Source organism: Limnohabitans sp. (assembly GCF_046052825.1).
In the GTDB taxonomy this organism is placed as follows: Bacteria; Pseudomonadota; Gammaproteobacteria; order Burkholderiales; family Burkholderiaceae_C; genus Limnohabitans.
In genome coordinates this window covers 1-54741 of sequence record NZ_JAVLFP010000045.1, presented here as the reverse complement: position 1 = coordinate 54741, position 54741 = coordinate 1, and the positions used below count along the sequence as shown (strand labels likewise).

At 57.9% G+C, this 54741-nt stretch carries 58 protein-coding genes, 2 tRNA genes and 1 pseudogene (1 of these 61 only partly in view); 37 read left to right on the top strand and 24 right to left on the bottom strand.

Annotation, left to right across the window (positions count from 1 at the left end; all coding sequences use genetic code 11):
• Positions 1–681 carry the 5' portion of a pseudouridine synthase gene (locus tag ACKWJN_RS07415; RefSeq protein WP_408595709.1) on the bottom strand. Its footprint begins 240 nt before the window's first position, so the window shows 681 of its 921 coding nt (coding positions 1–681); the start codon lies at positions 679–681; the stop codon falls past the left edge of the window.
• Between the two features lie 19 nt (positions 682–700).
• Positions 701–1411: a tRNA (guanosine(46)-N7)-methyltransferase TrmB gene (trmB, locus tag ACKWJN_RS07410; protein WP_408595708.1), complete on the bottom strand. Its 711-nt coding sequence runs from the start codon at positions 1409–1411 to the stop codon at positions 701–703.
• Between the two features lie 48 nt (positions 1412–1459).
• On the opposite strand from trmB, the gene ACKWJN_RS07405 reads away from it, so the two are divergent.
• Positions 1460–1882: a nuclear transport factor 2 family protein gene (locus ACKWJN_RS07405; RefSeq protein WP_408595707.1), complete on the top strand. Its 423-nt coding sequence runs from the start codon at positions 1460–1462 to the stop codon at positions 1880–1882.
• 3 nt (positions 1883–1885) lie between these two features.
• Positions 1886–2530 carry a Fic/DOC family protein gene (locus ACKWJN_RS07400; protein ID WP_408595706.1) on the top strand — a complete coding sequence of 215 codons (645 nt, stop codon included), beginning with the start codon at positions 1886–1888 and terminating at the stop codon, positions 2528–2530.
• 210 nt (positions 2531–2740) lie between these two features.
• Here the strand turns inward: ACKWJN_RS07400 and gluQRS are convergent, their stop codons facing one another.
• From gluQRS to ACKWJN_RS07385, 3 genes are read right to left on the bottom strand one after another with little or no spacing between them, the layout of a single operon-like run.
• Positions 2741–3643 carry a tRNA glutamyl-Q(34) synthetase GluQRS gene (gluQRS, locus tag ACKWJN_RS07395; RefSeq protein WP_408595705.1) on the bottom strand — a complete coding sequence of 301 codons (903 nt, stop codon included), beginning with the start codon at positions 3641–3643 and terminating at the stop codon, positions 2741–2743.
• Positions 3644–4714, bottom strand: a complete 1071-nt coding sequence (locus tag ACKWJN_RS07390; RefSeq protein ID WP_408595704.1) for an NAD(P)/FAD-dependent oxidoreductase — start codon at positions 4712–4714, stop codon at positions 3644–3646.
• A gap of 9 nt (positions 4715–4723) precedes the next feature.
• The gene (locus tag ACKWJN_RS07385) at positions 4724–5701 is read right to left on the bottom strand and encodes a LysR family transcriptional regulator (protein WP_408595703.1); all 978 of its coding nucleotides are present in this window, start codon (positions 5699–5701) and stop codon (positions 4724–4726) included.
• A 102-nt stretch (positions 5702–5803) separates the two neighbouring features.
• Here ACKWJN_RS07385 and ACKWJN_RS07380 point away from each other — a divergent pair, with 102 nt between their 5' ends.
• The 3 genes from ACKWJN_RS07380 to ACKWJN_RS07370 all read left to right on the top strand — a co-directional run bounded on the left by ACKWJN_RS07380 (position 5804) and on the right by ACKWJN_RS07370 (position 7856).
• Positions 5804–6499, top strand: coding sequence for a pirin family protein (locus ACKWJN_RS07380; RefSeq protein WP_408595702.1), 696 nt, complete (start codon positions 5804–5806; stop codon positions 6497–6499).
• Positions 6500–6538: 39 nt separating this feature from the next.
• Positions 6539–7072 carry a flavodoxin family protein gene (locus ACKWJN_RS07375; RefSeq protein ID WP_408595701.1) on the top strand — a complete coding sequence of 178 codons (534 nt, stop codon included), beginning with the start codon at positions 6539–6541 and terminating at the stop codon, positions 7070–7072.
• Between the two features lie 88 nt (positions 7073–7160).
• Positions 7161–7856: a DUF599 domain-containing protein gene (locus ACKWJN_RS07370; protein WP_408595700.1), complete on the top strand. Its 696-nt coding sequence runs from the start codon at positions 7161–7163 to the stop codon at positions 7854–7856.
• A 13-nt stretch (positions 7857–7869) separates the two neighbouring features.
• On the opposite strand, the gene ACKWJN_RS07365 is transcribed toward ACKWJN_RS07370, so the two are convergent.
• The gene (locus ACKWJN_RS07365; protein ID WP_408595699.1) at positions 7870–8607 is read right to left on the bottom strand and encodes a sulfurtransferase; all 738 of its coding nucleotides are present in this window, start codon (positions 8605–8607) and stop codon (positions 7870–7872) included.
• Between the two features lie 63 nt (positions 8608–8670).
• Between ACKWJN_RS07365 and dnaE the strand changes: the two genes are divergently transcribed.
• The 8 genes from dnaE to ACKWJN_RS07325 all read left to right on the top strand — a co-directional run bounded on the left by dnaE (position 8671) and on the right by ACKWJN_RS07325 (position 17347).
• Positions 8671–12132 carry a DNA polymerase III subunit alpha gene (gene dnaE / locus ACKWJN_RS07360; RefSeq protein WP_408595698.1) on the top strand — a complete coding sequence of 1154 codons (3462 nt, stop codon included), beginning with the start codon at positions 8671–8673 and terminating at the stop codon, positions 12130–12132.
• Between the two features lie 5 nt (positions 12133–12137).
• A complete protein-coding gene (gene pgsA, locus ACKWJN_RS07355) occupies positions 12138–12701 on the top strand; it encodes a CDP-diacylglycerol--glycerol-3-phosphate 3-phosphatidyltransferase (RefSeq protein ID WP_408595697.1) in 564 nt (187 codons plus the stop codon).
• Positions 12702–12704: 3 nt separating this feature from the next.
• Complete coding sequence (locus ACKWJN_RS07350) at positions 12705–13592, top strand: DMT family transporter (RefSeq protein WP_408595696.1); 888 nt, start codon at positions 12705–12707, stop codon at positions 13590–13592.
• A 16-nt stretch (positions 13593–13608) separates the two neighbouring features.
• On the top strand, positions 13609–14694 hold the full coding sequence (locus ACKWJN_RS07345) for a tartrate dehydrogenase (RefSeq protein WP_408595695.1): 1086 nt from the start codon (positions 13609–13611) through the stop codon (positions 14692–14694).
• Positions 14695–14926: 232 nt separating this feature from the next.
• A complete protein-coding gene (locus ACKWJN_RS07340) occupies positions 14927–15199 on the top strand; it encodes an HU family DNA-binding protein (RefSeq protein ID WP_100146174.1) in 273 nt (90 codons plus the stop codon).
• A gap of 16 nt (positions 15200–15215) precedes the next feature.
• Positions 15216–15291, top strand: a tRNA-Val gene (locus tag ACKWJN_RS07335).
• Positions 15292–15359: 68 nt separating this feature from the next.
• Complete coding sequence (locus tag ACKWJN_RS07330; protein WP_408595694.1) at positions 15360–17258, top strand: SurA N-terminal domain-containing protein; 1899 nt, start codon at positions 15360–15362, stop codon at positions 17256–17258.
• 13 nt (positions 17259–17271) lie between these two features.
• A tRNA-His gene (locus ACKWJN_RS07325) sits at positions 17272–17347 on the top strand.
• Positions 17348–17458: 111 nt separating this feature from the next.
• Here ACKWJN_RS07325 and ACKWJN_RS07320 read toward each other — a convergent pair.
• The gene (locus ACKWJN_RS07320) at positions 17459–18379 is read right to left on the bottom strand and encodes a LysR family transcriptional regulator (protein ID WP_408595693.1); all 921 of its coding nucleotides are present in this window, start codon (positions 18377–18379) and stop codon (positions 17459–17461) included.
• 111 nt (positions 18380–18490) lie between these two features.
• On the opposite strand from ACKWJN_RS07320, the gene ACKWJN_RS07315 reads away from it, so the two are divergent.
• Genes ACKWJN_RS07315 through ACKWJN_RS07295 form a run of 5 tightly spaced genes read left to right on the top strand, consistent with a single transcriptional unit; the run spans position 18491 to position 21396 of the window.
• The gene (locus ACKWJN_RS07315; RefSeq protein ID WP_408595692.1) at positions 18491–19282 is read left to right on the top strand and encodes a DODA-type extradiol aromatic ring-opening family dioxygenase; all 792 of its coding nucleotides are present in this window, start codon (positions 18491–18493) and stop codon (positions 19280–19282) included.
• Positions 19283–19290: 8 nt separating this feature from the next.
• On the top strand, positions 19291–19842 hold the full coding sequence (locus tag ACKWJN_RS07310; RefSeq protein ID WP_408595691.1) for a cytochrome b: 552 nt from the start codon (positions 19291–19293) through the stop codon (positions 19840–19842).
• Positions 19839–20408: a YceI family protein gene (locus ACKWJN_RS07305; RefSeq protein WP_408595690.1), complete on the top strand. Its 570-nt coding sequence runs from the start codon at positions 19839–19841 to the stop codon at positions 20406–20408. The genes ACKWJN_RS07310 and ACKWJN_RS07305 overlap by 4 nt, the downstream gene beginning before the upstream one ends.
• 21 nt (positions 20409–20429) lie before the next feature.
• Positions 20430–21005 (top strand): YceI family protein, encoded by a 576-nt coding sequence (locus tag ACKWJN_RS07300; RefSeq protein WP_408595689.1) that lies wholly within the window; start codon positions 20430–20432, stop codon positions 21003–21005.
• 46 nt (positions 21006–21051) lie between these two features.
• Complete coding sequence (locus ACKWJN_RS07295) at positions 21052–21396, top strand: TIGR03643 family protein (RefSeq protein WP_408595688.1); 345 nt, start codon at positions 21052–21054, stop codon at positions 21394–21396.
• A 35-nt stretch (positions 21397–21431) separates the two neighbouring features.
• On the opposite strand, the gene hemC is transcribed toward ACKWJN_RS07295, so the two are convergent.
• The 5 genes from hemC to ACKWJN_RS07270 form a co-directional block, all read right to left on the bottom strand.
• Positions 21432–22361, bottom strand: coding sequence for a hydroxymethylbilane synthase (gene hemC, locus ACKWJN_RS07290; RefSeq protein ID WP_408595687.1), 930 nt, complete (start codon positions 22359–22361; stop codon positions 21432–21434).
• 15 nt (positions 22362–22376) lie between these two features.
• Positions 22377–23378, bottom strand: coding sequence for a porphobilinogen synthase (gene hemB, locus ACKWJN_RS07285; protein ID WP_408595686.1), 1002 nt, complete (start codon positions 23376–23378; stop codon positions 22377–22379).
• 42 nt (positions 23379–23420) lie between these two features.
• Positions 23421–24329: an oxygen-dependent coproporphyrinogen oxidase gene (gene hemF, locus ACKWJN_RS07280; RefSeq protein WP_408595685.1), complete on the bottom strand. Its 909-nt coding sequence runs from the start codon at positions 24327–24329 to the stop codon at positions 23421–23423.
• Between the two features lie 38 nt (positions 24330–24367).
• Complete coding sequence (locus ACKWJN_RS07275) at positions 24368–25696, bottom strand: DUF3422 family protein (protein WP_408595684.1); 1329 nt, start codon at positions 25694–25696, stop codon at positions 24368–24370.
• A 167-nt stretch (positions 25697–25863) separates the two neighbouring features.
• Positions 25864–26379 carry a hypothetical protein gene (locus ACKWJN_RS07270; RefSeq protein ID WP_408595683.1) on the bottom strand — a complete coding sequence of 172 codons (516 nt, stop codon included), beginning with the start codon at positions 26377–26379 and terminating at the stop codon, positions 25864–25866.
• Positions 26380–26613: 234 nt separating this feature from the next.
• Between ACKWJN_RS07270 and ACKWJN_RS07265 the strand changes: the two genes are divergently transcribed.
• Positions 26614–28368 (top strand): ABC transporter transmembrane domain-containing protein, encoded by a 1755-nt coding sequence (locus ACKWJN_RS07265; RefSeq protein ID WP_408595682.1) that lies wholly within the window; start codon positions 26614–26616, stop codon positions 28366–28368.
• Here the strand turns inward: ACKWJN_RS07265 and ACKWJN_RS07260 are convergent.
• Positions 28361–28531 carry a hypothetical protein gene (locus ACKWJN_RS07260; protein WP_408595681.1) on the bottom strand — a complete coding sequence of 57 codons (171 nt, stop codon included), beginning with the start codon at positions 28529–28531 and terminating at the stop codon, positions 28361–28363. The two genes, ACKWJN_RS07265 and ACKWJN_RS07260, sit on opposite strands and share 8 nt — an antisense overlap.
• Before the next feature lie 154 nt (positions 28532–28685).
• Between ACKWJN_RS07260 and ACKWJN_RS07255 the strand changes: the two genes are divergently transcribed.
• The 18 genes from ACKWJN_RS07255 (at position 28686) to ACKWJN_RS07170 (ending at position 44874) form a co-directional block, all read left to right on the top strand.
• A complete protein-coding gene (locus ACKWJN_RS07255; RefSeq protein ID WP_408595680.1) occupies positions 28686–29600 on the top strand; it encodes a polyprenyl synthetase family protein in 915 nt (304 codons plus the stop codon).
• 17 nt (positions 29601–29617) lie between these two features.
• Positions 29618–30832 (top strand): methyltransferase, encoded by a 1215-nt coding sequence (locus ACKWJN_RS07250; RefSeq protein WP_408595679.1) that lies wholly within the window; start codon positions 29618–29620, stop codon positions 30830–30832.
• A 37-nt stretch (positions 30833–30869) separates the two neighbouring features.
• Positions 30870–31823 (top strand): chlorophyll synthesis pathway protein BchC, encoded by a 954-nt coding sequence (gene bchC / locus ACKWJN_RS07245; RefSeq protein WP_408595678.1) that lies wholly within the window; start codon positions 30870–30872, stop codon positions 31821–31823.
• Complete coding sequence (locus tag ACKWJN_RS07240) at positions 31820–32824, top strand: chlorophyllide a reductase iron protein subunit X (RefSeq protein ID WP_408595677.1); 1005 nt, start codon at positions 31820–31822, stop codon at positions 32822–32824. The genes bchC and ACKWJN_RS07240 overlap by 4 nt, the downstream gene beginning before the upstream one ends.
• A 33-nt stretch (positions 32825–32857) precedes the next feature.
• Complete coding sequence (gene bchY, locus ACKWJN_RS07235; protein ID WP_408595676.1) at positions 32858–34411, top strand: chlorophyllide a reductase subunit Y; 1554 nt, start codon at positions 32858–32860, stop codon at positions 34409–34411.
• A complete protein-coding gene (gene bchZ / locus ACKWJN_RS07230) occupies positions 34408–35913 on the top strand; it encodes a chlorophyllide a reductase subunit Z (RefSeq protein WP_408595675.1) in 1506 nt (501 codons plus the stop codon). The genes bchY and bchZ overlap by 4 nt, the downstream gene beginning before the upstream one ends.
• A 143-nt stretch (positions 35914–36056) precedes the next feature.
• A complete protein-coding gene (pufB, locus tag ACKWJN_RS07225; protein WP_408595674.1) occupies positions 36057–36200 on the top strand; it encodes a light-harvesting antenna LH1, beta subunit in 144 nt (47 codons plus the stop codon).
• A gap of 44 nt (positions 36201–36244) precedes the next feature.
• The gene (locus ACKWJN_RS07220; RefSeq protein ID WP_408595673.1) at positions 36245–36469 is read left to right on the top strand and encodes a hypothetical protein; all 225 of its coding nucleotides are present in this window, start codon (positions 36245–36247) and stop codon (positions 36467–36469) included.
• Positions 36470–36479: 10 nt separating this feature from the next.
• The gene (gene pufA, locus ACKWJN_RS07215) at positions 36480–36689 is read left to right on the top strand and encodes a light-harvesting antenna LH1, alpha subunit (protein ID WP_408595672.1); all 210 of its coding nucleotides are present in this window, start codon (positions 36480–36482) and stop codon (positions 36687–36689) included.
• A gap of 83 nt (positions 36690–36772) precedes the next feature.
• Entirely contained in the window at positions 36773–37609 is an 837-nt protein-coding gene (gene pufL / locus ACKWJN_RS07210; protein WP_408595671.1) for a photosynthetic reaction center subunit L, read from the top strand.
• A gap of 49 nt (positions 37610–37658) precedes the next feature.
• Positions 37659–38636, top strand: coding sequence for a photosynthetic reaction center subunit M (pufM, locus tag ACKWJN_RS07205; protein ID WP_408595670.1), 978 nt, complete (start codon positions 37659–37661; stop codon positions 38634–38636).
• Positions 38633–39712 carry a photosynthetic reaction center cytochrome PufC gene (gene pufC, locus ACKWJN_RS07200; protein WP_408595669.1) on the top strand — a complete coding sequence of 360 codons (1080 nt, stop codon included), beginning with the start codon at positions 38633–38635 and terminating at the stop codon, positions 39710–39712. Before pufM ends, pufC begins: the two co-directional genes overlap by 4 nt.
• A 33-nt stretch (positions 39713–39745) precedes the next feature.
• The gene (locus ACKWJN_RS07195) at positions 39746–40561 is read left to right on the top strand and encodes a hypothetical protein (protein ID WP_408595668.1); all 816 of its coding nucleotides are present in this window, start codon (positions 39746–39748) and stop codon (positions 40559–40561) included.
• Positions 40554–42086 (top strand): 1-hydroxycarotenoid 3,4-desaturase CrtD, encoded by a 1533-nt coding sequence (gene crtD / locus ACKWJN_RS07190; protein ID WP_408595667.1) that lies wholly within the window; start codon positions 40554–40556, stop codon positions 42084–42086. Before ACKWJN_RS07195 ends, crtD begins: the two co-directional genes overlap by 8 nt.
• Complete coding sequence (locus tag ACKWJN_RS07185; protein ID WP_408595666.1) at positions 42083–42946, top strand: carotenoid 1,2-hydratase; 864 nt, start codon at positions 42083–42085, stop codon at positions 42944–42946. Before crtD ends, ACKWJN_RS07185 begins: the two co-directional genes overlap by 4 nt.
• Before the next feature lie 137 nt (positions 42947–43083).
• Complete coding sequence (gene pufB / locus ACKWJN_RS07180; protein ID WP_019429105.1) at positions 43084–43236, top strand: light-harvesting antenna LH1, beta subunit; 153 nt, start codon at positions 43084–43086, stop codon at positions 43234–43236.
• Between the two features lie 12 nt (positions 43237–43248).
• Positions 43249–43443, top strand: a complete 195-nt coding sequence (locus ACKWJN_RS07175) for a light-harvesting protein (protein WP_408595665.1) — start codon at positions 43249–43251, stop codon at positions 43441–43443.
• Positions 43444–43494: 51 nt separating this feature from the next.
• Positions 43495–44874, top strand: a complete 1380-nt coding sequence (locus ACKWJN_RS07170; RefSeq protein WP_408595664.1) for a PucC family protein — start codon at positions 43495–43497, stop codon at positions 44872–44874.
• A gap of 256 nt (positions 44875–45130) precedes the next feature.
• On the opposite strand, the gene ACKWJN_RS07165 is transcribed toward ACKWJN_RS07170, so the two are convergent.
• The 11 genes and pseudogenes from ACKWJN_RS07165 to chlL form a co-directional block, all read right to left on the bottom strand.
• Entirely contained in the window at positions 45131–45574 is a 444-nt protein-coding gene (locus ACKWJN_RS07165; RefSeq protein WP_408595663.1) for a BLUF domain-containing protein, read from the bottom strand.
• A gap of 5 nt (positions 45575–45579) precedes the next feature.
• Entirely contained in the window at positions 45580–46686 is a 1107-nt protein-coding gene (locus tag ACKWJN_RS07160; protein ID WP_408595662.1) for a phytoene/squalene synthase family protein, read from the bottom strand.
• Positions 46673–48232 (bottom strand): phytoene desaturase, encoded by a 1560-nt coding sequence (locus ACKWJN_RS07155; RefSeq protein WP_408595661.1) that lies wholly within the window; start codon positions 48230–48232, stop codon positions 46673–46675. Before ACKWJN_RS07155 ends, ACKWJN_RS07160 begins: the two co-directional genes overlap by 14 nt.
• Before the next feature lie 9 nt (positions 48233–48241).
• Entirely contained in the window at positions 48242–49024 is a 783-nt protein-coding gene (gene puhE, locus ACKWJN_RS07150) for a putative photosynthetic complex assembly protein PuhE (protein ID WP_408595660.1), read from the bottom strand.
• Entirely contained in the window at positions 49018–50100 is a 1083-nt protein-coding gene (gene acsF, locus ACKWJN_RS07145; RefSeq protein WP_408595659.1) for a magnesium-protoporphyrin IX monomethyl ester (oxidative) cyclase, read from the bottom strand. Before acsF ends, puhE begins: the two co-directional genes overlap by 7 nt.
• Before the next feature lie 35 nt (positions 50101–50135).
• Positions 50136–50609, bottom strand: a complete 474-nt coding sequence (gene puhC / locus ACKWJN_RS07140) for a photosynthetic complex assembly protein PuhC (protein WP_408595658.1) — start codon at positions 50607–50609, stop codon at positions 50136–50138.
• Complete coding sequence (gene puhB / locus ACKWJN_RS07135; RefSeq protein WP_408595657.1) at positions 50606–51289, bottom strand: photosynthetic complex putative assembly protein PuhB; 684 nt, start codon at positions 51287–51289, stop codon at positions 50606–50608. The genes puhC and puhB overlap by 4 nt, the downstream gene beginning before the upstream one ends.
• Positions 51286–52050 (bottom strand): photosynthetic reaction center subunit H, encoded by a 765-nt coding sequence (gene puhA / locus ACKWJN_RS07130; RefSeq protein WP_408595656.1) that lies wholly within the window; start codon positions 52048–52050, stop codon positions 51286–51288. The genes puhB and puhA overlap by 4 nt, the downstream gene beginning before the upstream one ends.
• A 31-nt stretch (positions 52051–52081) precedes the next feature.
• Positions 52082–53530: a BCD family MFS transporter gene (locus ACKWJN_RS07125; protein WP_408595655.1), complete on the bottom strand. Its 1449-nt coding sequence runs from the start codon at positions 53528–53530 to the stop codon at positions 52082–52084.
• Positions 53527–54234, bottom strand: coding sequence for a magnesium protoporphyrin IX methyltransferase (bchM, locus tag ACKWJN_RS07120; RefSeq protein WP_408595654.1), 708 nt, complete (start codon positions 54232–54234; stop codon positions 53527–53529). Before bchM ends, ACKWJN_RS07125 begins: the two co-directional genes overlap by 4 nt.
• A gap of 21 nt (positions 54235–54255) precedes the next feature.
• Positions 54256–54741: pseudogene (gene chlL / locus ACKWJN_RS07115) on the bottom strand (ferredoxin:protochlorophyllide reductase (ATP-dependent) iron-sulfur ATP-binding protein); the annotation flags it as partial.

Here is a 54741-nt window from a genome sequence, read left to right as displayed (position 1 = left end):
GCTGTCACCTTGCACCTGGAGCAGCGAGACGGTGGTCTCGCTGTTGGGGGGGGCCGCCACCTCCTGCGAGCGAAAAAACTGTGTGGCACAGGCTTCGATGCGGCTGCGACGTGTCAGTGGCAGCGTCAGATCGGCGCGGTAGGGCGCGACGGCTTCGTACACCTTGTGCACCTGGCGCTCCCGAAACAATGCTTGGTAGGCATTGCGGTCTTGTGGGCGCACGCACAACAGCACCAGGCCAGCGGTTTCGCGGTCAATGCGGTGCACAGGGCTCAGCGTGTCGATGCCCAGCTGGCGCTTCAAGCGCACCAGCAAACTCTGGCGCACATACTGCCCGCCCGGTGTGACGGGCATGAAGTGGGGTTTGTCTGCCACCACCAGATGCTCGTCTTGAAACACGATGCGTTCTTGCACTGGCAAATCTGGCTCGTCGGCAATGTGGCGGTAGTAGAACAAGCGGGTGCCGCTGGCGTAGGGCTGTTCGGCGTGTACTGCGTGCCCTTGTTCGTCGAGCACTTCGCCGCTGTGCAAACGTGCGCCCCAGGCTTGGCGACTGACCGTGGGCAAGCGCTCGGCCAAAAAGTCCAGCACGGTGGTCCAGGGGCCAGGGGGTAAGGCCACGCAACTGGGGCTCACGCCGTCACGCGTGGGGAGGGGGCGCACGCTGGGTGGGCGAGCCATGGCGCATCAACCTGCGCTGTCAGACCTTGGTGAACACCAAGTCCCACACACCGTGGCCGAGTTTGAGGCCTCGGTTTTCAAACTTGGTGAGGGGGCGGTAGCTGGGCTTGGGGGCAAAGCCACTGGCATCGGTGGCCGTGTTGTTCAGCAAAGGTTCTGCGCTGACCACGTGCAGCATTTGTTCGGCATAGGGCTCCCAGTCGGTGGCCAAGTGCAAATAACCACCGGGCTTGATGTGGTGGGCCAGTCGGTTCACAAACGGGCTTTGGATCAAGCGGCGTTTGTGGTGGCGGCTTTTGTGCCAGGGGTCAGGAAAAAAAATGTGCACGCCGTCCAGGCTGTTGTCGCCCAGCATGTGGTCCATCACCTCTATCGCGTCGTGTTGCACGATGCGGATGTTGCCAATGCCTTCTTCGCCGCAGCGCTTGAGCAAGGCGCCCACGCCTGGCGCATGCACTTCACAACACAAAAAATTGTTGTCAGATCGGGTCTGTGCAATTTTGGCAGTGGCGTCGCCCATGCCAAAACCAATCTCCAAAATCAGCGGTGCAGCGCGGCCAAACGTAGCGGCGGCATCGAGACGTTCGGTTTGGTAAGGCACCAAAAATTGTGGACCGAATTGATCGAATGCACGCGTCTGACCAGGCCCCATGCGCCCTGCGCGCAGCACATAGGTTTTGATGACGCGCATGAAGGGGGCGTCGGGCTGTGGGGTATCGGGCGTGGTCATGGCGGAGCGTGTTTGATCGAAACTCAGATTATCGTGGGCACGTGGCTTATGCTCACATCACTCAAGCCTCTAAAACCGTTGGAGCGATGTTTGAAGCAAGAAGTAACTGAATTTTTTCAACGCTACCAGTCTTTGTTTGACCAACAAAACTGGACAGCATTTGCTGCGCTTTTTCATGAGCCTGCGCTCAGCGTTCGTGGGGATGGATCGGTCATGACCATCGCCACGCATGCAGAGGGCGCGCGCTTGTATGCAGCAGTGGCACAAACTTGGCGAAGCGAAGGCTATGCACGGTTTGAGATGCAGGACTTTGACATCTTGCGCATGGGCTGCGATAGCTGCTTGGTGTCGTTTGACTGGCTCATGCTGCGTGAGGACGGATCACTCGTTCGGCGTTGGCGACAGTCGTACCAGCTGATACAGCTTCCCCAAGGCTGGCGGGTGTTGTCATCGACGTTTCACCGAGGATAGCCAATGACCCACCGTTACCAAGTTTTTGGCCCTGAGGGCGAATTTGAACCAGGTTCCAACCAACAGGTGTTGCGAAACTTGCTTGGTATCAAGGTGTCGGTCGATATGGACGAGCTAGAACTTTGGTTGCTGGCTCAACTGTATGAAGAGGTGTTGCTGCATCAGTTACCAGAGCGTGTGCTGAGCGTGGGTGACTTGAAACACTGGCACCGACTTTGGTTGGGCAATGTGTATGCATGGGCGGGGCAAGAACGTTCGGTCAACATGAGCAAAGGCGGTTTTGCCTTTGCAGCGGCTGCGCAAATCCCTCGGTTGCTGGATGAGTTTGAACGCAATTGTTTGGCGCTCCACACACCGTGTAGCCAACTTTCGGAAGACGAGTTGGTGATGTCCATCGCCGTGACGCATGTGGAGTTCATCCTTATTCACCCATTTCGCGAGGGCAACGGCCGTTTGTCGCGCTTGTTGGCTGATGTGATGGCCGTGCAGGCCGACCATGGGCCGCTAGATTACAGCGCTTGGGAGCTTCGAAAGACGGATTACATCAACGCGATTCACGCTGGTTTTTCTGGAAACTACGAGCCGATGTGCGAGTTTGTACGCGCGGCGATGGTTGCTGGTGACAACAACCTCAACGAGCCAGCTTGATGTGCGCAAAACGGTTTTGGGGTTGGCGTAGTTTTTGTTCTAACTGCGCAACGTTTTGGCCTGTTTCCACAGCGGTGGAGCTAGCCACGGCACGCATCACAGCCTTTAGGCTAGGCTGTTTGCGTTGGAGTGCGGTGGTTTTGATCATGTTGCAGCGTTGTATGGTGAACGTTTAAATTTTACCGAAGTTGAATCAAAAATTAAACGCTTTTACCTTTGGGGCATGAAGCTTGGCGAGAGTGAGGCTTGCGTCCACTGGCGTAAAGCGTCTTCTATAGAGCTTGTGCAGGCTGCAAGACCCAGCACTTGTGCTGCTGCATTCAAGGCCGCCAGTGGATCATGCAAGTCCAAAGCCTGCGCCCCGTTTTGTTTGCTCAATTTCTCGCCGTTCTCACCCAGTACCAAGGGGGTGTGCAGGTAGCTGGGCGTGGGCAAGCCCAAGGCCTGTTGCAGCACGATTTGGCGGGCGGTGTTGTCGGCGAGGTCTGCGCCACGCACGATGTGGGTGATGCCTTGCGCGCCATCGTCCACCACCACGGCGAGTTGGTAGGCCCACAGACCGTCGGCACGGCGCAGCACGAAATCGCCCACCTCGTGCGCCACGTCTTGGTGTAGAGGGCCCACTGCACGGTCTTGCCAGGTCAAGGGCACGGTGAGTTTCAAGTCGTCGATCACGCGCTGGACATTCAAGCGCCAAGCGCGTGGGGCTTTGCCGTTCAGGCTATGGCGGCAGGTGCCTGGGTAAACCGCTGCGCTGTGTCGTGCGCGGGTGTGTCCCATTGCCGCTTGCGCCTCTTCAATGTCTTTGCGTGAACAACCACAGAGGTAAGCCCAGCCTTGGGCCATGAGGTGGTTCAGTGCCGTTTGGTAGGCGTCATTGCGCGTGGATTGCCACAACACCGGGCCATCGGGCACCAAGCCGCAACGCGCAAGTTGTTGCAAGAAGAGCTGGTCGGCGCCCGGCAGGCAACGCGGTGTGTCCACGTCTTCGATGCGCACCAACCATTGGCCACCGTGGGCACGCGCATCGAGCCAACTGGCCAGGGCAGCAACGAGCGAGCCCGCATGCAGCGGGCCCGTGGGAGAAGGAGCAAACCGACCGGTGTAGGGCAATTACAAACGGTGCGCCGATTGGCACACGGCCAAAGCCAGTTCCAGACCCGACACAAAAGCGTCTTCAACGCGGTGGCCCAAGTGCCAATCACCGCAGGTGCCCAAGCCCGTGCCTGCATGGTATTGGTACGACACGCCCAAGGGCGTCAAGGTTTGTGCATAGCGCCACAGGTGCACTTCGGCATGGCTGGGTTCTGCGCGAATGCCGGTGAGTTCAGAGAACGCGCGCAACAGTTTGGCTTGCACGCGGGGGGCATCGTCCTCCAAATGTTCTTGCGACCAAGTGGCACTGGCTTGCACGGTCCAGCGTTCGATCTTGCCGCGCTTGGGCTTGGACGACTCGCGCGCCAACCAAGCCACGCGGTGGTGGGTGCTGCGCGCTGCGTTCCATTGAGGCCCGAGGTGGGGCAGGTCGGGTTGGCTGGCATTGGGGAAGGCCAGCATCAAGGTCCAGCAAGGGGCCACTTGAACGTCAGCCATGGCGTCAATGAAGTGGGTTTTGGTGACCGCACTGCCTGAATTGCGCAGCAGCTGTTCGGCCTGTACCGAGGGCATGGCCAGCAGCACGCGGTCGTAGCCGCTGTGTTTCTCCAGCACGTCTTTGCCGCTCTTGGTGTTGAGGCTGTGCACCGTCCACTGACCTTTGGCGTTGCGCTCCAAGCGCTGCACTTGGTTTTGAAAATGCAAGGCTTGGCCCAAGGGTTGGGCCCAGTGGCGAACCAAGGCGTTCATGCCAGGGCTGGCCACAAAGTGGGCTTCTTTGGAGGGACGTGCCGCTTCGAACACGTGGCCGAGTGGGTCGAGCACCCGCACGGCGTTGGCGCTCCAAGGGCGGCAAATGTCGGTGGTGCCCGGCACGGTTTGCAGTGCCAGCGAGAACCGGGCATCACGAACCGTGAAGTACTGCGTGCCGTGGTCAAAGCTGCCAAATGCACTGTCTCGGGTGGACATGCGTCCGCCTGCGGCGTGGCTTTTTTCAAACACATGCACCTGGTGACCCGCTTGGGTCAGGGTGCGTGCGGCGGTGATGCCGGCCATGCCGGCGCCGATGATGGCGATGTGAAGTGTCATGGCTGCACTCTACACGCTGCGCGGGGCTTTGGAACGTCGGGGGTTCACCAACAAGGCCGCACGGGTGGTGGGGCTCTTGAGCTGCGTGAGCCACCACTGCAAGGCGCGCCCGCCGCGTTCGCCTTCGCTGCCGTCTGGAATGCGCCAGGCATAGCTGAGTTGAGCCTCGCGACGCGGGCGTTCGACCTCGCGCACGAGCAAGCGTCCCACCTCGATCAGGGGATGGACCAAAGACTCGGGAACAAAGCCCACGCCCAGGCCGCGCACCTGCGCATCAATTTTGGCGGCCATGCTGGGCACAGTGAACACATCTTGACCCGGCAACAGACCAATGGTCATGCCACTGCCGCGTTGCACCGAGTCGGCCACGGCCACGGCGCGGTGTTGGCGAATCAAACTGTCGCTCAAGGGTTCAGGGGCTTGGGCCAGCGGGTGCTGGGGGCACATGGCAAACACAAAGCGCATCGGCCCCAGCGCATGGCTGTGGATGCCAGCTGCCGTGCCGCTGCCGTCGGGGCTGCCCGGGATGCCCAAGGCCAAATCCGCTTGCCCACTGGTGAGGGCCTCCAGGGTGCCGGTGAGGGTCTCATCGCGCAGTTTGAGTCGGGTGGGCGGCGACAGCGCCAAGAAGGCTTCGCACAGCTCCATCACGGTGACGCGATCGATGATGCTGTCGATGGCAATGGTGAACTGGCTTTCCCAACCTGTGGCCACACGGCGCACGCGGTTGGCGATGGCGTCCATGTCGGCCAGCAGCCGCTCGCCCTCGCGCATGAGCTCGTGGCCGGCGGCGGTCAGCTTGGCATGGCGCGAGCTGCGGTCAAACAAGAGCACATCGAGTGCGTCTTCGATTTGGCGCACACGGTAGGTGAGGGCGCTGGGCACCAGGCCCAGGCCTCGCGCGGCGGCGGCAAAGCTGCCTGCTTTTTCGATCGTGTGCAACATGCTGAGGGAGTCGGGGGTGAGGACGTCACGGGGAGATGGCATGGTCCATTGATCGTTCAAATAATTTGAATGATGCCATCAAAAGCCCAGCACCGCCGCACAGCTGGCTCCCACTACAGTTCATCCCACAGGAGAAACCAAGACATGCTGACCCTTCGCAAATCCCAAGATCGCGGCTACGCCGACCACGGTTGGTTGCGCTCGTTCCACAGTTTTTCATTCGCCAACTACCACGATCCTGAGTTCATGGGTTGGGGCAATTTACGGGTGATCAACGAAGACCGCATTGCCCCGGGTACCGGCTTTGGTACCCATGGGCATCGCGACATGGAGATCATCAGCTACGTGCTCAGCGGTGAGTTGGCGCACAAGGACAACATGGGCAACGTCAAAGGCATTCCACCAGGCGATGTGCAGCGCATGAGCGCAGGCAGTGGCGTGATGCACAGCGAGTTCAACCACGCGCCTGAGCAAACCACCCACTTCTTTCAAATTTGGATCGAGCCCAATGTGCGCGGCATTGCGCCCAGCTATGAACAGCACACCGTGCCGCCTGCCAGCAAACGTGGCGCATTGAGCCGCATTGCGGGTTCGGATGGTGCACTGGTCAAGATCCACGCCGATGCAGCGTTGTACGCCGGCTTGTTGGACGGCGCCGAAAGTGCCACGCTGGCGTTGGCGCCCCATCGCAAAGGCTATGTCCACGTGGTGCGCGGCAGCGTGCACGTGAATGGCGTGGCTTTGAGCGCAGGAGACGCCGCCATGTTGGATGGCGAACCGAGCATCACCCTGAATCAGGCTTCAGATGCCGAGGTGTTGGTGTTTGACTTGGCGCCTTGATTTTTCAATTCGTTTTCTTTTTTCACTAAGGACTTTCTCATGACCAAAACTGTTGTTGTTTTCCATTCCGGCTACGGCCACACCCAACGCGTCGCCCAGTTTGTGGCCGAAGGCGCCAAGGCCGACTTGATCACCATCGACGCCGATGGCAATTTGAGCGATGCCGACTGGGCCGTGGTGGATGCGGCCGATGCCATCATCTTTGGCTCGCCCACTTACATGGGCATGGCTTCTTGGCAATTCAAAAAGTTTGCCGATGCCACCTCCAAGCGTTGGTTCACGGGCGCTTGGAAAGACAAAGTCGCAGGCGGCTTCACCATCTCGGCCAGCCCAAGTGGCGACAAGCTGTCGACCATCCAATACTTCATCACCTTGGCCATGCAAAACGGCATGATCTGGGTGGGCCAACCCGCCATGAACGACGGCACCATCAACCGCATTGGCTCCAACTCGGGTCTGATGGCACAAGTGGGCCCCACCAGCCCTGCTGCAGACATTCCTCAGGGGGACTTGGACACAGCCAAGGCCTATGGCGAGCGCGTGGCCCAAGTGGCGGCCAAGTTGCGCGGTTGAGCATTTTCAAGACAAGCCCCTCACGTTGCTCAGACGTGTGGGGTCTTGGGCTTTGGTTGCACTGACACACAGGCGTTAGCATGAGCCTATGAAGATCATTCAACTCCTGCCTTGGGCCGATTGGTTGGCGCTCGGTTTTTTTGTCGTGGTGTGGTCCATCTACGCCTTGTTTGCCAAGCATTGGAGCAATGGTCAAACGTCGATCTTGGCTTTGACCAACCGCTACCGTCACCAATGGATGCTGCAGGCCACAGGGCGCGACCCGCGCATGCTCGACGGCATCATCACCCAAAGCCTGTCGGCCACGCCTTCGTTTTTTTGCTCCACCACCATATTGGTTTTGGGCGGCTTGTTTGCGTTGCTCGGCACCACCGACAAGGCGGCCGAGTTGGTGCGCGAGATTCCATTTGCTGAACAAACGCCGAGCTTGGTGTTTGAGTTCAAGATCTTGGTGTTGGTGGTGATTTTTGTGTACGCGTTTTTCCGCTTCTCGTGGTCGATGCGTCAGTACACGTTTGTCTCGCTGTTGATTGGCTCCATGCCACCCGCCAAAGATTTTGCGCAAGGGTTAGCCGATCCGGCGGTGTTTGCCAACCGAGCGGCGGCGATGACGGGCTTGGCCGCTGAGACCTTCAATGGCGGTTTGCGCGCCTATTACTTTTCATTCGCTGCCATGGGTTGGCTTTTTTCGCCACTGATTTTTGTGTTTGCCACTGTGTTGGTGGCCGCGGTGTTGTACAACCTTGAGTTCCGTTCCGACGTTGTGCACTTGTTGCAGGAGTAACAGCGCTGGAGTGCTAAGGGTGGGTGGCGCTCAAGTCGGGGGCCAAGGCCTCTCGCTCATCAAACACAAAGCAACCTCCTTGGTAATGGGCATCGCCCACTTCCTCAAAGTATTTGAGGATGCCGCCCTCCAGTTGGTACACATGGGCCAAGCCCGCTTCGCGCATGTAGATGGCGGCTTTCTCGCAGCGTATGCCGCCCGTGCAGAAACTGATCACAGTTTTGTCTTGCAGTGAGGCTTTGTGCGCTTGCACAGCATCTGGGAATTCGGTGAATTTGGACAAACCCCAGTTGAGGGTGTTTTCAAACGTGCCGTGGTCGATTTCAAATTGGTTGCGGGTGTCGAGCGTGACGACTGGGCGTCCTTCGTCGTCGTGGCCCTGGTCGAGCCATCGCTTGGCGGTGGCGGGTGTGACCGCGGGTGCGCGTCCATTCGCGGGTCGAATGCTGGGGTGGTTCATGCGGATGATCTCGCGCTTGACCTTGACCAACATTTTTTTAAACGGCTGTGTCGCTGACCAACTCTCTTTGGGTTGAAGGTCTGTCAGCCGTGGGTCTTGCCTTAGCCACGCCACAAAGCCGCGCACGCTTTCAGCGTTGCCGGCCAAAAAGAAGTTGATGCCTTCTTCAGCAATCAGCACGGTGCCTCTGAGTTGTCGCGCCAGCGCTTGGTCAAGGCAAGGTTGGCGCAAATTGGCCGCATCGGGCAGGGCGACAAACTTGTAGCAAGAAATGTTCAAAATCGTATTCACCCGGTGATTTTAAAGATGCGGCTGAGACGCTTGAATCCAGTTTCAATCCCTACAATCTGGCGCATGTTTGTTCACCTGCGCCTTCACACCGAGTTTTCTGTCGTCGATGGAACCAACCGCATCGACGAGATTGTGAAAGCCGCTGCCGCTGACGAACAGCCCGCGCTGGCCATCACCGACCTCAACAACTTGTACGGTGCCATCAAGTTTTACAAAGAGACGCGTGGCAAAGGCGTCAAGCCTGTGGTGGGCGCAGAAATTTTTCTGGAAAGCTTGACCCAAGACGCGGCACAGACCTCGCGCATGATTTTGCTGGTGCAAAACCACCAGGGTTACCTGAATTTGTGCGAGTTGATCAGCCGTGGATGGACGCAAAACGTCATCAAGGCGGTGGGCGTCATCAAGCTGGAATGGTTGCAAGAACTCTCGCAGGGTTTGATTGCTTTGTCTGGCGCCCAAGCGGGCGCTTTGGGGCAGGCCTTGGTCCAAGGCGACACCACGCGGGCCAGCGAAGTGGCGTTGCAGTTGGCGGGTATTTTTCCGCACCGCTTTTATGTGGAGTTGCAACGCGCGGGGCGACCCGAAGACGAAGCCCATGTGTTGGCCGCGGTGCAGTTGGCTGCCCGCCTGAGCTTGCCGGTGGTGGCCACGCATCCGGTGCAGTTCACTTTGCCTGACGACTACGAGGCCCATGAGGCGCGGGTGTGTATTTCGGAGGGCGAGATTTTGGGCAACCAGCGTCGTGTGCGACGCTTCACCCGGGATCAGTACTTCAAGTCATCGGCCGAAATGCAGGCCTTGTTTGCCGATGTGCCATCGGCCTTGGCCAACACGGTGGAGATTGCACGCCGCTGCAACCTCACACTGTCGCTGGGCAAGCCTCAGCTGCCCAATTACCCCACGCCCAACGGCATGCCGATTGACGAGTATTTCCGGTTTGCCTCGCACGAAGGGCTGGAAGAACGCTTGGCCCATCTGTACCCCGATGTGGCTGTGCGAGACAAAGAGCGCCCACGCTATGTGGAGCGGTTGGAGTTTGAGATCGGCACGATTTTGAAGATGGGCTTTCCGGGCTACTTTTTGATCGTGGGCGACTTCATCAACTGGGCCAAGAAAAACGGCTGTCCCGTAGGGCCGGGCCGTGGTTCGGGCGCCGGGTCGTTGGTGGCCTATGCGCTCAAGATCACCGACTTGGACCCGCTGCAATACAACTTGCTGTTCGAGCGGTTCTTGAACCCCGAGCGGGTGTCGATGCCCGACTTCGACATTGACTTTTGCCAGACCAACCGCGACCGTGTGATCGACTATGTGAAAGACAAGTACGGTCGTGATGCGGTGAGCCAGATTGCCACCTTCGGCACCATGGCGGCGCGTGCCGCCATCCGTGACGTGGGGCGTGTGCTGGACATGAGCTACACCTTTTGCGACGGCATCAGCAAACTCATTCCGAACAAACCAGGGCAGCACATCACGATTGCAGGGGCCATTGAGGCCGAGCCCATCTTGGCCGAGCGGCTGGACAAAGAAGACGAAGTCAAAACCTTGCTGGCGCTGGCGCAAAAGCTCGAAGGCATGACGCGCAACGTGGGCATGCACGCGGGTGGCGTGTTGATTGCGCCGGGTAAGTTGACTGACTTTTGCCCGTTGTACCAACAGCCGGGCAGCGGCTCGGCGGTGAGCCAGTACGACAAAGACGACGTCGAAGCTGCTGGCTTGGTGAAGTTCGACTTTTTGGGCTTGGCCACGCTCACCATTTTGGAGATTGCGCGCGAGTTCATCATCCACCGTCACAAAGGCCAAGAAGACTTCGCGTTTGAAAACATTCCGCTCAACGATGCGGCGACGTACCGCTTGTTCCAAGACGGCAAAACCGAAGCCGTGTTCCAGTTTGAAAGTCGCGGCATGCAAGGCATGTTGCGCGATGCGCGTCCGACCCGCCTGGAAGACCTGATCGCGCTCAACGCCTTGTACCGCCCGGGCCCGATGGACCTGATCCCCAGCTTTGTGGCGCGCAAGCACGGACGCGAAGAAATTGAGTACCCGCACCCCTTGGTGTCAGAGATGTTGTCGGAGACCTACGGCATCATGGTCTACCAAGAGCAGGTGATGCAAACGGCGCAGATTTTGGGCGGTTACTCTCTGGGCGGCGCCGATTTGCTGCGCCGCGCCATGGGCAAGAAGAAGGCCGAAGAGATGGCCGAGCACCGCGAAATCTTCCGTGCCGGTGCGGCCAAGAACAACATACCTCAAGAAAAAGCCGACGAGATTTTTGACTTGATGGAGAAGTTTGCGGGCTACGGCTTCAACAAGTCGCACGCCGCCGCCTACTCTTTGCTGGCCTATCACACGGGTTGGTTGAAGGTCCATTACACGGCCGAGTTTTTCTGCGCCAACATGACGGTGGAGATGGACGACACGGACAAGCTCAAGGTCTTGTTTGAAGATGCGCAGAAGATGGGCTTGTCGTTCGAGTCGCCCGACGTCAACCGCGGTGCCTACCGCTTTGAACCGATTTCAGACAAAGTGATTCGTTATGGCCTGGGCGCCATCAAGGGTTCGGGGCAGCAAGCGATTGAGGCCATCGTCGCCGCACGCGAGGCGGAGGGCCCTTTCACCAGCTTGTTCGATTTTTGCCGCCGCGTGGACCGCAGCCGCTTGAACAAGCGCACGGTGGAGGTACTGATCAAAGCCGGTGCGTTTGACAACTTGCATTTGAACCGTGCAGCTCTGCTGGCCAGCGTGGAACGCGCGTTTGACTTTGCCAGTGCCAGCGAGGCCAATGCCAACCAAGGTGGCTTGTTTGACATGATGGGTGAGGACACCCACGGGTCGAGCACGCAAGAGCCGGATTTGGTGGAGGCCTTGCCTTGGGGTGTCAAAGAACGTTTGACGCACGAGAAAGTGGCTTTGGGTTTTTACATTTCAGGCCACTTGTTTGACGAGGTTGAGCGTGAGGTGCGTCAGTTCGTCAAGCAGCGTGTAGAAAACCTGATGGACTCGCGTGAGCCACAGTTGTTGGCGGGCATTGTGAGTGACATGCGGGTCATCAACGGGCAACGCGGCAAGTTGGCCATCTTCAAGCTCGACGACAAATCGGCCGTGATTGAAGCCACCGCCGACGAGGCCACCATCAACACTTACCGCAACACCTTGAAAGACGATGAGTTGGTGATTGTCATGGGCAAGGCCACACCAGATCGTTTCTCGGGAGGCTTGCGGTTTTCAATCACCCAGGTGTGGGACTTGGGCCAAGCCCGTTGTCGCTTTGGCAAGTACCTGCGTGTGTGGGTCAATGGCTCGGCCCCAGACATCGCACGTTTGTTGCGCGAACACCCCGCCAAGGTCGAGCAGTCGGAACAAGGCGAGTTGGTGCGTGGCATGGGTGTACGCTTGCGCGTGTTGCGTGAGGGCGCCAAGGCTGAAGTTCAGCTGGGCGAGAACGCCAAATTTTTTCCCAGCGATGCGGCCTTGGCCAGCTGGATGGCCCAGGCCCATCAGGGGCAGGCCCAAATCGTTTACGAGTGACGCCTATGTGGACCATTCCAACTCTGATGACCTTGACCCGCATCGTGGCGATACCGCTGATCGTGGGTTTGTTTTATTTGCCAATGGACAAGGCGGATCAGAACCTGTGGGCCACCGTCATGTTTGTGGTGTTTGCTTTGACCGATTGGTTGGACGGCTACCTGGCACGCAAGCTCAACCAAACCTCTGCCTTTGGCGCCTTCTTAGACCCCGTGGCCGATAAATTTTTGGTGTGTGCCAGTTTGTTGGTGCTGGTTCACCTGGGGCGCGCCGATGTGTTGGTGGCCTTGATCATCATCGGTCGTGAGATTGCCATTTCGGCCTTGCGGGAGTGGATGGCGCAAATCGGCGCCTCGCGCAGTGTGGCTGTGCACGTGTTGGGCAAACTCAAGACAACGGTGCAGATGGTGGCGATTCCGTTTTTGCTGTTCGATGGCACGTTATTTGGCGTCATCGACACAGCGCTGTGGGGCTTGGTGTTGATTTGGATTGCGGGGGTGTTGACCGTTTGGTCGATGGTGTATTACCTGCAAAAAGCCTGGCCAGATATCTTGCAGCACGCCAAATAAACCATGACCGACGAACGCAATGCCGCTTGGCTGCGTGCCATGCCTTGGGTGTTTGTGGTCATCTGGAGCACCGGCTTTATCGTGGCTCGCTACGGCATGCCCAATTCGCCGCCGTTTACTTTTTTAGCCTGGCGCTACTTTTTTTCAATCACCTGTTTTTTGGTTTGGATTCGTCTCAGCGGTGTGCAATGGCCGCAAGGCCGGTTGCAATGGCTGCATCTGGCCGTGACGGGTGTGTTCATGCATGCCGGGTATTTGGGGGGCGTGTGGGCTGCGGTCAAGGTCGGCATGGGGTCGGGCCTGTCCGCCTTGATCGTTGGGTTGCAACCGGTGTTGACGGCGGTGTGGTTGTCCTCGCGCGGCGGCCATGTGTCGCGTCGTCAATGGTTGGGCTTGTCACTGGGCTTCATAGGCTTGGCGTTGGTGTTGGCGCGCAAATTCGAGGGTGGGGTAGAAGTGAGCGTTTGGAGCGTGACCATGGCCACCATGGCTTTGCTGTCGATCACCACTGGCACCTTGTACCAAAAACGTTTCGTCACTCCGTGTGATGTGCGCAGTGCCAACACTGTTCAGTTGGTGGCAGCGCTGTGCGTCACGCTGCCCTTGGCTTGGTTAGAGACCGAGACTGCGCAATGGAATGTTGAGATGATGGGTGCGATGGCTTGGTCTGTTGTGGGCTTGACCTTGGGGGGCAGCTCTTTGCTTTACATGTTGATTCAGCGCGGCGCGGCTGCTGCAGTGACAAGCTTGATGTATTTGGTGCCGCCCACCACGGCGGTGATCGCTTGGTTTTTGTTTGACGAAGCGATCACCTTCGTGACAATCGCCGGCATCGCCTTGACCGCGTTGGGTGTGAGTTTGGTGGTGCGTCCACCTAAAATTGTGGCTTGATTTTTAAAGGTTCAAGATGAGTCAAAAACGAATTGCAGTCATTGCGGGCGACGGCATTGGCAAAGAAGTGATGCCCGAAGGTTTGCGCGTGATGGATGCTGCTGCGCGCAAATTTGGTCTCGATTTGAAGTTTGACCATTTCGATTTTTCAAGCTGGGACTATTGCGAAAAGCACGGCCAGATGTTGCCCGACAACTGGAAAGACCAGATCGGCGGCCACGATGCCATTTACTTTGGTGCGGTGGGTTGGCCAGAAAAAATTGCCGACCATGTGTCGCTGTGGGGCTCGTTGTTGCTGTTTCGTCGCGAGTTTGACCAGTACATCAACTTGCGCCCCGCGCGTTTGATGCCCGGCATCATTGCCCCGGTGGTGCGTCGCGATGGCACGCCACGCCAGCCGGGTGAGATTGACATGTACATCGTGCGTGAAAACACCGAAGGCGAGTACTCCAGCATTGGTGGGCGCATGTACCCTGGTACCGAGCGCGAAATCGTGATGCAAGAGACGGTGATGTCGCGCATTGGCGTAGACCGCGTGCTGAAGTTCGCTTTTGAGTTGGCGCAAAGTCGGCCTAAAAAGCATTTGACCAGCGCCACCAAATCCAACGGCATTGCGATCACCATGCCTTACTGGGATGAGCGTGTGGTGGAAATGGCCAAGGGCTATCCCGACATCAACGTGGACAAATTCCACATCGACATCTTGACCGCACACTTTGTGCAGCGCCCTGATTTTTTTGATGTGGTGGTGGCCAGCAATTTGTTTGGCGACATCTTGAGTGACTTGGGGCCTGCTTGTACCGGCACCATTGGCATTGCACCGAGCGCCAACTTGAACCCCGAAGGCAAATTTCCGTCCTTGTTTGAACCAGTGCACGGATCTGCCCCCGACATTGCGGGCAAAGGCTTGGCCAATCCAATTGGTCAAATTTGGTGTGGCGCCATGATGTTGGAGTTTTTAGGTCACAAAGATGCGCACGATGCCGTGCTGGCTGCGATTGAAAAAGTATTAGATCCAAAGAGCGGTGCACCTAAAACGCCTGACATTGGAGGCACTGCATGCACCCGTGATGTGGGTAAAGCCATTGCTGAAGTTTTGTGAGCGGCGTGTCGACTCTGCTTTACCTTTATCAATCAAAAAAGCGACTAGAATCCGCTGCCACGCTGCGTTTGCCGGGTGTTTGTCTGATTGACAGCCGCCCAGGCCATGGCTCTAATGCCAAGACCAGCGTCACTGCTAACGCAGTCAATTTCAAGAAACCATCTGCGTTGTTCTTGGAATGTACGGGCTGCAAATTTTGATCAACATCACATCTCATTGAGAGGGGTTTTTTGTGAATAAGACTGAACTGATTGAGCACATTGCCAAGCATGCCGATATTTCCAAAGCTGCTGCCACGCGCGCCTTGGAATCCACAATTGGTGCTGTGAAAACCACCTTGAAAAAAGGCGGCACAGTGTCTTTGGTGGGCTTCGGTACTTTTGCTGTGGGCAAACGTGCTGCACGCACGGGCCGTAACCCCCGTACTGGCGCTGCGATCAAAATCAAAGCTGCCAAGGTGCCTAAGTTCCGTCCAGGTAAAGGCCTCAAGGATGCGTTGAACTGATCTTCGGATCAAGGATGGGTGCTTAGCTCAGTTGGCAGAGCGGCTGCCTTACACGCAGTAGGTCGGCGGTTCGACCCCGTCAGCACCCACCACTTCCGAACAAGGCGAACACAACAGTTCGCCTTTTTTATTGATACCCCAAGCACGTTGAGTTCACCGCATGTTTGATTTTGTTCGTCGCCACACCCGGATCATGCAGTTTCTGCTGTTCCTGCTGATCTTTCCTTCCTTCGTTTTGTTTGGCATCGATGGCTACAACCGCTTTCGCGAAAAAGGCGAAGCTGTGGCGCATGTCAACGGCCAAGAAATCACCCAGTCGGAGTGGGACAACGCACACCGCGCACAAGTTGAGCGCATGCGTGCCAGCATGCCGGGTGTCGATGTCAAACTGTTCGATACGCCCCAAGCCAAGTTCAGCACCTTAGAGCGTTTGGTCCGCGACCGCTTGTTGCAAGTTGCTGCCCAGGAGTTGCGCTTGGGCTCTAGCGATCAGCGTTTGGCCATCGAGTTGCAGCAAAACCCCACCATTGCCGCTTTGCGTCGCGCCGATGGTTCGCTTGACATGGATCGCTACAAACAACTGCTGGGCAGCCAAGGCATGACCCCAGAGACGTTTGAAAATCAGGTGCGTGCCGACTTGGCCGCACGTCAAGTGATGGCCGGTGTGGGAATGACCAGCTTTGCACCTGCTTCTTTGGCGGATGTGACGGTCAATGCTTTCTATGAACAGCGGCAAGTTCAAGTGGCCCGATTTGCTGCGGCCGACTTTGTGTCCAAAGTCAACCCCAGTGATGAGGAGTTACAGGCCTATTACAAATCGCATGCAGAGCTTTTTCAGTCGCCAGAAAGAGCCGATGTGGAGTATGTGGTGCTCGACTTGGCCTCGGTGCAAAAAGGCATTGTGGTGCCTGAGGCCGAACTTAAAAGCTATTTTGAACAAAACCAAACGCGCTTGGCTGCCTTGGAAGAACGCCGTGTCAGCCACATCTTGTTGGCGGCAGACAAATCTGCACCTGCTGCGGAGCGTGACAAAGTGCGCAACAAAGCGCAAGAATTGTTGGCCGTGATTCAACAGTCGCCAGACAAGTTTGCTGAATTGGCTCGTAAAAACTCTCAAGACCCAGGCTCTGCTGCCAAAGGCGGGGACTTGGATTTCTTTGCACGCGGTGCCATGGTCAAGGCCTTTGAAGATGTGGCCTTTGCCTTGAAGAAAGGCGAAACCAGCGCCGTGGTGGAAACGGAGTTTGGCTTTCACATCATTCGCTTGACCGACATCAAGCAGCCCAAAACCAAGAGTTTTGATGAGCAGCGTGCAGGACTTGAAGTTGAGGTTCGTCGCCAGTTGGCGCAACGCAAGTTTGCCGAAGCTGCTGAGCAGTTCACCAACATGGTGTACGAGCAGTCTGACAGTTTGAAGCCTGCGGCTGACCGCTTGAAGTTGGAGGTGTTGACGGCCAAAGGCTTGGCGCGAGAACCGCTGGCCACCACGACGGCACCGTTGAACAACCCCAAGTTGCTGGCGGCTGTCTTTACCAATGATTCGGTTGAGAAAAAACGCAACACCGAGGCGGTTGAAATTGGCCCCAACCAACTGGCTGCCGCTCGCGTCACACAGTACAGCCCCGTGCGCACCATGCCTTTCGACGATGTCAAAGTGCGGGTGCGCCAACAACTGGTGGCTGAACAATCGGCTCAACGAGCCCGACAAGAAGGTTTAGCGAAACTCGCTGAGTGGAAGGCAAACGCAGAGTCTGCCAAGCTGCCTGCTGCCGTGCTGATTTCTCGTGAACAAACCCAGCAACAGCCCTCGGTCTTGATCGAAGCCGCATTGCGGGCAGACGTTCAAAAACTACCGGCATGGGTGGGCGTTGACTTGGGGACCAGTGGATACGCTGTGGTGAAGGTTGAAAAAATTGTGCCGCGTGACGCGGCTGCAGTTCAAAACCGAGACCGTGAGCGCGCCCAATATGCGCAGTGGTGGGCCTCGGCCGAAGGCTTGGCTTATTACGGCATGCTGAAAGAAAAATTCAAGGTAGAGATCAAAACTCCTCGGTTATAATTTCGCCTCTACGGTGGCTGTAGCTCAGTTGGTAGAGTCCAGGATTGTGATTCCTGTTGTCGTGGGTTCGAGCCCCATCAGCCACCCCAATATGCATGCGCCCTAGCGACCTTTTCGGTTTCTAGGGCGTTTTTGTTTCTGATCCGATGTCAGGGCGGGTGTAAGACAGATTGAACCTGAATCAGCCATGTCAAGCGATTTCAGCTGGTGTTCCAATTTGACTCATGTGCCTTCTTGGCGGCGATTCTTGGGTGTTTGCCTCTTAACGCTGACTCAAGAAAATCAATCAACACGGACACACGGTGTGGGATGTAGCGGTTGCTGGGTAGCACCGCATAAATGCCCAGTGGCAAGGGCTCAAACTTCGACAAGACTGCAACCACATTTCCGTTGTCTAAATAGGGTTGAGCCATGAAGTCTGGGGGACGTGTGATGCCTAGACCTTGTGCCGAGGCTTGCAGCAATGCTTCGCCATTGTTAGCTGCTAAGCGTGGGCGAATGGTCACCTTCATATCGCCGTCTTTTGAGCTGTAGCCCCACGAGGTAGATTGAAAGTCTTGCGAGTACACCAAGCACGCGTGCTGTGCCAAATCGCGTGGGTGCTTGGGGTAGCTGTGCTTTGCCAAGTATTGGGGCGACGCCACCGTGAGCAAACGTGACTCACCCAATTTACGCACGATGTCGCCCGGCTCTAAACGGCTGGTGATGCGAATAGACAAATCAATGCCTTCTTCAATCAGCTTACTGCGCCGGTCAGAGAAATCCATCACCAATTCAATGTGCGAATGCGCTTGTGCAAATTCCAGCAGTGCAGGCATGAGGCGTTGCAGACCAAAACTCAAAGGCAGGCCTAAACGGATGCGACCACGCGGTTCCGTTTTTTCTTCGATCAAGCTTGATTCGGCGGCATCCACCATGTTCAAGATGACGCGGCATTTCTCAAGGTAGGCCGAACCAGCCGTGGTGAGGGTGAGACTGCGCGTGCTGCGCGTCATCAGCTTGATGCCCAATTGTTTTTCAAGCGCCGAGATTTGCCGGGTCACGACCGAGCGCGCCACATCCAGTTGGTCAGCCACGGCCGTGAAGCTACCGGTCTCGGCCACGCGCACGAAAAGTTGCATTGCGTTGAGTTTGTCCATTGTTGCTAATTTTGCAACAAATAATTAAAGATTGGGTGCTTTTTCTATTCGTGAATCATTTCTACATTACGTGCTCCAAACCCAATAAATCGTATGCAGACCTTTTGCAATGTCCTCTTTGTGCCGCATGGCGCTCCCACATTTGCCCTGAACCCAGGTGCTGCGGGGGCAGCCATGTCGGAGTTGGTGCAAAAGCTGCCCACCCCGCGTGCGATCGTTGTGTTGAGTCCGCATTGGGTCACCCGCATCCCCACCGTCAGCGTGGCCACGCAGTTGGAAACCATCCACGACTTTGATGGTTTTCCTGAAGCGTTGTACAAAATTCAATACCCAGCCACGGGCTGCCCAGAAGTGGCCAACGAGGTGGCCACTGCGTTGCGCAACGCAGGCATGGAAGTAGACGACAGTAGCCAACACGGCTTAGACCACGGCGCGTGGCAACCCTTGCGTCAAATGTTCCCCGATGCCGATGCGCCCATCGTTCCCTTGTCCATGCAAACACATGCAGGCCCCGAGCACGCGTTTCGCGTAGGCCAAGCCCTGTCGGTGTTGGCGGAGAAAAACATTTGGGTGATTGCCTCCGGCAATATCACGCACAACTTGCGCGACTGGCATGTGGCGGCATCGACCCATGGCCAAACGCCGGCCTATGTGCATCAGTTTGCTGATTGGGTGTTTGAGAAATTAAACGCCCATGATGTGGGTGCCTTGCTCAACTACCGCCAACATTCGGTCGAAGGCCGGCAAGCCCATCCGAGTGAAGACCATTTGTTGCCTTTGTATGTGGCGTTGGGCGCCGCAGGTCCTGGTGCCACCCCTCAAGCTTTTTACCGTGGCGTGAGTGACTACGTCATCGCCATGGATGGCTATGCCTTCGTGCATTAAGGATCCAGATGCGTACGACTTACACCGCCCTTGCCAAACTGTTCCATTGGGGCATGGCGCTTGTGTTTGCAGGCCTCATCGCGTTGGGCTTTGTGATGACCGACATGCCTTTGTCGCCTGAAAAACTGCAGTACTACGCGTGGCACAAATGGGCCGGTGTGAGCGTGTTCGTGCTCGTGTGGCTGCGTTTGCTGTGGCGTGTGCTCAACACCCCGCCTGCTTACCCCCGCACGATGTCGCCGTTGGTCAAGGGTGTAGCGCATTTGGGCCATGCAGCTTTGTACGGTTTGATGATCGTGATTCCTGTCTCGGGCTGGTTGATGAGTTCTGCCAAAGGCGTGCCCACCGTTTGGTTTGGCGTGCTGCCTTTGCCCGATTTGTTGGCGAAAGACAAAGAGTTGGGCCACTTGCTCCAAGAGGTCCATGAGGCGCTTAACTGGGTACTGCTGTTCTTGTTGGCAGGCCATGTGGCCGCCGCCCTGAAGCACCACTGGATTGATCAAGACGATATTTTGAAACGCATGCTGCCCACACGCAGCACACCGAAGGACAACACATGAAACACCACACGACCTTTTTACTCAGCGCCGTGTTAACCATGGCTGTGGCCATGACCGCAAGTGCCGTGGAATACAAGGCTATTCAGGCCGAGAAAAGCAAAGTCACGTTTCAATACAAACAAATGGGCGTGACCATGGAGGGGCACTTCAAGAAGTTTGCAGCCCAGCTCAACTTCGATCCTGCCAAGCCTGCTGCGGCCAAGGCAGACTTTGACATCGACCTCGCCAGTATTGATGCCGGTTCATCCGACGCGGATGACGAAGTGGTCAGTAAAACATGGTTCAACGTCAAAGCTTTTCCCAAAGCCACGTTTGTGGCCAAACAAATCAAAGCTACGGGGGCCAACCAGTTTGACGTGACAGGCGTGCTCACTATTAAGGGCAAAAGCCAAGACGTTAATTTCCCACTCAAGCTGATCGCACAAGGCAGCACCGCCGTGTTCAGTGGCGGTTTCATCATGCGCCGCGCTGACTTTGCCATTGGCGAAGGCCTATGGGCCAAATTTGATGTGGTGGCCAACGACATCCAAGTTAATTTTCAACTCACCGCCATTTCTGGCAAATAACTTTTCAAAAGGAACTTTCAAATGAAATCAATCAAACGCATCGCCGCCGCTTTGGCATTCACTGGCGCATTGGCAGCTGCGGTGGCCGCACCTGTGACCTACGGCGTGGATGGTACGCATACCTTTCCACGTTTCTCGTACTCACACTTTGGTTACTCCACACAATTGAGCAGCTTCAGCAAAACCACTGGCAAAGTGGTGTTTGATGCCGAAGCCAAAAAAGGCTCGGTGGACATCGTCATCGATATGAAATCTGTCAGTACTGGTTTTGCTGACTTCAACGAACACATCCAAGGCGAGGACTTCTTGGATACGGCTAAGTTTCCTCAAGCCGCGTTCAAGTCTACGAAAGTAGTGTTTGAAGGCGACAAGCCACAAAGCATTGAAGGGCAACTCACCATCAAAGGTGTGACCAAGTCAGTGACATTGACGGTTACCAGCTTTCAGGCTATGCCTCACCCCATGGTGAAGAAACCAGCGCTTGGTGCGAATGCATTCACTGTGATCAAACGCAGCGAATTCAACGCCGGTAAATATGCCCCCTATGTGGGTGACGATGTCCGTATTGACATCGCAATTGAAGCCATGGCTCAGTAAGGTCGCATCGTCTTGTTGAGAACAAGAGGAATCTTCGTGCATTGGGATGCGAGGTTTCATTCAGCGCTACGATCAAGCCCTCTTTCTACCCTCAACACCGGTCATGACAGTTAAATTCTCACAACGGCTTTCACGCCTTTCTGCTGGAGATATATCCGCAGTGATTCAGATGGCTTGGGAGGACAGAACATCCTTTGAGACCATCCAAGAGCGTGTTGGATTGTCTGAGTCCGATGTCATTGGCCTCATGCGCCATGAGCTGAGTCCGAGGTCATTTCGGCTATGGCGCATGCGCGTGAAAGGGCGTATCACCAAGCATCGCGCTTTGAGAAGCCCCGAGATGAAATATGAAGACCGTTGGGTGGCCAATCACCGCCGTGCAAATTGCTGACGCAAGGTACTTGGATGATCGCTGTGACGCAATTCCTAAAAGGCGATGGCACCTTGGGTGATCAGCTGTTGTGCCACCCGTTCTCCCAATGCGCTCGCTTGCAAAAGCGCATCGGGTGCTGAAACATCTAGGGTGCATTGTTCTTGTGCGTGAATCAGGGCGGTGGTCTTGAGGTGTGGATCACCCCATGCCGCATGAATGGACAGTGTGCCCATTTCTAAAGTGGCGTGCGCTGCCAGGGGCATCGAGCAACTTCCACCCATGGTGCGGCTGACCCCTCGTTCTGCATACACCCGAACGGCAGTTGGCAGGTGGTTCAAGCGTGACAGTATGTGGGCCAGGTCTGGGCGATTGGCGCAAATTTCTATTCCTATGGCGCCTTGTCCAGCAGCAGGAATCATGGCGTCCAATGAAAAAGCGTGGCGAATCCGCTCTTTCAATCCCAATCTTTTCAAACCGGCACTGGCCAGCACAATTCCGGCATATTGCCCTTCGTCTAATTTGCGCAGTCGGGTGTCTAAGTTGCCTCGCAACGGTTCAATTTTCAGATCGGGCCTTAGCGCTTGAATCAGAACGGTTCTTCTCAAGCTCGATGTGCCGACCACAGCACCTGCAGGTAAGCTTTCGAGGCTTTCGTGATGGGGGGACACCCATGCATCCCGAGGATCTTCTCGCTCGAGAACGCAGGCCAGCGCAAAGCCATCGGGCAGTTCCATGGGCACATCTTTGAGAGAGTGAACAGCAAGGTGCGCTGATCCGTCTTCGAGTGCGACTTCCAGCTCTTTGATGAAGAGGCCTTTGCCCCCAACTTTGCTCAGTGGTTGATCCAATATTTGATCGCCCAAGGTGGTCATGCCCAAAAGTGACACTTCATGGCCTTGCATTTCTAGAAGTGCTTTCACGTGATTGGCTTGCCACAAGGCAAGGCGACTTTCGCGTGTTGCAATGATGAGTTTGGAGGTCATTCGAGCTGTGTTTGGTTAGTTTGATTGTTTCAAGTGTTTGGCAGCATCGATCGCAAAATAAGTCAAGATGCCATCAGCACCCGCGCGTTTGAAGGCCAGCAGGCTTTCCATCATGACCGCATCGTGGTTGAGCCAGCCGTTTTGAGCGGCTGCTTTGAGCATGGCGTATTCCCCAGACACTTGGTAGGCAAATGTAGGGACTCGAAACGCGTCTTTGACACGACGCACGATGTCCAAATAGGGCATGCCTGGTTTGACCATCACCATGTCGGCGCCTTCTGCGATGTCGAGTGCCACCTCGCGCAATGCTTCATCAGAATTACCGGGGTCCATTTGGTATGTTTTTTTGTCGCTTTGCCCTAGGTTGGCAGACGAGCCGACCGCATCTCTGAATGGACCGTAAAAAGAGCTGGCATATTTGGCGCTGTAAGCCATGATGCGTGTGTGAATGAGCCTTTGATCCTCCAGTGCTTGCCGTATGCATCCAATTCGGCCATCCATCATGTCACTGGGGGCGACGATGTCAACGCCTGATCTGGCATGCGTGACGGCTTGTTGCGTCAACACCTCAACCGTCTCGTCATTCAAGACATATCCGTGGTCGTCCAGCAGGCCATCTTGACCATGGCTGGTGTAAGGGTCCAGCGCGATGTCTGTCATGATGCCGAGCGTGGGGAAATGTTTTTTAAGTGTTTCCACTGCGTGAGGAATCAACCCCTTGGGGTTCGTCGCCTCCATGCCATCGGGCGTTTTAAGTTGACTGCTGATGACAGGAAACAAGGCCATGACAGGAATACCTAATGTCACGCATTCCTCGGCCACATGCATCAGCAGATCAAGGCTCAGGCGATCTACCCCAGGCATAGAGGCAACCGACTCACGTCTGTGTTGCCCTTCAAGGAGAAATACCGGATAGATCAAGTCGTTCGCGCTCAACGCGTGTTCGCGAACCAATCTTCTGCTGAAGTCATCCCGGCGCAAACGTCGTGGGCGACTGAGTGGAAAGGGTGTCGTCATGGTTGAATGAATGGAGAGGTTGAAAGCCAACTGTTTGGCTATTCAAAGCCAATCACGCCGCACAATGAAGCGTTGCATCAATTCGTGCTCTGGCGTTCCTGGCTGTGCTTGCTGTTGGTAGGCCCAACTCACCAGGGGCGGCATCGACAGCAAGATCGATTCGGTTCGACCGCCAGACTGCAAACCAAAGTGGGTGCCACGATCCCACACCAAATTGAATTCAACATACCGACCCCGTCGGTAGAGTTGATGTGCACGTTCTCTTTCGCCAAAGGGTGTGTCAATTCTTTTCTCCACGATCGGCACATAAGCTTTCAGAAAAGCATCGCCGACGCTTTGCAAAACAGCAAAACTTTTGTCACTGCCGAGTTCTGAAAAGTCATCGAAAAAAATACCGCCGATTCCGCGTTGCTCGTTGCGATGTTTCAAGCAGAAATAATCATCGCACCACGCTTTGAAGCGCGGGTACAAATGCGCGCCATGAGGTGCGAGCGCATCGTGACAGGTCTGATGAAAGTGGACGGCATCTTCCTCAAATCCGTAATAAGGGGTCAAGTCCATGCCGCCGCCAAACCATGCCACGGTGTCGCCATCCGAGGTTTGGGCCGACAACATCCGCACATTCATGTGCACGGTGGGCACGTAAGGGTTGTGTGGATGAAAGACCAAAGACACGCCCATCGCCTCGAATGGTGCCCCCTCTAGCTCGGGCCTGGCGTGGGTGGCAGAAGGTGGAAGTCGAGGTCCCGTGACATGTGAAAACCCACATCCCGCGCGCTCAAACACATGGCCATTTTCTAGAATTCGGGTGATGCCTTGACCTTGCAACGGCTCGCTGAGGGGTTTTTTCCACTCATCAGACAGAAAGCTGTTCCCATCCATGTGTTCGATGGTTGTTGTGATGCGATCTTGTAATCCGATGAGGTAGTTCTTCACTGAACTTGTGTCCATCAATCACCTTCTTTGACGTGAGTTGTGTTGTTGATTAATCAAATGTCTTGCAAGCTTCGGTGGATTTTTTGTATCACTCGCCAGCAGACAAACAAAACGACAGGGGTGCTAAACCCCGCCAAAATTTCAGGCGACACATTCACCCCTGACGCCTGCAAAGCTTTGCCAATGTACAAGGTCAAGCTGACCACGTAGTAGGAGATGGCCGCAATCGACAGGCCTTCCACGGTGGTTTGAAGTCTCAACTGCATGGCTTGGCCTTTGGTGAGCTTTTCCAGCAGTTGTTGGTTGTAGTTTTCGCTGGCAATGTCCACCCGTGTGCGCAACAGGTCGCTGGCGCGTGCCACGCGTTCGGCAAGCGCAGACAGCCGCAAAGAGGTGGCATTGACGGTTGCCATCGCAGGGGCCAAGCGTCGCTGCATGAATTCACCGACTGTCTGGATGCCTGACAGTGGTTGCTCGCGCATTTCCGCGATGCGTTGTTGAACAATGGCATCGTAGGCCCGAGCGGCAGAGAACCGGAAACTGTTTTCAGCCGTGGTACTTTCGACTTGTGCGGCCAAGGCCGCTAGATCGTCAAGCAACAGCTCGTCCTTGTTCATTTTTTTCTCAAGCCGATCGTTGATTTCGACCAGTCTCAATTCACTTTGTGTGAGCTTTGCAGCCAAGGATTTCGCCAGCGGCAAACTGAGCAATGACATGATCCGGTAGGTTTCCAGTTCAAGCAGTCGTTGCGCAATACGCCCAGAGCGGTTTTCGGATGTGTCCGGCGCTGCCAAAACCAAGAGGCGTTCAAACCCATCGCTTCCAACGCGCAGGGTGGTCATCAAATGTGAATGCGATTGGTGATCCGATGCGCGTCCCATCTTGGACCCAATCACCGTGCCTTCTCCCAGCCACAGCCTGGCTTTGGCAAATGCATCCGGATCTTGCATGCCTTCATTGAGCATGGTGAGATGAATGGCGGTGATGGTCTCGCCGGGGATGTCGCTCAACCACTGAGGGCCCGTTGCGACAGAGGGTGTGAGCTCTGGCAGCTGGCAGCCCCACTGCGCGTGCGCTGGAAGTGACTGAAAAATCGTGTAACGGGTGAATTCAGTGTGTCGTTCCCAGATGACTTTGTAACCATCGCACTGGAGTTGTAAAAAGCTGCTCTTGACCCCATCGGAAGGCAGGTCCTGCTTGAGCGCCAGTTTTTGCAGATGAGCCAATTCCGACTCTTTGCTCACATCTTTGTTCAAGACGGCGACGTAAACAATCAGGGCCGGTAATTTGAAGGTCGCTGATGGTCGGGTATGGATTTCGTTGTGCAGCACAATGCGTTGCGCATCGTCAGCTGGCAAATACCTGGTCAATGTCTGGTTCATACCCGTACCCATGGAGAGCGCCAGAAATTAGGCGTCAACTTGCGTTGACGGTATCACATGTTCCCAATGTGTTACAACTGGGGTTGGCCCGCAGCTGGGTCAGCTGTACGGGCCATCGATGCAAACCAACCTGCTTTGTCCGCTGCTTGAACCGCTTGAGCGGTGAATCAGGCGGCGGCAAGGCTGGGCTGGGCAAGCTGAGAGGCTGCGTGGCTGAAATGGTGTTGGACTTGTGCCACATCATCGGCGTCCAAGGTTGGCGGTTTCTCAATGGCCGCGCAATCGACCCATTGGCCGAGTTGTTGGTAAAAAATAGCGGCCATCTGAGCCGATGCGCCGTACACGCTGAATTGTTTGCCCGCTGCCGTGACGCGCAAGGTATAGCCGTATTTGCCTTTGAGGCACGCCCCGTGAGAGAGTTGGCCCACATGAAGTGCGTGAACTTGGCCGCCATTTTCTTGCTCGCTGATGAGCAAATGCTGGTCCGTGAGCAACCACAAGCCTCGTCCTGCCATGGCAACGCGGCCCAACACATAAGCTCGAACTTGTTCGGCGGGTTGAAGATGCTTCTTCATTTGGTCCACGTCCGTGGGTTTGAGCAAGCTGGCACCGTAGGGGTTGTGACCCTCGATCAAAAGCTCTGTCAGTTCGTCGCCATTTTTCAAGAAATCAAGCCATGCCATCGTTAACTCCTGTGCGTGTGTTGCGTTAGTTCGGTTTACCCACTATTTTGCATGGTCTCGAAGCACTCCCGTACCAAGGGGGTATTGGTCATCCACACCCGCCTAAAAGCGCTGGCTTGGCCTGAGGTGTCGTGGTCCTGGTATCCATGCTGACCCATCGTGCGGTTGTAAGATGACCTTCCAGATGCCCGTGAGGCATCTTTCTTTTTCGACTCCACTCCTGCTTGTTTGTCCATGGCTGCATCTGCTAAATCTCTCTCAGGTCTCGCACCATTTTTGAAGCCTTACCGCATGCCCTTGTTGGTTGCGGCTTTATTTTTGCTATTGGCTGCTGGGACCACATTGGCCTTTCCATGGGTGTTGCGCCAGTTGATTGACCAAGGGCTGTCCGCCGGTGCCTCGGCAGAGCAGTTGTCGGGTAACTTTTTGCAACTGTTTGCCATATCGGCTGCGTTGGCGTTGTTTTCCTCGGGGCGCTATTACACGGTGAGCTGGTTGGGCGAGCGCATCACCGGTGACTTGCGCAACGCTGTGTACGGTCATGTGCTCAAGCAAAGCCCGGCTTTTTTCGAAACCACGCAATCGGGCGAAGTACTCTCACGTTTGACCAACGACACGACCTTGGTGCAAACCGTTGTGGGTTCGTCGTTCTCTATGGGGCTGCGCAATTTGGTGATGGGTGCCGGCGCGTTGTTGATGCTGGTTTGGACCAACCCGATCCTCATGCTAGAGGTGGTCATGGTGTTGGTGGCCGTGATTTATCCCAGTGTTTACTTGGGACGCCGGGTGAGGCGCTTGTCGCGGGCCAGCCAAGACCGGGTCGCTGACTCCAGCGCGATTGCCTCTGAAGTGCTGAACGCCATCTCCGTGGTGCAAAGCTACACCGCAGAAGGCCGCGAAACACGCCGGTTCGTCGACTCGACTGCACGTGCCTTGGGTACAGCACTGGGGCGAATTCGAGCACGTGCTGTGTTGGTGGGATTCATCATCATGGCCTCCAGCGCCGTGTTGTTGTGGGGCTTGTACATGGGCACCTTGGCCGTTCGGGCCGGCACCAGCACAGCGGGACAGCTGGGAGAAACCGTCCTGTATGTCATCTTGTTGGCCAGCGCTTTTGCCGTGTTGGGCGAAGTGTATGGTGACATGTTGCGTGCAGCAGGGGCCACAGAGCGCTTGATGGAGTTGCTGCACACCGAGTCGAGCCTGAAAACAGCCACTCAACCACAACAAGCCCCCTGGCCCGAAGGTGGTTCCAATTTGCAGCTTGAGGCGCTGGCGTTTCATTACCCTTCGCGACCTGATACATGGGCCATTGATCAACTCAGTGGACACATCCGGGCAGGCCAGACCGTGGCCGTGGTGGGCCCAAGTGGCGCTGGAAAAACCACGTTGTTTGATTTGCTGATGCGCTTTCACGACCCGCAGACGGGGCAAATCGTGTTGGACGGCGTGCCCATTGTGAACATGAGTCTGCATGACTTGCGCGAACGCATCGCCATCGTCCCGCAAGAGCCGGTCATTTTTTCGGGCACGGTGCTTGAAAATATCCGCTACGGTAGACCAGACGCCAGCTTGCAAGAGGTGCAAGCTGCAGCACAAGCCGCCTACGCGCAAGAATTCATCCATGAGCTGCCTGAGGGCTTTGACACGTACCTGGGCGACCGGGGCGTGCGTTTGTCAGGTGGACAGCGCCAGCGCATTGCAATTGCCCGCGCTATTTTGAAAAACCCACCCTTGTTGTTGCTGGACGAAGCCACCAGCGCGCTGGATGCGCAAAGTGAAAAGATGGTTCAAGCTGCACTGGACAAAGCCATGGTGGGGCGCACCACGCTCGTCATTGCCCACCGATTGGCCACGGTGCAACGCGCAGACGTGATTTGGGTGCTTGACCGTGGGCGTTTGATCGAGCAGGGCAGCCATGCTCAATTGCAAGACAAAGGCGGGCTCTATGCCAGCCTCGCGGCGCTTCAGTTCAATACCGCTACTTGACCTTGGCGGGGTCTTCACCGTTCGCTGTCTCGGTCGCCGCTTGGGCTTGTTCTCGCATCCGCTGCTGGCGGGTTTGTTCCTGCGCTTTGCGCACATCGTGCATTTGCCAAAAAGCAAACACAAATACCAATCCAAAGATTCCCAGCTCCAGCCAAATGCCCATGTCAAACCTCCTGTTGGCCACCTTTTAAATCAGCGACAGCCTCAGATCAGCGCTTGCCTCAGTGTCAACGACAGTTGACAGAGCAAAGAATAACGTTATATTGACACTCATGTCTGTCAGTTTGAATTGACAGGCCTTCCTTTTTGGAGGTCCCATGAGTCTGTTGTTACGTGCTGAGCAAGCATTAAGCCACCATTTTGACCAAGCTGTAGGCATTGGCGCGCCCCCGCGATTGGTTGCCGCCATGCGACACGCGGTTTTTTCAGGCGGGGCCCGCATCCGTCCCCAACTGTGCATGGCGGTGGCCGCAGCCTGCGGCGACGATGCGCCTGAGTTGACCAATGCCGCGGCCGTGTCTCTCGAGTTGATGCATTGCGCATCACTGGTGCACGACGACATGCCTGCATTTGACAACGCCGACACCCGGCGTGGTCGCCCTTCGGTCCACAAGGCCTTCAGCGAACCGCTGGCGTTGTTGGCTGGGGACGGATTGATCGTCATGGCCTACCGGGTGATGCTGCAAGCCGGGGCCAAGCACAGCGAACGACTGTTGGCCTTGATGGATAACCTGACTCAGGGTGTCGGCTTGCCCCACGGCATCGTGGCCGGTCAGGCTTGGGAGTGTGAAACCAGTGCCAATCTGGGGCAGTACCAACGCGCCAAGACCGGCGCGCTTTTCATTTCAGCCACTTGCGCGGGGGCGCTCAGCTGCGGCCATGGGCCTGAGCCCTGGGCCTCATTGGGGGCGTATTTGGGCGAGGCCTATCAGGTGGCAGACGACATCCGCGATGTCATCGCAGATGCTGCGAGTTTGGGTAAGCCCGTTGGGCAAGATGCGCTGCATGCGCGACCCAGCTCGGCGCAAGCCCTTGGCTTGGAGGGGGCGATCGCGCATTTTGATCACTTGGTTGAGCAAGCTGCCTCATCGGTTCCGGCCTGTTCACACCGTGACATGTTGCGCCAGTTGGTGCAGCACGAAGCCGAGCGATTGGTGCCCAAGGCGCTGTGCGAGGGCTATTTCAAAGCCCATGCGAATTCGATCCCTGGCCGCGTCAGCACGCCGCATTGAGCGCAGAAAGAGCCCACATGTCTCATCCATTTGATCTGCCCGCCGTTGCCAGCCACAGTGCCAGCGCCAAATTCAAAGACCTCTGGCAAGCTCAGCTCGAGCGCTGGTATGCCCATCCGGGCTTGTACCGTTGGTCCTTGGGCAATCCCCTGACACGGTGGCTCACACGTCGGCGCACACGCAAATTGTTTGACCTCATGTCGGGGTTTGTGCATAGCCAAGTGCTGTTGGCTTGCGTGCGTTTGGACTTGTTCAGGTCCTTGCACCACGCACCGGCCAATCTGCCCGAGCTGGCGCGCCGCACTGAGCTTGCACCCAGCGTTTTGCAGCGCTTGCTCCTGTCCGCTGTGGCCTTGGGTCTGCTGGAGCAACGCAGTCAGGGGCGTTTTGGCCTAGGACCACTGGGTGTCCCATTGGCGCAGCATGAGGGCATTGCGCAAATGATTGAGCACAACCATTTGCTCTACCAAGACATGCAGGACCCCTTGCAGTTTTTGAGCAACGCCTGGCGTGGTGGCATGGCGGATTACTGGCCCTATGCACATGAAAAAGCCGCACCCACAACCGATGCGAACGGTGTAGACAAATTCACCCGTTACTCCGAGCTGATGGCCGCCTCGCAAGGCTTTGTGGTCCAAGAAATTTTGTCTTCGTATTTCTTCAGCGAACACCGCTGTGTGCTGGATGTGGGAGCAGGTCGGGGCCGTTTTGTCAGCGACTTGGCCGCACATGCCCCGCACCTGAATTTCATGATGTTCGACTTGCCCCCCGTGCTGGCATTGGCAAAGGAAAACATCCGGGCCAAGGGTTTGAGTGACAGGGTCACTCTGCATCCGGGCAGCTTTTTGGACGACCCGTTGCCCCGAGGCGCCGACCTGATCAGCTTGGTGCGTGTGGCCCACGATCACCCTGATGGCGTGGTGCGTCAAATTTTGCAAAAAGCCTATGACGCTTTACCGGTCGGTGGCACGCTTTTGCTGGCAGAACCGATGGCGCAATCCGATCTCGAAGGCGGCTCCGACGAAGCCTCGGTGGATGCTTATTTCCACTTTTATTTGCTGGCCATGGGGGATGGGCGCCTGCGCACCCCGCAAGAGTTGATGGACATGATGCAAGCCGCAGGGTTCACCCATGTGGAGCGGGTTCCCAATGCCATGCCGATTCACGCGCAGATCCTGTTAGGTCGTAAATCTAAGTGTTTACCCTTAAATATTGGAAATAGTGTCAATTAACTTTGACATCTGTCAATGTAAGGTAAAAAATACACCTATGAAATCTCAAGCCGTCGTTTTCAACAGTCCCAAGCAGCTGACCCTACAGTCCTTGGACTTGCCCGAGTTGCAAGCTGGCCAGTTGGAGGTTGCTGTCGAGTTCAGTGGCATCAGCACCGGCACCGAGCGCATGCTCTGGGACGGCAGCATGCCGCCATTTCCAGGGATGGGCTATCCCTTGGTACCAGGTTACGAAACCGTGGGTCGGGTGGTGCGTTCGGCTGCGGACTCGGGCGTGCAAGAGGGGCAACGGGTGTTTGTGCCGGGTGCCAACTGTTTCACCGACGTCAAAAGCTTGTTTGGTGGTGCCGCCTCCCGCTTGGTCGTCACGGCCCAAAAAGTTGTGCCCGTGGATGAGCATCTGGGTGCCCAGGCGGTTCTGCTGGCATTGGCCGCGACCGCCTACCACGCCGTCTCAGGTGGCGGACAGCATGAGCCCTTCGCTGCCCCAGAGTTGATCATTGGCCACGGCGTCATGGGGCGCTTGCTGGCGCGCCTGACCGTGGCCGCTGGCATGCCTGCCCCTACCGTGTGGGAAACCCAAGACGCGCGTTGTGCGGGTGCTGAAGGCTACACCGTGATTCATCCGAAAGATGACCCACGCCGAGACTATGGCGCGATTTACGACGTGAGCGGCGACGGCAGTCTGCTTGATGGACTGATCCAGCGACTGCGCCCCGGCGGCGAGTTGGTGTTGGCGGGTTTCTACAAGGAAGACCTGAAATTTGCTTACGCCCCGGCCTTCATGCGTGAAGCACGCATGCGCATCGCTGCCGAGTGGAAGCGCCCTGATTTATTGGCCGTCAGCGAGCTGGTGCACACCGGCCGCTTGTCCCTTGACGGTTTGATCACCCACACCCAGCCATCGACCCAAGCTGGTTCTGCCTACGAGACCGCGTTCGGAGATGCGAGCTGTCTCAAGATGATCCTCGATTGGAGTGCCTCCGCATGAACACCGATAACACCACACACCCTATCAAATTTGTCGAAGTGCTGCGCCGTGAGGCCGATGTCGAGCCCGACGCCGTCAGCACCACTGAGGTGACCAAAGAGACGCAAATCATTGCCATCTACGGCAAGGGCGGCATTGGCAAAAGCTTCACCTTGGCCAACCTGTCTTACATGATGGCCCAGCAAGGCAAAAAAGTGCTGCTGATTGGCTGTGACCCCAAGAGCGACACCACCAGCTTGTTGTTTGGCGGCAAGGCCTGCCCCACCATCATTGAAACCTCCTCGCGCCTGAAGCTATCGGGCCAAGCGGTGAGCATTGGTGACGTGTGCTTCAAGCGCGACGGCGTGTTTGCCATGGAGTTGGGTGGGCCCGAAGTGGGTCGTGGCTGCGGTGGACGCGGCATCATCCATGGTTTTGAAACCCTTGAAAAACTCGGTTTTCACGACTGGGGTTTTGACTACGTGCTGCTCGACTTTCTGGGCGACGTGGTGTGCGGCGGTTTCGGTTTGCCGATCGCACGCGACATGTGCCAAAAAGTCATTGTGGTCGCCAGCAACGACTTGCAGTCGCTCTATGTGGCCAACAACGTCTGCTCGGCAGTGGAGTATTTCCGCAAGCTCGGTGGCAACGTTGGCGTCGCCGGCATGGTCATCAACAAAGACGATGGCACGGGCGAGGCCCAGGCCTTTGCTGACAACGCAGGCATTCCTGTGTTGGCTGCGATCCCGGCCAACGAAGACATCCGCCGCAAGAGCGCCAGCTACGAAATCATTGGTCGTCCTGACGGTGAATGGGGCCCGCTGTTTGCCGAGTTGGCCAAGAACGTGGCCGAGGCGCCGCCGCAGCGCCCCAAGCCACAAACGCAAGACCAGTTGTTGGGCTTGTTCAGCGCCGATGTGGTGGGCCGCAACGTGGTGCTCGAGCCTGCCACCGTGTTTGACATGGTGGGCAAGGACGAAGACATCAAGCCTTCGCTGGAAGTCGTCTACGACGCTGCCTAACGCAACTCCCGAAGACCTTCACAGGAACAGGCCATGACACGCACCATCCCAATTCACCCCAGTCCGCAAGCTGCCAACCCGGCAGGCTTGCAAGGCGACGGCGTGGGTTGCCATGCTGGCACCGAGGCCATGGTGGCCGCCGCCAAAGAAGCCGGCAAGTCCGACGTGCTGGACCAATACGCCCGCGATTACCCACGTCAGCCCGATGCCGGTCCGCACGATCAACCACAAAGCATGTGCCCCGCCTTTGGTTCGCTGCGCGTGGGTTTGCGCATGAAGCGCACGGCGACGATCTTGTCGGGCTCGGCATGCTGCGTGTATGGCCTGACGTTCACCTCGCATTTCTACGGCGCCCGCCGCAGCGTGGGCTATGTGCCTTTCAACTCGGAATCACTGGTCACGGGCAAACTGTTTGAAGACATTCGCGAGGCGGTGCATGCTGAGGCTGATCCAGACAAAGTCGACACGGTGATCATCATCAACCTGTGCGTCCCCACTGCGAGCGGCGTGCCTCTGCAACTGCTGCCCAAAGAGATCAACGGCGTGCGCATCATCGGCATCGATGTCCCTGGCTTTGGCGTGCCCACCCATGCCGAAGCCAAAGATGTGCTGGCGGGTGCGATGTTGAAATATGCCCGCGAAGAAATCATCAGCGGCCCGGTGGCGGCACCCCGTGCCGGGCGTGGCAGCAAGCCCACGGTGGCCTTGCTGGGCGAAATGTTCCCAGCCGATCCCGTCATCATCGGTCAAATGCTTGAACCCATGGGCTTGGCCGCCGGCCCTGTGGTGCCCACACGCGAATGGCGCGAGTTGTATGCCGCGCTTGACTGCAGCGTGGCTGCGGCCATCCACCCTTTTTACACCGCCAGCGTGCGCGAGTTCAAGGCCGCGGGACGCCCCGTGGTGGGCTCCGCGCCCGTGGGCCTAGAAGGCACGCAAGATTGGTTGCAATACATTGGACAAGCGGCCGGATTGGCGCAATCGAACATCGATGTGGCGCGCAACCAGGCCCTGGCGCAAATGCGTGGCCTCTTGATGCAAAAGCCAATCTCTGGTCGCATCACCTTGAGCGGCTACGAAGGTTCTGAATTGTTGGTGGGGCGCTTGCTCATCGAGTGCGGTGCCGATTTGCGTTACGTGGGATCGGCGTGTCCGGCCACGGATTGGAACGCGAACGACATCGCTTGGTTGAAGGCCAAAGGTGTTCAAGTGCAAATGCGTGCCTCGCTGGAGCAAGACCTGCAAGCCATGTACGAGTACCGGCCCCAATTGGCCATTGGCACGACTCCGGTGGTGCAAATCGCCAAGCAAAACAGCGTGCCCTCGCTGTACTTCACCAACCTGATTTCTGCGCGCCCTCTGATGGGTGTGGCGGGTGCGGGTTCGCTGGTGCAAGTGGTGCAGGCGGCCATGGGCAACCAAAGCCGCTTCGATGCGATGAAGAGTTTCTTTGGCGATGTGGGCGCAGGCCATGCAGCAGGCGTCTGGGAGTCGGTGCCCAAAGATCGCCCAGAGTTCAAGGCCGAAACCCGTCGTCAGTTGGAGAAGTTGCTCAAAAAGCGCAAAGCCGAGGAGATGGGATCATGAGTCAGCCAAATCTGCCCAAGTCACCCTTGATCCTGGACCACGACCGTGCCGGCGGTTATTGGGGTGCGGTGTATGTGTTCACCGCCATCAAGGGATTGCAAGTGGTCATCGACGGCCCAGTGGGCTGCGAAAACCTGCCCGTCACTTCTGTGTTGCATTACACCGATGCACTGCCTCCTCACGAACTGCCCATTGTGGTGACAGGCTTGGCTGAAGAGCAGTTAGGCCGTGAGGGCACCGAAGGGGCCATGAAACGTGCCCACGCCACACTCGACCCCGAACTCCCCGCCGTGGTGGTGACCGGGTCGATCGCTGAGATGATCGGCGGCGGTGTCACACCTGAGGGCACCAACATCGCCCGCTTTTTGCCGCGCACCATTGACGAAGACCAATGGCAGTGTGCCAACCGCGCCATGTACTGGCTGTGGAGCGAATACGGACTGCGCAAAGTGCCGGCCCGCAAGCCATTTGACGAGCGACCTGTGGGTGAAAAACCGCGCGTCAACATCATCGGCCCCAGCTATGGCACCTTCAACAGTCCCAGTGACTTGGCGGAAATTCGCCGCCTTGTGCAAGGCATTGGCGCCGAGGTCAACATGGTGTTTCCCTTGGGCAGCCACTTGGCCGATGTGTCGCGGCTGGTGGAAGCCGATGTGAACATCTGCATGTACCGCGAATTTGGTCGTATGTTGTGTGAGGCGCTCGAGCGCCCCTATTTGCAAGCCCCCATTGGCATGCACAGCACCACGCAGTTCTTGCGCAAACTCGGTCAGCTGCTCAACCTTGACCCCGAGCCTTTCATCGAGCGTGAAAAGCACACCACCTTGAAGCCCCTGTGGGATTTGTGGCGTTCGGTCACGCAAGACTTCTTTGCCACCGCCAGTTTTGCCGTGGTGGCTGGAGAAACCTATGCGCGAGGTCTGAAAAATTTCCTTGAATTTGAAATGGGCCTGCCTTGTCGTTTCAGCGTGTCGCGCACCGCAGGCACCAAGACCGACAACGCCAGCGTGCGCGACATGGTCAAGAAGCAGACGCCGCTGATCATGTTTGGCAGCTACAACGAGCGCATGTACCTGAGCGAAATCTCGGGGGGTAGTCCCATGCGCGCAGCCTTCATTCCTGCATCCTTCCCGGGCGCCATCATCCGTCGCCATACGGGCACGCCGTTCATGGGGTACAGCGGTGCCACTTACGTGGTGCAAGAAGTGTGTAACGCACTGTTCGATGCCTTGTTTCACATCCTGCCTTTGGCCACCGAGATGGACAAGGCCGAAGCCACGCAAGCACGTGGCGTTGCGCCCCCGAATGCCAGCTGGCAAGACCAAGCGCAGCAACGCTTGCGCGATGTGGTGCAAAACCAGCCCGTGTTGGTGCAAATTTCTGCCGCCAAGCGATTGCGTGACCAGGCCGAACAACTCTCGCAGTCCCAAGGTCTGAGCGAAGTCACCGAAGACCATGTCATTGCCGCCAGCCGTGAACTTGGTTTGGGGGTGGCGGCATGAAAGTCGCTGCAACTTTTTACACACCAGCGGGTGGCGCAATGCGCGACCCCTTGTTCAAGATGTCGTGGCCTATGGCTGCGGATGCCCATCTGCGCGGGCTGTGCGCATCCCGGGTCGCAAGGCCTTGTTAACAGGAGCAAAAAATGTCAACAAAGACATCTATTTCCGGACTGACCGATGAGGAAGCCCAGGAGTTCCACCACTACTGGATGCAGGGCACCGTGGGCTTCACAGCGGTTGCTGTGTTCGCCCATGTGCTGGTCTGGGCGTGGCGTCCTTGGTTCTGATTCAGAGCTTGTTTTTTCAACCATAGATTGACGGAGTCACTGTCATGCACAACACACCCCACCTCACTGAGGACCATTCGCGTGCGGATGAGTCCCCTGCGTTTTGGACTATTTTTCTCATCGGATTCGGATGTCTGTTTGCGGTCGTCTTGCTGGCCAAGCTGGTAGGCGTTCAATGGCGGGAACTGCTGCCCGGTGCGGAGGATGCCAAGAGCATGAGCCAAGGCGTGAAAGCTGCGGTGTACACCTTCATGTCCCACATCATTTAGGAGATTCACCATGTGGAGAATTTGGCGACTTTACGACCCTTTGCGTGCGATGGTGCTGCAGGGTATTTTCTTGTTTGGCCTGGCCGCGATGATTCACCTCATCTTGCTCAGCACCAACAAATTCAATTGGCTCGACGGCGCGAAAAAACCCGTAGCAGCATCGGCGCAAAACTCGCCGCTGCCCACTGCGGTGGCCTCGCTCTCCATGCCCAAGTCCTGATTCAGGACTTGTCGTCCAGATGCTGTCTTTGAATCCCATTCAGAGCGGCATCTGTTCATTCATTGAAGCAGGAGGACCCAACCATGGCCATGCTAAGTTTTGAGAAAAAGTACCGTGTTCGCGGTGGCACCCTCCTGGGCGGCGATTTATTCGACTTCTGGGTAGGCCCTTTTTACGTCGGGTTTTTTGGCGTTACCACCTTGTTTTTTTCGTTCCTCGGAACGGCCCTCATTTTGTGGGGTGCCTCACAAGGACCCACTTGGAATATTTGGCAAATCAGCATCGCACCGCCTGATTTGTCGTATGGCTTGCGATTTGCGCCTTTGATGGAAGGCGGCCTGTGGCAGCTCATCACGGTGTGCGCGATTGGCGCTTTTGGTTCGTGGATGATGCGCGAGGTCGAAATTTGCCGCAAGCTCGGCATGGGCTTTCATGTGCCTGTGGCATTTGGTGTCGCGATCTCGGCCTATGTGACCTTGGTGGTCATTCGCCCCGTGCTCATGGGTGCGTGGGGCCACGGCTTTCCTTACGGTATTTACAGCCACCTCGACTGGGTCTCCAACGTGGGCTACCAGTACTTGCATTTCCATTACAACCCAGCGCACATGATCGCTGTGAGTTTCTTCTTCGCCAGTGTGTTTGCCTTGTCGCTGCACGGTGGTTTGATTTTGTCGTCGACCAATCCCGCTCCGGGCCATGTGGTCAAGACGCCCGAGCACGAAGACACGTTCTTTCGCGACATCATTGGGTACTCCATCGGCACCTTGGGTATTCACCGGCTAGGTTTGTTTTTGGCGCTCGCAGCCGTGCTGTTCAGCGCCTTGTGCATCGTGCTCAGCGGACCTTTCTGGAGCCGTGGCTGGCCCGAATGGTGGAGCTGGTGGCTCAACATGCCGATTTGGTCGCAATGGCCAACCTGAGTCGGACACACAGCACAGAACACATCCAAAGAATTGAGGAGTAGAGCGAATGGCCGACTATCAAAACCTGTTCACCACCGTGCAAGCCGTGGGCCCGGTGCACCAAGGGGTGGCCCTTGGACACGGCAACAGCCCGCGAACCGGACAACCCCTGATCAACTACTGGGTTGGCAAGCTGGGCAATGCCCAACTGGGTCCCATCTACCTCGGTGGGCTCGGGCTGGCTTCACTTTTTTGCGGCCTGATTGCCTTCACCTTGATTGGCATGAACATGTTGGCCTCGGTCAACTACGACCCGATCCAGTTTGTGCGGCAGCTGTTCTGGCTGTCGCTGGAACCGCCTCCGCCCAGCTACGGACTGAGCATTCCGCCACTCAATCAAGGGGGCTGGTTTTTGATTGTGGGTTTGTTCTTCACGGCCTCGGTCATGTTGTGGTGGGCCCGTACTTACCGCCGCGCCGTGCAGTTGGGCATGGGCACCCACATCGCTTGGGCTTTTGCCGCGGCCATTTGGCTGTTTCTGGTGCTGGGCTTGTTCCGCCCCATCTTGATGGGCTCATGGGGTGAAGCCGTGCCTTATGGCATCTTCCCCCACTTGGACTGGACGGCGGCTTTCTCACTGCGCTACGGCAACCTGTTCTACAACCCGTTCCACGCGCTGTCGATCGTTTTTCTGTATGGCTCTGCTTTGCTGTTTGCCATGCATGGCGCCACGATTTTGGCGGTGACCCGCTTTGGCGGCGAGCGCGAGATTGAACAAATCACCGACCGGGGCACCGCCTCTGAACGCGCTGCTTTGTTTTGGCGCTGGACCATGGGTTTCAACGCCACGATGGAATCGATTCACCGATGGGCTTGGTGGTTCGCTGTGTTGTGCCCCATCACCGGCGGGATTGGCATTTTGCTGACGGGCACTGTGGTGGACAACTGGTACTTGTGGGCGATCAAACACGGCGTGGCGCCCCCGTATCCCGAAATTTTCCCAGCGATGGTTGACCCCGCGTTGGCTGTTGGAGTGAAGCCATGAACATGAACTACATGAATTCTTCTGACCCACGCTTGGGTACGTCATGGGCTGCGCGCTTGATGCAAACACTGGGCTTGGCGTTGCTGGGCTTGTTGTTGACAGGTTGTGAACGACCCAGCCCCGAGTCAGTCCAAAGCGGTTACCGCGGGACCGGCATGGTGCAGGTCTACAACGCGCGCTTGCTAGAGGCCAAGACCGACAAGAATCAGCCACCTTTTGCCATCCCATCGCCGGGCTCGGATGGCCCCAAGGCTTCACAGGCCTACAAAAATGTGAAGGTCTTAGGCAACTTGAGTGTGGGTGAATTCAACCGCTTGATGGTCTCCATGAGCAGTTGGGTCGCACCCCAAGAAGGTTGCGCTTATTGCCACCAGTTGCCCAACTTTGCAGATGACAGCAAGTACACCAAGGTGGTGGCTCGTCGCATGATCGAGATGACGCGCCACATCAACAGCGACTGGAAGCCCCACGTGGCCGAAACCGGGGTGACTTGCTATACCTGTCACCGAGGTCAGCCTGTGCCCAGCGCGGTCTGGTTCAAGTCCAACCCACAGCCCTATGGCTCTAATTTCATGGGCGACAAGGCTGGGCAGAACACACCGTCGCCCGTGGTCAATCTGTCTTCGCTGCCCAACGACCCGTTCACACCGTTCTTGTTGGATGACCAAAAAATCCGCGTCAACGGACCCACCGCGTTGCCCTCGGGTAACCGCCAGTCGATCAAGCAGGCCGAATGGACCTATGGCTTGATGACCCACATGTCCAATGCACTGGGCGTCAACTGCACGTATTGCCACAACACCCAGTCATTCCAGAACTGGACCAACAGCCCGCCCCAACGCACGACGGCCTGGCATGGCATCCGGATGGCGCGGGACTTGAACCAGGCCTACATGGAGTCGTTGACCGACGTTTTCCCAGAGCACCGCAAAGGTCCGACAGGCGATGTGGCCAAGCTCAACTGCGCCACCTGCCACCAAGGGGCTTACAAGCCGCTCAACGGTGCACCGATGGTCAAAGACTTTCCTGAGTTGCTCAAACCTGCTTTGGTGACGACCAAAGTGGCGTCCAAGTAGTCGGCCCCACCTCAACCGGCCGGACGTCCCATCATGAACTTGCAACCCCAACTGCAGGACCCCTTCTCAGGGGTGGTGGTGGTGGTACTCGCGGATTTCTTGCGGCAGCATCAGGGCTGGGGGTGGTTGCGCTTGGTTGCGGGTTCAGCACCCTACAAAGAGGTGCCAGGCCTGACATCGGTCAAGGTCATGGGCAGTGGTCACGGGGGGGGCTTTGGCTTGCGACCCAGTGCGACCCACCAGGGCCTCATTTGCACCTTCACGCACTTTGAATTGGCCATGCAATTTTTGGCCAGTTCTTGGGTGCAGGCTTACCGTGATCGTGCCCGTGAACTTTGGAGCGGTGTGCTGGGTGTGCAATCGGCCAGAGGCCAATGGGACAAACAAGCCTGGCTGGCCACCGCGCCCGATGCGTTGGACGGGCCAGTGGCGTCCCAGGGACCGTTCGCTGTTTTGACACGAGCCAGCATCGTTCCTACCAAAGCCATGGCTTTTTGGCGTTACGCACCTGCTGCGCAGGCGGGATTGAGCCAGTCTGAAGGCTGCTTGCTCTCCATGGGATTGGGCGAGGCACCCCTGGTGCGCCAATGCACCTTCAGCCTGTGGCAAAACCAGGCAGCCATGTTGCAGTACGCCCATCAGGGGGCGCATCAACTCGCCAGTGCCGCTGCCTACAAACACCAGTTTTTTTCGGAATCGATGTTTGTACGCATGCAAGTGCTTCATATGTCCGGTGTTTGGCAAGGTCGGCTGTTTGATGCGTCCAGCGCACCCTCACGCGACGATACCGCTGCCCTGACCCGTGAACCCGTTGTGGGTTTGCACGCCTTGGAGCCCAGCCATGTCTGACCACAAGGTGGTCATCGTGGGGGCGGGCATGGGTGGCTTAAGCAGCGCCTTGTTGCTGGCGCATCAGGGTTTAGATGTCACGGTGGTCGAAGCCGCAGGAGAGCCGGGTGGCAAAGTACACAGCCGCGAGGTTGACGGTGTGGCCATCGACAGCGGACCCACGGTGTTCACCATGCGCTGGGTGTTTGACGCCTTGCTGCACAGCGTGGGCACCAGCGTGGAAGCTGAAATGCAGATCACGCCCTTGCAGGTGTTGGCGCGCCACTTTTGGCCGGACGGCAGTCAATTGGATTTGTCTGCCGATGCACGCACCAGCGAAGCGGCCATTGCCGCTTGGTCGGGCGGGGATGAGGCACGGCGGTTCCAAAAATTTTGTCACACCACCCGCGCGCTCTACGCTGCGCTGGAAGGCCCGATGATTCGGGCGCATCGCCCCAACATGGGTGGCTTCATGGCCGATTTGGGTTGGCGTGGCTTGGGTGAGTTGGCCCAACTGGGGCCGATGCGCAGCTTATGGCAACAGCTGGGTCATCAGTTCACCGACCCACGCTTGCGTCAGTTGTTTGCCCGCTATGCCACTTATTGCGGCTCATCACCTTGGCAGGCTCCCGCCACCTTGATGCTGATTGCCCAAGTCGAGATGGATGGGGTCTGGTCGGTGCAAGGCGGCATGGTGGGCATGGCCCACGCTTTGGCGCGTGTGGCGCGGCGCCATGGTGCCGTGTTCCGCTACCACAGCACCTGTCATCGGATTGAAAAGCGACACGGTCGGGTGTGTGGCGTGCGCTTGCAGTCGGGCGAGTTTTTACCGGCCGACCGGGTGATTTTCAATGGGGACGTACAAGCCTTGCGCCAAGGTTTGTTGGGTGACGAAGCCCGTCAGGCTGTCCCCAAGACTTCGCCAGCGCGCTCCTTGTCGGCCTTGACGTGGTCGATGCGCGCGCCTGTCGAGTCGGGCATATTGGATCGGCACAACGTGTTTTTTCAAACCGACTATGCCAGCGAGTTCGAAGACATCTTCCATCGCCAGCGGCTGCCTGAGCGACCCACGGTCTATGTGTGCGCGCAAGACCAGCCGCAGGGTGTGCCAGCCGGCGAGTCCGAGCGTATTTTTTGTCTGGTCAATGCCCCGGCTGATGGTGCTGGCGATCAACTGTCCGAGGAGGCCATATCGCAATGCCAAGAACGCACCTTTCAACACCTGAACCAGCTGGGTCTTCCTCTGCAACCCACAGCAAGCCCGTGTGTGCAAACGACGCCGAAGGATTTCCATCGACGTTTCCCAGCCAGTGGGGGAGCCCTTTACGGGCAGGCGACACACGGCTGGACCAGCATCTTCAGCAGACCTGGCTCAACCACACCCCTACCGGGCCTGTTTCTGGCGGGGGGCAGCGTTCACCCAGGGCCTGGGGTGCCGATGGCGGTGTTGTCCGGGCAGCGAGCGGCCGAGGCCGTGATGGCGAGCCTCGCTTCGATCAACATGTTCCAGATGGGGGCTACCTGTGGTGGTACATCGACGCCATGAGTGACGACGGACAACACGGCATCACGCTCATCGCGTTCGTGGGCAGCGTTTTTTCGCCTTATTACGCCTGGGCGCGCAAGCGTGGTCCGGTGGATCCAGACAACCATTGCGCGTTGAATGTGGCGATTTACAGCCAAGGCAAGAGCCGTTGGGCCATGACCGAACGGGGTCGCAGACATTGTGCGCGCAGCGCACAACAGTTCACCATCGGTCCGAGTCAGTTGAACTGGGACGGTGACTGCCTGAGCATTGACATCGATGAGGTCTGCGCGCCACTTCCACGCCGTATCCAAGGCCGCATCAAACTCTGGCCGCAGCAACTGCAAACCTATTCAACCGCGCTCGATGCATCTGGGCGGCACCGGTGGGGCCCCTTGGCGCCTGCGGCACGGATAGAGGTCGACTTGCGCACGCCAGACCTCAAGTGGCAGGGCCATGCCTATCTGGACTCCAACGAGGGCGACGAGCCGATCGACCGGGGCTTTCACACCTGGGACTGGTCGCGTGCGCGCATGCGCGATGGCAGCACTTTGGTGTTCTACGACATGCACACCCCCACGGGGGATGGGCAACTGTTGTCGCTGCGGTTTACCCCGCGTGGCGCTGTCGAGAGCCTCACCGCGCCTGCGACGCAACGCTTACCCAAAACTGGCTGGCGCTTGGAAAGACGCATGCGCAGCGACGGTGTGGTGGCGGTGCACGAGCAACTGGAAGACACGCCTTTCTATCAGCGCGCGTTGCTGAAATTGGATCACGCGGGTGAGCATTTGCTTGCCTTTCACGAAACCCTGTCGGTGCCTCGATTGGTGTCACCGGTGGTTCAAGCCATGCTGCCTTGGCGCATGCCCAGGCGGGCTTGACATGCATTGCCTTGAAAGATCTCACACTGGGGGCGATGGCTCCCGTGTGTCAATTTTCAGGGTTCCCCCATTCCTGGCCATGGTGGCCAAGAATAGCCCTCGTGCGGGCCGTGCACGTCTTCTGCAAGGAGAAAACTATGTCTAACTCAGACAAAGTCTGGCCAACGGGACTGACCGAGGCCGAATCGGAAGAGATTCACCGCAATCTCATCCAGGGCACGCAGATATTCGGCATGATTGCCGCATTCGCCCATCTGCTGGCCTATATCTATTCACCCTGGCTCAAGTAAAGGAGGCACAACATGATCTATTCGAAAATGTGGTGCGTGGTGAAACCTTCGGTGGGTATTCCAGTCTTCATTGCTGCTGTGGCCATTGCGTCCTTCAGCGTGCACCTGGCACTCACCCTCAACACCACCTGGGTGAAAAACTTCCTCAACGGAGGCGCCAAAGTCGTCGCCGCAGCACCTGCTGCCGAGAGTACGGTGAAGAAGTAACGGGTGAAAACCGACGAACGGCCAAGCGCGCGAGCGCTTGGCCTTTCCTCTATGAACAAAACACACACTTCTTGGGCCAAGTCACTGACCAGCCTGGCTCCCCGTTTTTTACCTTTCGCAGACGCCGCCAGCGATGATTTGCCGCTGTCTCGTTTGTTGCGCTTGTCGCTGTTTCAAATTTCTGTCGGCATGGCCATGGTCATGCTGGTCGGCACCCTCAACCGGGTGATGATCGTCGAGCTCAAAGTCCCAGCCACGCTGGTGTCGCTGATGGTTGCATTGCCTTTGTTGATCGCGCCGTTTCGTGCCTTGATTGGTTTCCGCTCAGACAACCACCGCTCTCAATTGGGCTGGCGCCGCGTGCCTTACATCTGGATGGGCAGCCTGCTTCAATTTGGCGGTTTCTCCATCATGCCGTTTGCGCTGCTGGTGCTCTCAGGGGCTGGGCAGTCGAGCCAAGCGCCGGCCTGGGTGGGTTTGCTCGGTGCCGCAGGCGCCTTTGTCTTGGTCGGCCTAGGCATGCACACGGTACAAACAGCAGGCTTGGCACTGGCCACGGACTTGGCCCCGGTCGAGAGTCAACCCAAGGTGGTGGGCCTGATGTACGTGATGCAACTGGTGGGCATGATGGGCAGTGCCTTGATGTTGGGCCACCTGTTGCAAGACTACAGCCACGGTCAACTCATCCGCGTGGTGCAGGCGGTGGCGGTGATGACCTTGGTGCTCAACGTGATTGCGTTGTGGAAGCAAGAGGCGCGCAGTCGTTTGCGCAAACCCGGTACGCCACAGGAGCAAAATTTTCAACAAGCGTGGCAAAGTTTTTGCCAAGGCCCGCACACGTTGCGGCGCTTGTTGGCCGTGGGTTTGGGCACCATGGCCTTCACCATGGAAGACGTGCTGCTGGAGCCGTATGGCGGCGAGATGCTGAATTTGAGTGTCTCCACCACCACCATGCTCACGGCCACATTGGCCTTGGGTGGCTTGATGGGGTTTGCCTGGGCGTCGCGGGTTTTATCCAAAGGGCAAGATGCTTACCGCATGGCCAGTTGGGGCGCTTGGGTCGGAGTTCCTGCTTTTGCGGCATTGATCGCCGCAGCACCCGTGTCTTCTCCGTGGGTGTTTGCCTTTGGCATCTTTGGCGTGGGCTTGGGGGGAGGCATTTTTGCCCATGGCACCTTGACCGCCACCATGCAACTGGCGCCTGCACATCAAATTGGTTTGGCCATGGGCGCTTGGGGCGCGGTGCAAGCCACAGCGGCAGGATTAGGCATGGCGCTGGGTGGTGTTGTGCGAGATGGTGTGGCCCTGGTCAGTTCTTCATTCATGGGGTATTCGGCCGTCTACCTGCTGGAAATTGCATTGCTGGTGCTGACCTTGTGGGCCATGAAGCCTTTGATTCAGGAGCCTGTTTGCGCCCCCGCACCACTCTGAATAATAATGTGAGCCTCTTTCTTCACCCTCTCCCACTTAGCAAAGGTATCCCATGGAAGTCAAACACATCCTCATCCTCATGTACGCGGTTTTTTGCGTTTTCATTTTGGCCAATTGGTTGAACCGTCCCAAGAAACTCAATAAGTAAGCTGTGTCCATCGCAGTACCCAATTCAAAGCCGCGTTTCACGCGGCTTTTTCGTTGACGGTTCGTGTGCGCAGGTCTGAAAAGCAGGGCGCGGTGGTCCCCGCTGCTGTCAAGTGGGTAAGGCTGTGATGGGCTGCGATGTTTCGATCAAGTTCGCGAGCAGGTGCATCACCTGATCTCCCGTGGCCGAATACGGGTCGAACTCCGGGTGCTGCGCTTTGACCATCGGGTCGTCGGCTGACAGCTTGACCAAGGCCATCGACCATTGGCTGAATTTGCGTTCAGAGATGTCTTCGTAGCGCAGCAATTCCATATCTTTGTGACGCATATCGCCGCAGATGCGCCGGTACAGCGTGTTGACTGGGCTGCGCTCGCCCTCCAGCACCTGAATGAAAAAGCCCTGTCCTTGACACAACACACCTGTGATGCCTTGTACTTTGTTGTGGACTTGAGCCTGCTGCAAGATGGAGGTGGTGACGGTGGTGGTTTGAGGCCCTTTGGCTCGGCTCACATAGATGAGCCGCACACAGGGGTTGCTGAGCTTGGTACCCATGCCACTCATGCGGTTTGCCGCAAGGCATTGCGGTCGAGTCGTTCGGTTTCGCGCCGCTCGAACAAGTCGAGCATCCAGGCAACCCGCTGCGGCATGGCGCGGTTGGGGAAGTAGGCGACGCTGCCCGGCTGTTGGGTGATGGCCTGACAGCCTTGCACCAAGCCCACGATGGCAGGCAGCGGTGTGGGGATATGCTCGGACACCCGAATCCAATGCACTTGTGTCCAGGCACTGGCCAAGAGCATCAGCTTGCGTGTGGTGCTGACCACCGTGCGTTTGTTGACCGAGTCCAAACCTTCGCGACGCAGTTGGTGACCGATTTCAGCGTAAATCATGCTGGCCGCGCAAATCGCCGCGCGGCAGTCAGGCGGCAAAGCGGCAATGCCTGAGTGGGCTTGCTTGTAAAGGCGATCTGCTTCGTCTAGCAAGCGTGACACCACCAGGGCGATGGCGGGTGTGAAGGTCGGGCAGGCCAACCACGCCTCGGGGTTGACGCCTGCTTCCTCCAGCCATTGGCGTGGCAGGTACAAACGGCCGATGCTGGCATCGTGCCCCACATCACGGGCGATGTTGGTCAGTTGCATGGCCACGCCCAGCTCGCAAGCGCGTGCCAAAGTGTCGGTGCTTTGCGGGCCCATGATCCAGCTCATCATCGCGCCCACGCTGCCGGCCACGCGGGCACCATAGGCATGCAGGTCTTCGATGCTGTCGTAAGTGCGTCCACCCGCATCCCAGGCAAAGCCCTCGATCAAGGCGTCCAGCAAATGCCTGGGCAGTTTGTACTGCTGCACCAACAAGCTCAAGGCATGGTCTTCCACGTGGTCGTGCGGGGTATTGGCGTAAGTGGCGTCCAGGCGTGTTTGCAAAAGTGCCAGTGGCGCATCTTCTGCACCGGCCTCGTCCACCAAGTCGTCCGCCACCCGGCAAAACGCATACAGCGCAATGGCCGCCGTGCGCACGCGCGGAGGCAGCAAGCGGCTGGCGGCAAAAAAGGTTTTGGACCCGCCTTGCATCATGGCGACACAGGCTTGCAGGTCCTGCGAATCAAAGTTCAGGGTCTGGGGCACATGGGCGGCCTCGGGGGGCGCAGAAACCAACTCAGGATATGACATGGGGAACCACCGTTTCGAGTGCTTTGGCAGACATGAGGACACCGGGCACGCCTGCACCGGGGTGGGTGCTGGCGCCGACCACAAACAGGCCGGGAACGTCTTCGCTTCGGTTGTGCGGACGAAACCAAGCGCTTTGCAACAGCAGGGGTTCCAGGCCAAAGCCCGCGCCCTTGTAGGACCACAAACGATCCTGAAAATCTTGCGGTGTGGTGACCTTGGAGGTCACGATGCAGTCTTGCAAGCCCGGCAGCACCGAGGCTTGCAGTGCCTCGGCGATCGCTGCACGGTAAGTCTCGGCATGGGTGGCCCAATCGGTGCCACTGTCAAGGTGCGGCACGGGGGACAGCACATAAAAGGTGTCGCAACCTGCCGGGGCCAGCGAGGGGTCGGTGGCGGTGGGGCGGTGCAGGTAAAGGCTGAAGTCTTTGGCCAAGTGGTGGCGCTTGAAGATGTCTTTGAGCAGGCCCTCGTAGCGTGGGCCCAGCACCATCATGTGGTGCGGCACATCGGCGTATTGACGCGAGGTGCCAAAGTACCAAACAAACAGGCCCATGGAGTAATGGCCCTTGTCGATCTTGCGGTCGCTCCACACGCGGCGGTGTTGGGGCGCTACCAAGTGCTTGTAGGTCCAGGCCGTGTCGGCATTGCTGACCACGATGTCGGCGGCGATGAACTCGCCCGTGTCCAACTCCACGCCACAGGCGCGACCGTCTTCGATGCGGATCTGCGTGACCGGCGCGTTGCAGCGCACGGGTACGCCACGCCCCTGCAGCAAACCCACCAAGCCGCGCACGATGGCGCCTGTGCCGCCCATGGCCGAGTGCACGCCCCAGGTCCGTTCCAGCGCGTTGATCAGTGCATAGGCGCAGGTCACGGCAAACGGGTTGCCGCCAATCAGCAGCGGGTGAAAGCTCATCACCACACGCAGCTTCTCGTTGCGCAAGTGTTTGGCCACCAAGCTGTAGAGGCTGCGCCAAGCGCCCATGCGCAGGAAGTCGGGAATGGCGGCCATCAAGTCGCTGACTTTGTCAAAGGCCATGTCGCCCATGCCTTCAAAACCCAGGGTTTTGCAGCGCTCGGCCTCCTCTAGAAAACGTTCATAGCCGGGTAAGTCGGCAGGCTCAAAACGCGCCACCTCGGCGCGCATGTGCTCGGCGTCGCCGTTGTAATCAAACCAAGTGCCATCCGCAAAGCGCACACGGTAAAACGGGTCCATGGCGACCAGCGTCACATCGTCGGCAAAGCGTTGGCCGCACAGGGCCCACAGCTCTTCCAACAAAAACGGCGCGGTGATGATGGTCGGACCCGCATCAAAAGTGAAACCGTCTTGGTGGTGCACATAGGCACGCCCCCCAGGGGCATCCAGTTTTTCCAGCACCTGGACGTCGTAGCCCTTGACGCTCAGGCGAATGGCGGCTGCCAGCCCGCCAAAGCCACTGCCAATCACCACCGCAACAGGGCGTTTGCGCGGTTGAGTTTCCCCGCTGTGCGCAGGGCGGTGCGGTGTGATGGCGTTGCCAAAACCTTCGGTGCGGTATGCGTTCATGTCGGGCCTTCAGGGTGGCAGGGTCAAGGCTGGTTTTGGGCTGTGGCCCATGGCCCATCCCCACAACCGCTCCAGCGGCCAAGGAAATACCATGATCACGTGTTCAACAATCGCCAGCCCCAGCAAGGTGGCCAACATGACCCAGCCGGTGGTGATGGCCACCGCACCTTGCTGTGCCAACCACACCAGCCAGAACCAGGTGCCCATGGCCAAGCCCATAGACAACACAAACCACAGCGTGATGTCACGGGTGCGGAAATAACTGGCCAGGTACTTCAGGTGGGCGGGCAGGTATTGCGCGCCGTTTTGAGGCACGCCAAAAAACAAATTCAGTTTGGCCGACAGGCGCATGAACCACAGCAAGGCGAAAGTGCAAATTGCCACGTGGTTGCGCTGGCCCTCTTGCATCCAGCACAGCAATGCGAAGTTGGCCAGCAAGGCCAGCTCGTGGTAGAGCATGACCTGCACCGATTGCACAAACCTCGACCAGCCTTGGGCACCTGCATCCAGCGGGGTTTTGCGCGGACCGGTGATCCAGCCTGTGAGAAACGCCAATTCGTGCCACCCCCACATCACGATCACACTGCCAAAAGCCAGGTAAGCGTTGACCACGCTGACTTCGCGCATGCTGTGTGTCACGCCCCAGAAACTCAAAGCCAGCAACACCGTCCAGCCTGCCAGGCTGAAACGAAAGCTGCGTGGGTTCAGCCGGTCGAGCCACAAGATCACGCCCGTGCCTAACCACCAGCACAGGGCCGTGAAGGTGCAGGCCCAAACGACTTCATTCACCATGCGGGTTCCATGCGAACTTGGGGTGACAGGTCTTGCTCAATCACGGGCATGCAAAACAGGCGAGCGAATGTGGCGGCGGCCTGCAGGGCGCAAACACCTTGTTGCAGCTTGCCCACCAGGCCACCACGGGCCTTGGCATTTTCCATCGCTTGCGAAATGGCGAACAGGCGTTCCAGACCGCGTCGAAAAGCCGGGTTGTCGGTGTCCAGGGCCAGCGGAAACACCTGCTGTGTGATGGCGGTGGTGATGCGAAACACCTGGTAGTCGTACTCGCTGGAGTCCAAGCCCATGGCGTCATGCAGCATGGGGCGGGTGTGGTCGCGCACGTACATGGTGGCGTACACGGCCAGCAGGAAAAAACGGATCCACAGCTTGTTGGCCCCGCGCAGCAGATTTGGATTGGCTCGCATGATCAGGGCGAAAGATTCGCCATGGCGAAACTCGTCGTTGCACCACAGCTCGAACCAGCGAAAGATCGGGTGAAAGCGTTTTTCGGGATGCTTTTCGAGCTGGCGAAAAATCGTGATGTAGCGTGCGTAGCCGATTTTTTCAGACAAGTAGGTCGCGTAGTAAATGTATTTGGGTTTGAAGAAGGTGTACTTCTTGGTGCGCTTGAGGTTGCCCAGGTCGATCCCTAAATTGAAGTCGCGCAAGGACAGGTTGATGAAGCTGGCGTGGCGCGATTCGTCGCGAGCCAAGTAAGTCATCAGCTGCTTGATGTCTGGGTTGTTGACGTTCTTGCGGATCTCGTTGTAGAGCACGCAGCCCGAAAACTCGGAGGTCAGAGAGCTGACCAAAAAGTCCATGAACTCTTGGCGCATCTCGGGCGAGAGTGTGGCCATGCCAGCGGCCACTTCGTCGGCAAAGGCCGCATCGCGTTGGAAGTGGTCGTGGTTGTTGTCGCCCTCGTACTCGGCCATCATCTTGTCCCACTCGGCGCGCACAGGCTCGATGTTGATGCGGTCCATGGCGGCAAAGTCGGTGGTGTAAAACCGCGGACTGATCATGTCGCTGTGAACCGCCTTTTTGTTGGCATCTTCAGCCGTTTCAATGGTGTGGACTGCGGTGGCGTTCATGGGGATCTCCGGTGGGTCTGAGGTGGCGGCCAGTTTTAACGGGCTGAGGTGTCGAGGCCAGCCAAGCGCAAGCCAGCAAACACGGCGGCGTTGGTGGGGCCAAAGGACTCGAGGTCAATGCGTTGTTGGGTGGTGGGGTCGAGCAAGGTCAAGCGACCATCGGTGCGACCCATCAGCATCAACGGGGCTTCAGCACCAATTTTTTCGCGGTGACGTTCTCGTGCCAGGGCGCGCAGGGTGCTGCGTAAAAAGCCCTGTTCGCCAGAAAAACGGGCCACGGTTTCGTGGGTGTTCGCGTCCAGCACGGCGATGTCGCCTCCGGGCAGGTCGCTGAAGTTCAGCGCACGCTGCCATTGCACGGCGGCGTCAGGTGTGCGCGGGTCCAGACCGGACCAGCGCGCCAGACCGACCGCCACCAAAACGGCCAACAACACCACACCAATCCAGGCCATGGGGCGGCTCAGGCTTTGGTTCTGCTGTGACCAGTGGTCGTTGCGCAAGGTGCTCATGCCAATATCCCTTGAGCGTGGTTCGCAGGCGATGCTGAGTCGGCGGATTGTTGTCCCAGGCGCAGGCTGTCGTCGGCGCGTTCGGCACGCCACAAAGCCAGCAACTGTTGGCCGACTGACGCACACCCGGCCAAGCAACGCAAGGTGGGTTGGGGCTGGCTGATGTGCCAAGCCCGCTGGTGCGGCCACAGGTGGGCCCAGCCAATGCGGTCTTCAGGGTGAAGGGCCAAGGCAATGTCTCCCACGCCTTTGGCGTAAGACTTGAGCGATGCCCCCGCGATGCGCTTGTAGGGCAGGTTGAAGGTGAGCGTCAGCACAATGCCAATGCGCATGACCACACGCTTGTTGGTGAGGGTGTAGAGCGTGCTGCTGGCCGACAGCCACGCCGTGCCCAACAACAAACCCAGAGCCAGTGCGTACAGACTGGCGGCAACGAACAGAGGTTTCCATTCGACTTCAGCCAGCGGCTTCCAGCCGACGCCGTTGTCAGGAGCCGTCAGGTTGAGCGTCTGTAGCGTCAGCATGAAAACGAAATACAAGGCGATCTTGCGCACATGGAACGCCTGCACAGCCAAGCTGCGCCAGTCGGGCGCGCCTTGCCAGACCACATGTTCGCCGGCGGGCAGCGCGCTGGGGAGTCCTGGCGCTGCTTCCCACTCGTGTTCGTGGGTGGCTTTCATATGATCGGCTCCTGGCGCTCAGGCGTCGCGTACAAGGTGCCTGCGCCGTAGTAAGCGGTGATTTTTTCTTCTTCGAGCAAGGTGATTTGCTCGGAAGACTTTGTGAGCGGCACATTGGCAAACTGGTGCGCCAAGATGGCTTGCACATGCGTGCCGTCTTTTTTGATGCGGGCAAACGTCATGGGCAACAACACACGGCGCTCAGAGCCTGCCAACTGCACTTCGGCGTAGCGAAACATCATCTCCATGCGGTCTACCCACAGCTCGCACACGGTGCCGGCGATCTGTTGGTCTGCCCCCCACACAGGCAGGCCCCGTGGGTCCACATCTTGGTGTGCCACCGAGTGGTCGGCGGCCACCCGCAAGGGCACGATCTTGGGATGTCCATGTGGGTCCATGTCGGGGGTGTCGGCACGCATGGCCCAAGCACCTGGGCCGACGCCTGCGAGCAGCGGGTCGCCCACCGGTTCAAGGGGGGCGCCGTTCCAGCCATGTGTGGGCCGACCGTTGTAAGTCCCATCAGGCCGTGCCAGATCGGGGGACAGGTAGGTGTGACCGTCTTGGGTCTTGAAGGTCTTGGGCTCGGGCACGGGCGGCCAGCCTTCGATCTTGGGGCCGTTTTCACGTCCCGAATCCATGGGGTAGCCCTCGCGGTGGTTTTCACGCAAGAGGTAATAAATCAGCCCGGCGAAAAACGCCCAGAACATGTACAACACAATTTGGGCCACATCAATGTATTGCGTGATTGCGCCTGTTTCCATACCAGTGCTCCTTCAAAAAAATCGTCAACTCTCAACCTGGCAGTTGTGCCAGACCAAACGGGGTGCTCGGGGTGTTGCTGTTTGTCTTTGCGCTCAGACGGCTGGCGCGCAGCATTGGCCCCAAGGCCACCAGCACGACAAACAACAAATAAATTTCCAGGTGGTAGACAAAGCTGTAGGCGGTGATGGGGGTGACCAAGGCTTCGCCCATGGCCCCAGACATGGCCAGCACCGACACGCCATCGCGCAGCGCCCCTCCCACCGCCATGGCCGCGCCAGCGCTGCTGGCTTGTACCGCACCCCAGGTGCCGACGACCAAGCCACTCAAGCGTCCACCATCGACGTGGTGACCCATGTCCATGGCTGTGACCAACATACCGACAGAAAACAGACCGCCGCTCAGGCCAATCAGGCCTACACCTGCGCGGAACAACCAAGCCGCTTGCAGGGGCCCAGAAAAAATCACCATGGCAAATGCAGGCAGGCCCAGCAAGACGCCAAAACTGGCCAGCCGACAGGCGTTCAGTCCGCCCGACAGCCAACGCGCCGACAGGATGAACGCCAGCAGCGCCCCGCCTGAGCTCAGGGCCGTGAGGGCGCTGGTCATGCCCACATCGAGTTGGAGGATCTCGGCGGCATAGGGCTCCAACACAATGTCTTGCATGTTGAAGGCAAAGGTGCCCAGACCCAAGGTCCACAAAAAGCGCCGCATCTGGGGCTGCGTCATGAGGGTGCGCCAGCTTTGCGCAAAGCCGCCCACTTCGCGGCGTCCGCGCTTGGCTTGACGAGCTTCTTGCTTCCACAGCGAGGTCAAGTTCAGCACGGCCACCAGCACGGCACAGCCTTGCACCATCTGGATGAGTTTTTGCGGGCTGAAGTCTTGCAGCACCCAACCAAACAGCATGCTGCTGACGATCATGCCCACCAGCAGCATGCTGTAAAGCAAGGCCACCACGCGGGGGCGTTTGTCTTGGGAGGCCAAGTCGTCTGCCAGGGCCATGCCCGCGGTCTGAGTGACTTGGATGCCTGCACCCACCAGCACAAAGGCCAGGCATGCCCCCACTTGTCCGACCCACAGGTTGGCGCTCTCAGGTTCGGACAACAGCAACAAGGCAAACGGCATGATCGACAGACCACCAAACAACAGCAGGGTGCCCGTCCACAAGTAGGGAATGCGACGCAAGCCCAACGCCGACGGGTGCGTGTCGCTGCGGTAGCCAATGAGGGTGCGCAGCGGGGCAAACACCATGGGGATGGCCACCGCCAAGGCCACCCACCAAGCGGGTACCTGCAACTCCACAATCATCACCCGGTTGAGGGTGCCCACCAGCAAGGCGGTGACCATCCCGATGACCACTTGGAACAGCGACAGGCGCAGCAAGCGCGCCATCGGCAGTTCTGGCGACGCTGCGTCGGCAAACGGCATGAAGCGTGTGCCGTAAGCGGTGATCCAGCGGGGAACCGGGATGTGCAGTTTCATGAACGTGTCCACTCCCACGCTTGGGAGGTGTAAAAACCCCGCGCCACGCGTTGCATGCGCGCATCGGCCCAGGTCTGCAAATGGCTTTGCATTTGCATGCGCTGCAGCAGGTCGGCGTGTGCCACGGGCGACAACGACGGCGAGCGGTCGCTGCGCGGAAACAAGCGCCCGGCGCTGTGCATCAAAGCCAACAGGGGTGTGCGCGGTGCGAAGGTGAAGGCCATGGAGGTGCGGGTGCGTTGGGCCAAGCCCGCCAGGGCCTGGGCTATTTGCTCACTGTCGTAGTGGATGAGTGAGTCCATGCAGACCACATGGTCAAACTCGCCCAATTCAGGGTTGAGCATGTCGCCCGACAAAAACGTCACCGAGCCGGGCAAGTGCGGGTGCTCGGCCGCCATGCGTTCCGCGGCCAGTTTGACCAGCGTGGGCGACAGGTCGATGGCCACCACCTCGGCGCCGCGCAACGCGGCTTGCAGGGCCAGCGCGCCAGTGCCACAGCCGGCATCGAGCACGCGCAGGCCGTGCATGTCTTGCGGCAACCACGACAGCAGCGTCTCGCGCATGGTGTCACGCCCAGCGCGCACCGTGGCACGGATGCGCCCCACGGGCTCGTTCGAGGTCAGGCGGGCCCAAGCGTCGGCGGCCGTGCGGTCGAAGTAGTGTTCGATCTGGCTGCGACGTTGTTCGTAGGCGGTGGTGTTCATGGCGTGTGTCTCCGTTTGGCTTCAGTCAAAACCCAACAGGTCAAAAATGTCGCGGTCTTTCATGGGCACCGACGGCAGCGGGTCGGCGCCCAGCCACAGCGAGGCGGCCAAGCGCATGTACTCGTCTTGGACGGCTTGCACGGCAGGGGAGGACTCGAGTTCGAACAAGGTGCACTTCTTGAGTCGGCTCTTGCGGATTTCGTCGAGCATGGGGAAATGCGCCATGGTCTTGAGACCCACCACCGCGTTGTATTTGTCGATTTGGTCGGTCGCATCGCTGCGGTTGGCGATCACGCCACCCAAACGCACGTTGTAGTTTTTGGCTTTGGCACCGATGGCTTGGACGATGCGGTTCATCGCAAAGATCGAGTCAAAGTCGTTGGCGGTCACGATGAGCGCGCGGTCGGCGTGTTGCAGCGGTGCGGCAAAGCCGCCACACACCACATCGCCGAGCACGTCAAAGATCACCACATCGGTGTCTTCGAGCAGGTGGTGTTCTTTGAGCAG

What these genes read in the sequence shown, in the direction of transcription:
- ACKWJN_RS07125 (WP_408595655.1), bottom strand. Translation starts at nt 53,530, where the DNA reads ATGAAACTGCACATCCCGGTTCCCCGCTGGATCACCGCTTACGGCACA.
- pufB (WP_408595674.1), top strand. Translation starts at nt 36,057, where the DNA reads ATGTCAACAAAGACATCTATTTCCGGACTGACCGATGAGGAAGCCCAG.
- ACKWJN_RS07305 (WP_408595690.1), top strand. Translation starts at nt 19,839, where the DNA reads ATGAAACACCACACGACCTTTTTACTCAGCGCCGTGTTAACCATGGCT.
- acsF (WP_408595659.1), bottom strand. Translation starts at nt 50,100, where the DNA reads ATGAACGCCACCGCAGTCCACACCATTGAAACGGCTGAAGATGCCAAC.
- ACKWJN_RS07155 (WP_408595661.1), bottom strand. Translation starts at nt 48,232, where the DNA reads ATGAACGCATACCGCACCGAAGGTTTTGGCAACGCCATCACACCGCAC.
- dnaE (WP_408595698.1), top strand. Translation starts at nt 8,671, where the DNA reads ATGTTTGTTCACCTGCGCCTTCACACCGAGTTTTCTGTCGTCGATGGA.
- ACKWJN_RS07295 (WP_408595688.1), top strand. Translation starts at nt 21,052, where the DNA reads ATGCGAGGTTTCATTCAGCGCTACGATCAAGCCCTCTTTCTACCCTCA.
- pufL (WP_408595671.1), top strand. Translation starts at nt 36,773, where the DNA reads ATGGCCATGCTAAGTTTTGAGAAAAAGTACCGTGTTCGCGGTGGCACC.
- puhE (WP_408595660.1), bottom strand. Translation starts at nt 49,024, where the DNA reads ATGGTGAATGAAGTCGTTTGGGCCTGCACCTTCACGGCCCTGTGCTGG.
- puhA (WP_408595656.1), bottom strand. Translation starts at nt 52,050, where the DNA reads ATGGAAACAGGCGCAATCACGCAATACATTGATGTGGCCCAAATTGTG.
- ACKWJN_RS07385 (WP_408595703.1), bottom strand. Translation starts at nt 5,701, where the DNA reads ATGCCATCTCCCCGTGACGTCCTCACCCCCGACTCCCTCAGCATGTTG.
- crtD (WP_408595667.1), top strand. Translation starts at nt 40,554, where the DNA reads ATGTCTGACCACAAGGTGGTCATCGTGGGGGCGGGCATGGGTGGCTTA.
- ACKWJN_RS07330 (WP_408595694.1), top strand. Translation starts at nt 15,360, where the DNA reads ATGTTTGATTTTGTTCGTCGCCACACCCGGATCATGCAGTTTCTGCTG.
- ACKWJN_RS07350 (WP_408595696.1), top strand. Translation starts at nt 12,705, where the DNA reads ATGACCGACGAACGCAATGCCGCTTGGCTGCGTGCCATGCCTTGGGTG.
- ACKWJN_RS07315 (WP_408595692.1), top strand. Translation starts at nt 18,491, where the DNA reads ATGCAGACCTTTTGCAATGTCCTCTTTGTGCCGCATGGCGCTCCCACA.
- hemB (WP_408595686.1), bottom strand. Translation starts at nt 23,378, where the DNA reads ATGACGACACCCTTTCCACTCAGTCGCCCACGACGTTTGCGCCGGGAT.
- ACKWJN_RS07255 (WP_408595680.1), top strand. Translation starts at nt 28,686, where the DNA reads ATGAGTCTGTTGTTACGTGCTGAGCAAGCATTAAGCCACCATTTTGAC.
- ACKWJN_RS07370 (WP_408595700.1), top strand. Translation starts at nt 7,161, where the DNA reads ATGAAGATCATTCAACTCCTGCCTTGGGCCGATTGGTTGGCGCTCGGT.
- bchY (WP_408595676.1), top strand. Translation starts at nt 32,858, where the DNA reads ATGACACGCACCATCCCAATTCACCCCAGTCCGCAAGCTGCCAACCCG.
- ACKWJN_RS07345 (WP_408595695.1), top strand. Translation starts at nt 13,609, where the DNA reads ATGAGTCAAAAACGAATTGCAGTCATTGCGGGCGACGGCATTGGCAAA.
- ACKWJN_RS07390 (WP_408595704.1), bottom strand. Translation starts at nt 4,714, where the DNA reads ATGACACTTCACATCGCCATCATCGGCGCCGGCATGGCCGGCATCACC.
- trmB (WP_408595708.1), bottom strand. Translation starts at nt 1,411, where the DNA reads ATGACCACGCCCGATACCCCACAGCCCGACGCCCCCTTCATGCGCGTC.
- pufB (WP_019429105.1), top strand. Translation starts at nt 43,084, where the DNA reads ATGTCTAACTCAGACAAAGTCTGGCCAACGGGACTGACCGAGGCCGAA.
- ACKWJN_RS07170 (WP_408595664.1), top strand. Translation starts at nt 43,495, where the DNA reads ATGAACAAAACACACACTTCTTGGGCCAAGTCACTGACCAGCCTGGCT.
- pufA (WP_408595672.1), top strand. Translation starts at nt 36,480, where the DNA reads ATGTGGAGAATTTGGCGACTTTACGACCCTTTGCGTGCGATGGTGCTG.
- bchC (WP_408595678.1), top strand. Translation starts at nt 30,870, where the DNA reads ATGAAATCTCAAGCCGTCGTTTTCAACAGTCCCAAGCAGCTGACCCTA.
- pgsA (WP_408595697.1), top strand. Translation starts at nt 12,138, where the DNA reads ATGTGGACCATTCCAACTCTGATGACCTTGACCCGCATCGTGGCGATA.
- ACKWJN_RS07380 (WP_408595702.1), top strand. Translation starts at nt 5,804, where the DNA reads ATGCTGACCCTTCGCAAATCCCAAGATCGCGGCTACGCCGACCACGGT.
- ACKWJN_RS07250 (WP_408595679.1), top strand. Translation starts at nt 29,618, where the DNA reads ATGTCTCATCCATTTGATCTGCCCGCCGTTGCCAGCCACAGTGCCAGC.
- ACKWJN_RS07240 (WP_408595677.1), top strand. Translation starts at nt 31,820, where the DNA reads ATGAACACCGATAACACCACACACCCTATCAAATTTGTCGAAGTGCTG.
- ACKWJN_RS07270 (WP_408595683.1), bottom strand. Translation starts at nt 26,379, where the DNA reads ATGGCATGGCTTGATTTCTTGAAAAATGGCGACGAACTGACAGAGCTT.
- hemF (WP_408595685.1), bottom strand. Translation starts at nt 24,329, where the DNA reads ATGGACACAAGTTCAGTGAAGAACTACCTCATCGGATTACAAGATCGC.
- ACKWJN_RS07400 (WP_408595706.1), top strand. Translation starts at nt 1,886, where the DNA reads ATGACCCACCGTTACCAAGTTTTTGGCCCTGAGGGCGAATTTGAACCA.
- puhB (WP_408595657.1), bottom strand. Translation starts at nt 51,289, where the DNA reads ATGAAAGCCACCCACGAACACGAGTGGGAAGCAGCGCCAGGACTCCCC.
- ACKWJN_RS07195 (WP_408595668.1), top strand. Translation starts at nt 39,746, where the DNA reads ATGAACTTGCAACCCCAACTGCAGGACCCCTTCTCAGGGGTGGTGGTG.
- ACKWJN_RS07405 (WP_408595707.1), top strand. Translation starts at nt 1,460, where the DNA reads ATGCTCACATCACTCAAGCCTCTAAAACCGTTGGAGCGATGTTTGAAG.
- pufM (WP_408595670.1), top strand. Translation starts at nt 37,659, where the DNA reads ATGGCCGACTATCAAAACCTGTTCACCACCGTGCAAGCCGTGGGCCCG.
- puhC (WP_408595658.1), bottom strand. Translation starts at nt 50,609, where the DNA reads ATGAGCACCTTGCGCAACGACCACTGGTCACAGCAGAACCAAAGCCTG.
- ACKWJN_RS07220 (WP_408595673.1), top strand. Translation starts at nt 36,245, where the DNA reads ATGCACAACACACCCCACCTCACTGAGGACCATTCGCGTGCGGATGAG.
- ACKWJN_RS07160 (WP_408595662.1), bottom strand. Translation starts at nt 46,686, where the DNA reads ATGTCATATCCTGAGTTGGTTTCTGCGCCCCCCGAGGCCGCCCATGTG.
- pufC (WP_408595669.1), top strand. Translation starts at nt 38,633, where the DNA reads ATGAACATGAACTACATGAATTCTTCTGACCCACGCTTGGGTACGTCA.
- bchZ (WP_408595675.1), top strand. Translation starts at nt 34,408, where the DNA reads ATGAGTCAGCCAAATCTGCCCAAGTCACCCTTGATCCTGGACCACGAC.
- bchM (WP_408595654.1), bottom strand. Translation starts at nt 54,234, where the DNA reads ATGAACACCACCGCCTACGAACAACGTCGCAGCCAGATCGAACACTAC.
- hemC (WP_408595687.1), bottom strand. Translation starts at nt 22,361, where the DNA reads ATGACCTCCAAACTCATCATTGCAACACGCGAAAGTCGCCTTGCCTTG.
- ACKWJN_RS07275 (WP_408595684.1), bottom strand. Translation starts at nt 25,696, where the DNA reads ATGAACCAGACATTGACCAGGTATTTGCCAGCTGACGATGCGCAACGC.
- ACKWJN_RS07185 (WP_408595666.1), top strand. Translation starts at nt 42,083, where the DNA reads ATGAGTGACGACGGACAACACGGCATCACGCTCATCGCGTTCGTGGGC.
- ACKWJN_RS07375 (WP_408595701.1), top strand. Translation starts at nt 6,539, where the DNA reads ATGACCAAAACTGTTGTTGTTTTCCATTCCGGCTACGGCCACACCCAA.
- ACKWJN_RS07175 (WP_408595665.1), top strand. Translation starts at nt 43,249, where the DNA reads ATGATCTATTCGAAAATGTGGTGCGTGGTGAAACCTTCGGTGGGTATT.
- ACKWJN_RS07265 (WP_408595682.1), top strand. Translation starts at nt 26,614, where the DNA reads ATGGCTGCATCTGCTAAATCTCTCTCAGGTCTCGCACCATTTTTGAAG.
- ACKWJN_RS07260 (WP_408595681.1), bottom strand. Translation starts at nt 28,531, where the DNA reads ATGGGCATTTGGCTGGAGCTGGGAATCTTTGGATTGGTATTTGTGTTT.
- ACKWJN_RS07310 (WP_408595691.1), top strand. Translation starts at nt 19,291, where the DNA reads ATGCGTACGACTTACACCGCCCTTGCCAAACTGTTCCATTGGGGCATG.
- ACKWJN_RS07320 (WP_408595693.1), bottom strand. Translation starts at nt 18,379, where the DNA reads ATGCAACTTTTCGTGCGCGTGGCCGAGACCGGTAGCTTCACGGCCGTG.
- ACKWJN_RS07165 (WP_408595663.1), bottom strand. Translation starts at nt 45,574, where the DNA reads ATGGGTACCAAGCTCAGCAACCCCTGTGTGCGGCTCATCTATGTGAGC.
- ACKWJN_RS07300 (WP_408595689.1), top strand. Translation starts at nt 20,430, where the DNA reads ATGAAATCAATCAAACGCATCGCCGCCGCTTTGGCATTCACTGGCGCA.